At 55.8% G+C, this 56,278-nt stretch carries 55 protein-coding genes, 1 other RNA gene and 1 pseudogene (2 of these 57 cut by a window edge); 28 read left to right on the plus strand and 29 right to left on the minus strand.

Annotated features, from left to right (window positions below; genetic code table 11):
• Positions 1–43, minus strand: partial view of an aminopeptidase N gene (gene pepN, locus G556_RS0102055; protein WP_028821581.1) — the 5' end (the start) only. Its footprint begins 2,558 nt before the window's first position; 43 of the gene's 2,601 nt are visible here — the first part of the coding sequence; its start codon is at positions 41–43; the stop codon falls past the left edge of the window.
• A gap of 269 nt (positions 44–312) precedes the next feature.
• Here pepN and G556_RS0102060 point away from each other — a divergent pair, with 269 nt between their 5' ends.
• Genes G556_RS0102060 through G556_RS0102070 form a run of 3 tightly spaced genes read left to right on the plus strand, consistent with a single transcriptional unit; the run spans position 313 to position 3,824 of the window.
• Positions 313–1,095 (plus strand): hypothetical protein, encoded by a 783-nt coding sequence (locus tag G556_RS0102060; RefSeq protein WP_028821582.1) that lies wholly within the window; start codon positions 313–315, stop codon positions 1,093–1,095.
• Between the two features lie 35 nt (positions 1,096–1,130).
• Complete coding sequence (ligA, locus tag G556_RS0102065; RefSeq protein WP_051176545.1) at positions 1,131–3,305, plus strand: NAD-dependent DNA ligase LigA; 2,175 nt, start codon at positions 1,131–1,133, stop codon at positions 3,303–3,305.
• A 57-nt stretch (positions 3,306–3,362) separates the two neighbouring features.
• Entirely contained in the window at positions 3,363–3,824 is a 462-nt protein-coding gene (locus G556_RS0102070; protein WP_016456524.1) for a ribose-5-phosphate isomerase, read from the plus strand.
• Between the two features lie 17 nt (positions 3,825–3,841).
• On the opposite strand, the gene G556_RS0102075 is transcribed toward G556_RS0102070, so the two are convergent.
• The 5 genes from G556_RS0102075 to fumC all read right to left on the minus strand — a co-directional run bounded on the left by G556_RS0102075 (position 3,842) and on the right by fumC (position 10,630).
• On the minus strand, positions 3,842–4,069 hold the full coding sequence (locus tag G556_RS0102075; protein ID WP_155941716.1) for a hypothetical protein: 228 nt from the start codon (positions 4,067–4,069) through the stop codon (positions 3,842–3,844).
• Positions 4,070–4,148: 79 nt separating this feature from the next.
• On the minus strand, positions 4,149–6,587 hold the full coding sequence (locus G556_RS0102080; RefSeq protein ID WP_211219422.1) for a DMSO/selenate family reductase complex A subunit: 2,439 nt from the start codon (positions 6,585–6,587) through the stop codon (positions 4,149–4,151).
• 167 nt (positions 6,588–6,754) lie between these two features.
• Complete coding sequence (locus tag G556_RS10925; protein WP_051176546.1) at positions 6,755–7,660, minus strand: TorD/DmsD family molecular chaperone; 906 nt, start codon at positions 7,658–7,660, stop codon at positions 6,755–6,757.
• A 107-nt stretch (positions 7,661–7,767) separates the two neighbouring features.
• Positions 7,768–9,090, minus strand: coding sequence for a lactate racemase domain-containing protein (locus tag G556_RS0102100; protein WP_028821588.1), 1,323 nt, complete (start codon positions 9,088–9,090; stop codon positions 7,768–7,770).
• Between the two features lie 130 nt (positions 9,091–9,220).
• Complete coding sequence (fumC, locus tag G556_RS0102105; RefSeq protein WP_028821589.1) at positions 9,221–10,630, minus strand: class II fumarate hydratase; 1,410 nt, start codon at positions 10,628–10,630, stop codon at positions 9,221–9,223.
• Between the two features lie 185 nt (positions 10,631–10,815).
• Here fumC and fdxA point away from each other — a divergent pair, with 185 nt between their 5' ends.
• Positions 10,816–11,133, plus strand: coding sequence for a ferredoxin (fdxA, locus tag G556_RS0102110; RefSeq protein WP_016456517.1), 318 nt, complete (start codon positions 10,816–10,818; stop codon positions 11,131–11,133).
• Positions 11,134–11,206: 73 nt separating this feature from the next.
• A complete protein-coding gene (gene dapC / locus G556_RS0102115) occupies positions 11,207–12,313 on the plus strand; it encodes a succinyldiaminopimelate transaminase (RefSeq protein WP_028821590.1) in 1,107 nt (368 codons plus the stop codon).
• Here the strand turns inward: dapC and G556_RS11800 are convergent.
• Positions 12,306–13,178, minus strand: a complete 873-nt coding sequence (locus G556_RS11800; RefSeq protein WP_028821591.1) for a hypothetical protein — start codon at positions 13,176–13,178, stop codon at positions 12,306–12,308. The genes dapC and G556_RS11800 overlap by 8 nt on opposite strands.
• A gap of 192 nt (positions 13,179–13,370) precedes the next feature.
• Here G556_RS11800 and G556_RS0102125 point away from each other — a divergent pair, with 192 nt between their 5' ends.
• From G556_RS0102125 to G556_RS11215, 3 genes are all read left to right on the plus strand, one after another.
• Entirely contained in the window at positions 13,371–14,153 is a 783-nt protein-coding gene (locus tag G556_RS0102125) for an LOG family protein (protein ID WP_016456514.1), read from the plus strand.
• Positions 14,154–14,162: 9 nt separating this feature from the next.
• The gene (locus tag G556_RS09910; protein WP_051176547.1) at positions 14,163–14,450 is read left to right on the plus strand and encodes a DivIVA domain-containing protein; all 288 of its coding nucleotides are present in this window, start codon (positions 14,163–14,165) and stop codon (positions 14,448–14,450) included.
• Positions 14,451–14,606: 156 nt separating this feature from the next.
• The gene (locus tag G556_RS11215; RefSeq protein WP_016456512.1) at positions 14,607–14,774 is read left to right on the plus strand and encodes a DUF3117 domain-containing protein; all 168 of its coding nucleotides are present in this window, start codon (positions 14,607–14,609) and stop codon (positions 14,772–14,774) included.
• A gap of 62 nt (positions 14,775–14,836) precedes the next feature.
• Here G556_RS11215 and glgA read toward each other — a convergent pair whose 3' ends face one another.
• On the minus strand, positions 14,837–16,024 hold the full coding sequence (gene glgA, locus G556_RS0102140) for a glycogen synthase (RefSeq protein ID WP_028821593.1): 1,188 nt from the start codon (positions 16,022–16,024) through the stop codon (positions 14,837–14,839).
• Positions 16,025–16,174: 150 nt separating this feature from the next.
• Here glgA and glgC point away from each other — a divergent pair, with 150 nt between their 5' ends.
• Positions 16,175–17,398 (plus strand): glucose-1-phosphate adenylyltransferase, encoded by a 1,224-nt coding sequence (gene glgC / locus G556_RS0102145; protein ID WP_028821594.1) that lies wholly within the window; start codon positions 16,175–16,177, stop codon positions 17,396–17,398.
• A 56-nt stretch (positions 17,399–17,454) separates the two neighbouring features.
• Here glgC and G556_RS0102150 read toward each other — a convergent pair whose 3' ends face one another.
• The gene (locus G556_RS0102150) at positions 17,455–18,105 is read right to left on the minus strand and encodes an O-methyltransferase (RefSeq protein WP_036915419.1); all 651 of its coding nucleotides are present in this window, start codon (positions 18,103–18,105) and stop codon (positions 17,455–17,457) included.
• Between the two features lie 62 nt (positions 18,106–18,167).
• On the opposite strand from G556_RS0102150, the gene dapA reads away from it, so the two are divergent.
• Entirely contained in the window at positions 18,168–19,049 is an 882-nt protein-coding gene (dapA, locus tag G556_RS0102155; RefSeq protein ID WP_028821596.1) for a 4-hydroxy-tetrahydrodipicolinate synthase, read from the plus strand.
• 51 nt (positions 19,050–19,100) lie between these two features.
• On the opposite strand, the gene G556_RS0102160 is transcribed toward dapA, so the two are convergent.
• The 3 genes from G556_RS0102160 to G556_RS0102170 are packed head-to-tail and all read right to left on the minus strand — an operon-like array spanning position 19,101 to position 22,112.
• Complete coding sequence (locus tag G556_RS0102160) at positions 19,101–20,276, minus strand: Mrp/NBP35 family ATP-binding protein (protein WP_028821597.1); 1,176 nt, start codon at positions 20,274–20,276, stop codon at positions 19,101–19,103.
• 58 nt (positions 20,277–20,334) lie between these two features.
• A complete protein-coding gene (locus tag G556_RS0102165; RefSeq protein WP_016456506.1) occupies positions 20,335–20,841 on the minus strand; it encodes a DUF1003 domain-containing protein in 507 nt (168 codons plus the stop codon).
• A complete protein-coding gene (locus G556_RS0102170) occupies positions 20,838–22,112 on the minus strand; it encodes a magnesium transporter MgtE N-terminal domain-containing protein (protein ID WP_016456505.1) in 1,275 nt (424 codons plus the stop codon). Before G556_RS0102170 ends, G556_RS0102165 begins: the two co-directional genes overlap by 4 nt.
• Positions 22,113–22,258: 146 nt before the next feature.
• On the opposite strand from G556_RS0102170, the gene G556_RS11370 reads away from it, so the two are divergent.
• Entirely contained in the window at positions 22,259–22,873 is a 615-nt protein-coding gene (locus G556_RS11370) for a YflT domain-containing protein (RefSeq protein WP_233418159.1), read from the plus strand.
• 58 nt (positions 22,874–22,931) lie between these two features.
• Here G556_RS11370 and G556_RS0102180 read toward each other — a convergent pair whose 3' ends face one another.
• Entirely contained in the window at positions 22,932–24,410 is a 1,479-nt protein-coding gene (locus G556_RS0102180) for an aminopeptidase P family protein (protein ID WP_028821599.1), read from the minus strand.
• A 96-nt stretch (positions 24,411–24,506) separates the two neighbouring features.
• On the opposite strand from G556_RS0102180, the gene G556_RS09920 reads away from it, so the two are divergent.
• From G556_RS09920 to rnpB, 4 genes are all read left to right on the plus strand, one after another.
• Positions 24,507–25,271: a ThiF family adenylyltransferase gene (locus G556_RS09920; protein ID WP_024111561.1), complete on the plus strand. Its 765-nt coding sequence runs from the start codon at positions 24,507–24,509 to the stop codon at positions 25,269–25,271.
• 4 nt (positions 25,272–25,275) lie between these two features.
• Entirely contained in the window at positions 25,276–25,599 is a 324-nt protein-coding gene (locus G556_RS11585; RefSeq protein WP_016456501.1) for a rhodanese-like domain-containing protein, read from the plus strand.
• Positions 25,600–25,632: 33 nt separating this feature from the next.
• Positions 25,633–26,349, plus strand: coding sequence for a zinc ribbon domain-containing protein (locus tag G556_RS0102190; protein ID WP_028821600.1), 717 nt, complete (start codon positions 25,633–25,635; stop codon positions 26,347–26,349).
• 23 nt (positions 26,350–26,372) lie between these two features.
• An RNA gene (gene rnpB / locus G556_RS10955) (RNase P RNA component class A) lies at positions 26,373–26,756 on the plus strand.
• Between the two features lie 260 nt (positions 26,757–27,016).
• Here rnpB and G556_RS0102195 read toward each other — a convergent pair.
• The 4 genes from G556_RS0102195 to G556_RS0102210 form a co-directional block, all read right to left on the minus strand.
• The gene (locus G556_RS0102195) at positions 27,017–27,694 is read right to left on the minus strand and encodes a hypothetical protein (RefSeq protein ID WP_028821601.1); all 678 of its coding nucleotides are present in this window, start codon (positions 27,692–27,694) and stop codon (positions 27,017–27,019) included.
• Positions 27,691–28,116: a hypothetical protein gene (locus tag G556_RS0102200; RefSeq protein WP_162139741.1), complete on the minus strand. Its 426-nt coding sequence runs from the start codon at positions 28,114–28,116 to the stop codon at positions 27,691–27,693. The genes G556_RS0102195 and G556_RS0102200 overlap by 4 nt, the downstream gene beginning before the upstream one ends.
• 37 nt (positions 28,117–28,153) lie before the next feature.
• On the minus strand, positions 28,154–28,483 hold the full coding sequence (locus G556_RS0102205) for a hypothetical protein (RefSeq protein ID WP_155941717.1): 330 nt from the start codon (positions 28,481–28,483) through the stop codon (positions 28,154–28,156).
• A gap of 108 nt (positions 28,484–28,591) precedes the next feature.
• The gene (locus tag G556_RS0102210) at positions 28,592–29,311 is read right to left on the minus strand and encodes a Type 1 glutamine amidotransferase-like domain-containing protein (protein WP_016456495.1); all 720 of its coding nucleotides are present in this window, start codon (positions 29,309–29,311) and stop codon (positions 28,592–28,594) included.
• An 87-nt stretch (positions 29,312–29,398) separates the two neighbouring features.
• Here G556_RS0102210 and G556_RS0102215 point away from each other — a divergent pair, with 87 nt between their 5' ends.
• The 3 genes from G556_RS0102215 (at position 29,399) to G556_RS0102225 (ending at position 33,081) form a co-directional block, all read left to right on the plus strand.
• Positions 29,399–30,550, plus strand: a complete 1,152-nt coding sequence (locus tag G556_RS0102215; RefSeq protein WP_028821604.1) for a 5-(carboxyamino)imidazole ribonucleotide synthase — start codon at positions 29,399–29,401, stop codon at positions 30,548–30,550.
• A 12-nt stretch (positions 30,551–30,562) separates the two neighbouring features.
• Complete coding sequence (gene purE / locus G556_RS0102220; protein WP_016456493.1) at positions 30,563–31,066, plus strand: 5-(carboxyamino)imidazole ribonucleotide mutase; 504 nt, start codon at positions 30,563–30,565, stop codon at positions 31,064–31,066.
• Between the two features lie 383 nt (positions 31,067–31,449).
• Entirely contained in the window at positions 31,450–33,081 is a 1,632-nt protein-coding gene (locus G556_RS0102225) for an MFS transporter (RefSeq protein WP_024111436.1), read from the plus strand.
• Between the two features lie 56 nt (positions 33,082–33,137).
• On the opposite strand, the gene G556_RS0102230 is transcribed toward G556_RS0102225, so the two are convergent.
• Positions 33,138–33,905 (minus strand): GntR family transcriptional regulator, encoded by a 768-nt coding sequence (locus G556_RS0102230; protein ID WP_028821605.1) that lies wholly within the window; start codon positions 33,903–33,905, stop codon positions 33,138–33,140.
• Between the two features lie 366 nt (positions 33,906–34,271).
• Here G556_RS0102230 and G556_RS10940 point away from each other — a divergent pair, with 366 nt between their 5' ends.
• Positions 34,272–34,784 (plus strand): Cgl0159 family (beta/alpha)8-fold protein, encoded by a 513-nt coding sequence (locus G556_RS10940; RefSeq protein ID WP_028821606.1) that lies wholly within the window; start codon positions 34,272–34,274, stop codon positions 34,782–34,784.
• 382 nt (positions 34,785–35,166) lie between these two features.
• Here G556_RS10940 and G556_RS0102245 read toward each other — a convergent pair whose 3' ends face one another.
• Entirely contained in the window at positions 35,167–37,797 is a 2,631-nt protein-coding gene (locus G556_RS0102245; RefSeq protein WP_028821608.1) for an AAA family ATPase, read from the minus strand.
• Positions 37,794–38,948 carry a metallophosphoesterase family protein gene (locus G556_RS0102250; protein WP_028821609.1) on the minus strand — a complete coding sequence of 385 codons (1,155 nt, stop codon included), beginning with the start codon at positions 38,946–38,948 and terminating at the stop codon, positions 37,794–37,796. Before G556_RS0102250 ends, G556_RS0102245 begins: the two co-directional genes overlap by 4 nt.
• Between G556_RS0102250 and G556_RS11375 the strand changes: the two genes are divergently transcribed.
• Complete coding sequence (locus G556_RS11375; protein WP_155941718.1) at positions 38,931–39,101, plus strand: hypothetical protein; 171 nt, start codon at positions 38,931–38,933, stop codon at positions 39,099–39,101. The genes G556_RS0102250 and G556_RS11375 overlap by 18 nt on opposite strands.
• A gap of 94 nt (positions 39,102–39,195) precedes the next feature.
• Here G556_RS11375 and G556_RS0102255 read toward each other — a convergent pair whose 3' ends face one another.
• The gene (locus tag G556_RS0102255) at positions 39,196–40,401 is read right to left on the minus strand and encodes an LCP family protein (protein WP_051176550.1); all 1,206 of its coding nucleotides are present in this window, start codon (positions 40,399–40,401) and stop codon (positions 39,196–39,198) included.
• A gap of 100 nt (positions 40,402–40,501) precedes the next feature.
• Between G556_RS0102255 and G556_RS0102260 the strand changes: the two genes are divergently transcribed.
• The 4 genes from G556_RS0102260 (at position 40,502) to G556_RS0102275 (ending at position 46,571) form a co-directional block, all read left to right on the plus strand.
• Positions 40,502–41,569 (plus strand): mannose-1-phosphate guanylyltransferase, encoded by a 1,068-nt coding sequence (locus G556_RS0102260; RefSeq protein ID WP_028821611.1) that lies wholly within the window; start codon positions 40,502–40,504, stop codon positions 41,567–41,569.
• A 149-nt stretch (positions 41,570–41,718) separates the two neighbouring features.
• Positions 41,719–41,961: a WhiB family transcriptional regulator gene (locus G556_RS0102265; protein WP_028821612.1), complete on the plus strand. Its 243-nt coding sequence runs from the start codon at positions 41,719–41,721 to the stop codon at positions 41,959–41,961.
• A 54-nt stretch (positions 41,962–42,015) separates the two neighbouring features.
• Positions 42,016–45,030 (plus strand): glycosyltransferase, encoded by a 3,015-nt coding sequence (locus G556_RS0102270; protein ID WP_028821613.1) that lies wholly within the window; start codon positions 42,016–42,018, stop codon positions 45,028–45,030.
• The gene (locus G556_RS0102275; RefSeq protein ID WP_028821614.1) at positions 45,027–46,571 is read left to right on the plus strand and encodes a DUF5719 family protein; all 1,545 of its coding nucleotides are present in this window, start codon (positions 45,027–45,029) and stop codon (positions 46,569–46,571) included. Before G556_RS0102270 ends, G556_RS0102275 begins: the two co-directional genes overlap by 4 nt.
• On the opposite strand, the gene G556_RS0102280 is transcribed toward G556_RS0102275, so the two are convergent.
• Entirely contained in the window at positions 46,568–46,954 is a 387-nt protein-coding gene (locus G556_RS0102280; RefSeq protein WP_016456481.1) for a metallopeptidase family protein, read from the minus strand. The two genes, G556_RS0102275 and G556_RS0102280, sit on opposite strands and share 4 nt — an antisense overlap.
• Positions 46,955–47,083: 129 nt before the next feature.
• On the opposite strand from G556_RS0102280, the gene G556_RS0102285 reads away from it, so the two are divergent.
• The 4 genes from G556_RS0102285 to G556_RS11225 all read left to right on the plus strand — a co-directional run bounded on the left by G556_RS0102285 (position 47,084) and on the right by G556_RS11225 (position 48,929).
• The gene (locus tag G556_RS0102285; RefSeq protein WP_016456480.1) at positions 47,084–47,500 is read left to right on the plus strand and encodes a DUF3499 domain-containing protein; all 417 of its coding nucleotides are present in this window, start codon (positions 47,084–47,086) and stop codon (positions 47,498–47,500) included.
• Positions 47,497–48,300, plus strand: a complete 804-nt coding sequence (locus tag G556_RS0102290) for an HAD-IIB family hydrolase (protein ID WP_081675478.1) — start codon at positions 47,497–47,499, stop codon at positions 48,298–48,300. Before G556_RS0102285 ends, G556_RS0102290 begins: the two co-directional genes overlap by 4 nt.
• A gap of 2 nt (positions 48,301–48,302) precedes the next feature.
• Positions 48,303–48,491 carry a Trm112 family protein gene (locus G556_RS09930; RefSeq protein ID WP_016456478.1) on the plus strand — a complete coding sequence of 63 codons (189 nt, stop codon included), beginning with the start codon at positions 48,303–48,305 and terminating at the stop codon, positions 48,489–48,491.
• A gap of 309 nt (positions 48,492–48,800) precedes the next feature.
• A complete protein-coding gene (locus tag G556_RS11225; RefSeq protein WP_233418160.1) occupies positions 48,801–48,929 on the plus strand; it encodes an alkaline phosphatase in 129 nt (42 codons plus the stop codon).
• 542 nt (positions 48,930–49,471) lie between these two features.
• On the opposite strand, the gene hemL is transcribed toward G556_RS11225, so the two are convergent.
• The 7 genes and pseudogenes from hemL to G556_RS11830 form a co-directional block, all read right to left on the minus strand.
• A complete protein-coding gene (gene hemL / locus G556_RS0102305; protein ID WP_028821617.1) occupies positions 49,472–50,767 on the minus strand; it encodes a glutamate-1-semialdehyde 2,1-aminomutase in 1,296 nt (431 codons plus the stop codon).
• 5 nt (positions 50,768–50,772) lie between these two features.
• Positions 50,773–51,771, minus strand: coding sequence for a porphobilinogen synthase (gene hemB, locus G556_RS0102310; RefSeq protein ID WP_024111518.1), 999 nt, complete (start codon positions 51,769–51,771; stop codon positions 50,773–50,775).
• Complete coding sequence (locus G556_RS09935; RefSeq protein ID WP_016456472.1) at positions 51,768–52,793, minus strand: ferrochelatase; 1,026 nt, start codon at positions 52,791–52,793, stop codon at positions 51,768–51,770. Before G556_RS09935 ends, hemB begins: the two co-directional genes overlap by 4 nt.
• 33 nt (positions 52,794–52,826) lie before the next feature.
• Positions 52,827–53,519 (minus strand): hydrogen peroxide-dependent heme synthase, encoded by a 693-nt coding sequence (gene hemQ / locus G556_RS0102320; RefSeq protein WP_028821619.1) that lies wholly within the window; start codon positions 53,517–53,519, stop codon positions 52,827–52,829.
• Positions 53,516–54,919, minus strand: coding sequence for a protoporphyrinogen oxidase (hemG, locus tag G556_RS0102325; protein WP_051176551.1), 1,404 nt, complete (start codon positions 54,917–54,919; stop codon positions 53,516–53,518). Before hemG ends, hemQ begins: the two co-directional genes overlap by 4 nt.
• Positions 54,916–55,953, minus strand: a complete 1,038-nt coding sequence (gene hemE, locus G556_RS11825) for a uroporphyrinogen decarboxylase (protein WP_036917806.1) — start codon at positions 55,951–55,953, stop codon at positions 54,916–54,918. The genes hemG and hemE overlap by 4 nt, the downstream gene beginning before the upstream one ends.
• A gap of 129 nt (positions 55,954–56,082) precedes the next feature.
• Positions 56,083–56,278, minus strand: a pseudogene (locus G556_RS11830) (uroporphyrinogen-III synthase) (its annotated part continues 482 nt past the right edge of the window); the annotation flags it as partial.

Here is a 56,278-nt window from a genome sequence, read left to right on the forward strand (position 1 = left end):
ATCGTTCTTGAGCCTGCGCTCGAGTAATGTTTTCTATGCTCATGCCATGCTTCCTGAAGTTTTGTACTGTCCAGCGAATAACCTCAAACGGACTCACGCGCCTTACTAAATAGCCGAACTCGACGTTGGTTTAAGAAGTCGAGCAGCCGCAATTGGTTATGCAAGCAACGTTTAATTTTAGCCTAAGGGAAAAATTTCCTAGCCAGCGGGTACATCGCCGAGCATCATTAATGCGATTATCACATCTAATAACCGCTATAGTGAGATTCAAATCAATCGGGTTTTACACGAATATTCCGTTAGGGGAAATGAATGACAAGCGGACGGGTCAAGCGTGCCGAACGGTTCGCGGATTCTGAAGCGTATCGCGAACAGCCTGCTCCCCGCAGGGCGTTGTTGATTTCCCAAGAAGATTCCCCTCAGCCTTATGCAGTAGCCAGGCGTGCCCTCGTGGAACCCAGCAGGCGCTCGTTAGAGGTGCCTGAACTGACCGAGGAACAGCTCCGTAACCTTCGAAAGGCCAGGCGAGGCGCTCCTGTTAGGGCGCTGCTCGACCGTCTGCTGGACGGCATCGACAACTCCGCTCGCAGGGGGCTGGTGGATCCTGGCGACGCCGTGGCAGGCGAACTCCTGCGACTTTCCGAGCTTGACCCAAGGTGGGGATTCGTCCAGGCCGTGCGTTACGAGGACGATAAACCGGTGCTAGATCATTGGGTGGTCGGGCCTGGTGGTATCTATCTGCTCAGCGCAAAGACACATCCGGGGTCGAGGCTGTACGTCGCGGGCGATAACTTTCTCGTAGACGGCAAGGATGCACCTTATGTTCCACAGGCCCGTGAAAATGCTCTTCGAGGCGCCGAAGAAATTTCGAGCAATATGCGCTGGGACCTGGACGTCATGGGCGTGATTGTCCCCGTTAACGACCGCAAACTAACGGTTGATCAGCAACCGTATGCGGTCGAGGTTATGGCAGATGATGGTCTGGCCGAATGGCTGGTTAACCGCCCCGAAGAACTAACAAAACAGCAGATAATCGCTGCTTACAACGCAGCCCGGAGCAAATCCGAGTGGCGACCCAAGCGCGGGGAATTCTAATCTGCCGATTAGTCAGCCAATGGCACAATTGAGTTGTGGCTGATTTACGTATCGAATCCGATTCTTTGTCGGATCCATCTTCCGCTGATTCGCGCAGGTGGACAGAGCTAGTCGACATCATTGAGCGCGCCCAAGATAGCTATTACGGCAAGGACGATCCGATCCTGTCCGACGCACGCTACGACGAGCTCTTTTCCGAGCTGGTCGACCTAGAAGATAAGTTCCCTAGCCTTCGAACCCCCGACAGCCCGACTCAGCGGGTAGGTCAGCCTCAAGAAGAGACGCCGTTTGCGCCCGTAGAACATCTACAGAGGCTCTATTCACTGGAGGACGTCTTCAGCGTCGACGAGCTTAAGGACTGGATCTCGAAAACCCAGGCTGCTCTTGCAGGGGAAAGCATCGAGTGGCTTTGCGAGCTAAAGATCGATGGTCTTTCAGTTGACCTCGTATATCGAGATGGAGTTCTGGTTTCGGCCGCCACGCGAGGCGACGGAGTCGTCGGCGAGGAAATCACTGCCAATGTCCGCACCATCCCCATCATCCCGCAAAACCTGGAGGGCCACGATTGGCCCGAGGTGCTCGAGGTCCGGGGCGAAGTATTCCTTGGGGTCAAGGAATTCAATGAATTGAACGAGAAGCGCGCCGAGATTAATGAGCAAAACGAGAGGGAATATCGGGCGTTGCCCGAGGGCAAGGCGAAGCGCAAGCCGGCTAAGCTGCACATCTTTGCTAATCCGCGCAACGCTGCCGCAGGATCTCTGAGGCAAAAAGATCCGAAGGTTACGGCATCCAGGCCGCTGACGATGCTCACGCACGGCATCGGAGAGTTTTCCGAGCAGCGTCCCAGCAGGCAAAGCGAAGCGTATGGGCTGCTTGCCGGCTGGGGCTTGCCGATAGCCGAAGAGAACAAGGTGGTTTCGTCCGTCGACGAGGTGCTCAAATACGTGCGCCACTTTGGCGAGCACCGCCACGATCTGAGCCATGAGATCGATGGAATCGTCGTCAAGGTGAACGATCTGGCTCAGCAGGGCCGTCTCGGCTACACCAGTCGAGTGCCCAGGTGGGCGGTCGCATATAAGTTTCCGCCCGAAGAGGTGAATACGAAGCTTCTGGACATCGATGTGCAGGTAGGACGAACCGGGCGAGTGACCCCTTTCGCGGTTATGGAACCTGTGCGGGTTGCTGGCTCAACGGTCGAGAGGGCCACACTGCACAACGCTTTCGAGGTGGTGCGGAAAGGGCTACTCATCGGCGACACAGTCGTATTACGAAAGGCCGGTGACGTCATTCCAGAGGTGGTTGGCCCGGTCGAGTCGCTGCGCGACGGCAGCGAGACTGAATTCGAGATGCCTGAAGACTGCCCGTCGTGCGGCACGAAGCTGCGCCCGGAGAAGGAATCCGACAAGGACATCCGTTGTCCCAATTCGCAGACGTGCCCAGCGCAGCTCGTGGAGAGACTTTTTGGCCTGGCATCCAGGGGTGCCTTGGACATCGAAGCGCTAGGGGAGAAGGCTGCTCGCTCGCTCATCGACGCTGAGGTGATTAAAAACGAGGCGGAGCTTTTCGATCTAACCGAGGATGATCTGACTAAATGCGATTTCTTCCTGCGCAAGGAAGAATCGAAGGACGCCGACGGCAAGGCAGTCACGTCGTTTGTGCTCGGCAAGAACGGGCAGCGCCTGCTGGAAAACCTGCAAGAGGCCAAGGATAAGCCGCTGTGGCGAGTGCTGGTCGCGCTTTCCATCAGGCACGTGGGGCCTACTGCTGCTCAAGCCATCGCTGCCCAATTCGGGTCTATGGACGCAATTCGCCAGGGGAGCATCAGCGAGTTGGTTGAGGTCGAAGGCGTAGGCGAGATAATCGCGGAATCGCTGAAGAGCTGGTTCGAGGTTGACTGGCACCGCGAGATCGTAGAGAAATGGTCTGCGGCTGGTGTAAGAATGGCTGAGGAGACCTCGACGAACGACCCACAGACCCTCGAGGGGCTGAGCATTGTTGTCACTGGTAGCCTCGAGAACTTCACTCGCGATAGCGTTAAGGAGGCCATCGTCGGCCACGGCGGAAAGGCAACTTCGTCAGTGAGTAAGAAGACCGATTACGTCGTCGTAGGAGCTAACGCTGGCTCCAAAGCCGACAAAGCGGAAAAGCTGGGAATCCCCATCCTCAACGAGGAAGAGTTAATAAAACTCATCGAGGGCGGGAAACGATAAAACCAGTAAAATTTAGTATCGACGAATTCGACCCGATGGGTCTGAAAGGATCTAGTCATGCGTGTACACATTGGAACCGACCATGCCGCCTTCGAAATGAAGAATTACCTGGTCGAGAAGCTGCGTGAGGAAGGATACGAGGTAATCGACCACGGGCCGGCCGAGTACGATGCTCAAGACGACTACCCCGACTACATCATCCCCACTGCAGAGGCAACGGTTGCCGAGTTTGGCGATGGCGCACTGGGTGTCGTACTTGGTGGTTCGGGCAACGGCGAGCAGATCGCGGCCAACAAGGTTAAGGGCTGCCGTGCTGCTCTCGCAGACTGCGTCGAACTTGCAGAGCTGGCCCGCGAGCATAACAACGCCAACGTCATTTCGCTGGGTGGACGATTCGTGTCCAACGAATTGGCGCTAGAAATCGTCAAGACCTTCTTGACCACCAAGTTCAGCGACGAGGAGCGTCACTCCAGGCGAATCCAGAAGATGACCGACTACGAGAACGAAAAGTGCAAGTAGTCAGCTAGAAGCTAACCCTACTGGCCCCGAATTCGGGCTATCAGATAAGGCAAGACCTCGTCCTCGCGCAACGTTGGGGACGAGGTCTTTTCTTCTTCAGCCCTGCCCAGGCCGCGCGCGCGCAGGGCTCGATCGCGGTCCACCATTCGAGTAATGCCGTCCCTGCCGAGGTCTCGGGAATGCTTGCGCGCGCCAGCATCTCTCGACCCTTGCTGTTCAACGCGGCTACTGTGCTGCTTGGGCATTCCCATTCCCCTCGAGTAGTAATAAGAAGTCTAGTCTGGAACTAAACGTCTATCTGATGTGGTAAATGCCGCAATCAGTCTATTTGGCTTTACTCTTTTCAACTTGAGCGAGCGCAGTGTTTGCCGGGTTGCCCTTTGCAAGTGGGGAAGGACGGTATTTGGTTAACAGGTTTACGCTGCCGCCTCGGTCAATGCCATCCTTGTCGGGTTCATACCAAGCCCCCTGAGGAACGGAAATGACTCCAGGGACAATACGTGTCGTGACCTGAGCAGGAATGCGCATTCGTCCACGATCGTTGAAGACGTCCACCATGTCATCGTTCTCGATGCCGCGTGCCTGAGCATCGATCGGGTTGATCCACACCCTCTGCGGGTGCGCCTCTTTAGACTTCGGCAAGTTAGCGTAAGAGGAGTGCGTCCGGCCCTTGTAGTGGTGCCCGATCAACTGCAAAGGATACTTTTCGTTTTCTTTGGCTTGGCCAGGGCCCTCCCAAGTCTCAATGTGCTCAGGAAGGGCAGTTAATCTTTGGCCGAGTGTGCCATCGAACTCCCAGGTTTTAGACATTTCCCAAAGCCGGTTAGAAAAGATTTCAATTTTTCCTGACGGCGTCTTTAGCGGATTAGCTTCGGGGTCCTCCCTAAAATCCTTCATGGAGACGAACGGAACATCCGTGTGTCGTCTCCACATGCCGACCTTTCGGAATTCTTCAGGTTCGGGAAGAGTGGGTTCCTTCTTTTTCGATTCTTCCCACAGCCACATGCGCCACTCCTCTTGCGTGCGGCCCTGGGTGAACTCTTCCTCGATTCCCAGGCGCTTAGCGATTTCCGTGCACATCTCGTAGCCCGTCTTGCAGTCGTATAGAGGTTCGATTGCCTTATCTGCCCAGATGGCCCATCCCATATCGCCGCAAGACATTCCAGGAATTAAATCCTGCTCCTCGAAGTTAGTCGTCGAGGGGAGCACCATGTCAGCCCATTTGACGCTGTCAGTGTGCTGGTGATCAATAACGAGAATAAACTCAGCCTTCGATGTGTCCGAGAGCGTCTTGTAGGTCTGGTTCAAATCGTTGTGCTGATTCGTCAAGCAGTTCGACGCGTTAACGACCATCAGTTTGATTCCGACGTCAAGCTTGTCTTTGCCGCGGACCCCGTCTTTAGTCGCCGTCATTTGCTCGCCGTGATCGATGGCGTCGATCCAATTGAAACAAGAGATCTGAGTTTTGACGGGTGGTTCTTTGCCCTCTTGCAAGGGGAACTTGGCGATTTTTGCCTGGGAGTTTCCTTCTCGCGCCCCGTTTCCGCCGCCATGTATGCCAGGATTTCCCGTGACGCACGCAAGCAGGAAGACAGCTCGAGACGCGTTTTCACCGTTAGCTGAACGCTGTAGCCCCCATCCTTGAGTAATCGCGACGGGTTTCGTGGTGGCAATTTCGCGAGCCAACTGACGGATCTTCTGCGCAGGGACGCCACAAATCTTAGCTGCCCATTCCGGGGTCTTCGCGATGCCATCGGGGCCTTTACCTTCAAGGTAGGCGCGGTAGGAGTTGTTCGCAGGGACGCCTTCGGGCATCGTGTGTTCGTCGAATCCGATGCAGTATTTGTCGAGGAATTCTTGGTCTTGCAAGTTTTCCTCAAGCATGGCGTAGATCATGCCTGCGATTAATGCTGCATCGGTGCCAGGACGAAGTGCGATCCATTCGTCAGCGATCGTTAACGCAGTTTCTGAATATCGTGGATCGATGACGATGGTTCGGATGCCGTGGTCTTTGCGAACCTTTGTGACGACGCCCGTTTCCCCACCACCAGACATTCTGGTCTCGAGTGGGTTGTTTCCGAACATAACCTGCAATTTGGTGTTTTTGGCGTCCTCGAACGAGTTCGAAGGCGTCCATTCCCCATAAAAATAGGGGAAAGCGGCAGTGATCTGAGCCGTAGAGTAATCGCCGTATTGTCCGAGGAAACCACCGAAGCAGTTCAAAAGCCTGGGCCAGGTGCCACGCTTAGTGATATTTCCGCCGGTGGATCCTGTCCCGTAGTGATACCAAATAGCTTCGTTGCCGTATGTCTCTTTGACCCTCTTCAGTTCGGAAGCGATGGTGTCGAACGCCTCTTCCCAAGAGATCTGCACCCATTTATCCTCGCCACGCTTTCCCGCGCGTTTCATCGGGTGCTTAATCCTGTCGGGGGAGTAGATGCGCTCTCTCTGGTTGCGGCCACGGACGCACGCAATGTTGCGGAGATTGTTGAGTTCGTTGCCGCCTGTGTTGTCAGGCAATACCCGAACGACTTTTCCGTCCTTAACCTGAAGGCGAAGCGCACATCTCGACTGGCAGTTAACCAGGCAAGCGTTCCAAACCGTGCGGTCTACGTCGACCCTGCCGGTTCCGTTTGGCACTAGTTCATCGCTGGGATGAGAGTAGGGGCTCGGCTGTTTCGAGCACGCTACTAGACCGGTGGCAGCGCCTGCTGCGGCAGACCACTTCAAAAAGGAACGGCGACTCGGCAACTTACTGCTCATGGTCATCCTCGCTTACGAATTGCCAATAACTATTTTCGCTAATTCTATTAACTGGAAGCGTAGATTTCTGCCAGTAAAAAGGTTAAAAACGCCACTTCCAGAAATGCGAAAAATATCTGCAATAACGCAGGCAAATATTGAAAAGGTTTTGCTTAGGCTGGCCTTAATTAGCTGACTAATTCCTTTGCGGATACCAGCGCTTTTTCTAGCGTCTTGCTCGTCGGCAGAATGCTCAGCCTGCGGAGGGGTGCCTGTTCGTCGGCTGGCGCGTCTTGCGGCAGGTTGAGCTTGATCACGGTCTCGTCGGTTTCAGTTGTATCTGAGAGCGAGGTCAAGGTCTGCGGTTTATCGTGGCAGCAGCACCCGTCATTGGATAGTGCTCCACAGGAAAGAAGAGCTCTAGCCCACAAAAGTATGGTGCCGAGCGTCAGAAGTTCCATGCCTTTGACCCAGTGTGTTTGGGCAGCCTGCGTCGCCTCGGCCAACATCTGAGGCGCCCACTGCAGCAGGTGGTCTCGCGTGAAATCAGCGGCTATCCACGTCAGGCGGGTGGCTTCCTGCTGGTCTCCACTGGTCAAGGCTTGGTGTGCGCGCAGGCAAGCGGTCATCAGGAAGTTGATTTCCAGACCGATGTGGTCGTCCGGCTCTGAGTTTAGCTTCGGAGCCTCGAGGTCAAGCTTGCGGTAACACTCGCGGACGGCCAACGTTTCTAGATCGAAAACAAGGCCATCGGGGCTGCGGTGCACCGACTCGAACGGTGGCACTTTAGAAGTGGACGAAATGCCGTAGAGCAGGTCTTGGTCATGAAAGCGCTGGTCGTAAGTCTCGACGCTGTCTGATGACGCCTGAAGCTGGTTAAGCCCCAAATCCGTAAGCTGCATTCCATTTTTAGTCAACTGATTTTCGCAGTCTTGATCGTCTGATAGTTTGGCGCCTGCCTCGCGAGGTAGCGGCCACTCGTTGAGTATCGCCGTCACCGCTTCGAAAATCTCGTCGCTAGCAGGCTCCAGTTGAATAGAACTCAGCGCCGAGAACGCCGCTGCGAAGGCTTCAAGACGATCGGTGGAAAGCATTTTGCTCCTAAAAACTATTGGGACGCAGCCAGAATACTTGACGCTGTGAAACTTAGGCTAAAAACTAGGGGAGGGCCGCGAAGGCCCTCCCCTCAAGAACTCGAGAACTACTTGTACAGTTCTGGATCTCCGCTGATTTGTGATGGATCCTTTAGCCTATGCAGCAGCTCCCCGGCGTTGTGCACGATTAGGACATCCGGGTCCTTCTCTAGCTCGTCGAAATCGAGTGAATCCGGATCCACGTATTCCTTGTTGTAGATGGCGCATTCCTCCGGAGGAATCTTGGATGCGAAAGCGCAGGTTATGCGGTTTTTCTCCTCGCCCGTCTCGGGGTCATACGTGCCTAATCCCGTGACGTGCGTAGAGTGCGCAAGCTCGCCCCAAGGATGATCCTTAAACTTGTCCCACTGCTTCACGAAGTAATCACGGTTGTGATAGCCAATCTTGCGTAGCCCCGGGTGCATGTCTGCGACGCTGCAGATGTGTGGCGCGTAGAGAATCACTTTTCCGCCATCGGCGCAGACGGGCTCGAGTTTGTAGAAGCCTTTAGCGGCCGTCCAGAAGTCTTCATACATTTCGGGCATCATCGAGACGATTAATTTGTATGGTTTGTCGCACCACTTGATGTGCACCTTCTGAGATACCTCTGCGCAGGCTTCCCAGGCCGTCTTCAAGTCTCCGAAGCTCAAGAATTGGTTATCCAGAGTTCCTGGTTTGACGATCATTCCGATCAGATACTTGGGCGCGGGAATCATGTCTGCCGCAGCGTCGATCATCTTTCGCACGGGCGTGACCCCGAACGAGCCGATCATTTCGTAACAGGTGATCAAAGCTCCGACCCAATGGGACATGTCGATCACGTCGTGGCCGGACAGTCCGGGGAAAAAATACTTATTGCCGCCCGAAATGCCCACGACCTCGTGGGGGAGAACCGGCCCGATCACTAGGTTCACATCCGTGTCGACCACCATCTTGTTTACGATGACGTGCATGTCTCTGTCGGTGAGGCGGCCGCCGGAGAGCTCGCCAATTTCTTTGCGATCGATGGTGCCCAAGTTCGCGAAGGTGTTCTCGTCCCACCACTCGTGGTTGAAGATCTGCCACCCGGGGTAGGTCTCCGAGAACTTGCCTGGCTCACAACCAGTCAAAGACGCAATAGCGTCGTCATCCATAGCCGCGTGCGTGCCAGCGGCGATCACTACGCGAACGTCCTTCGGACGATCTTTAAGCGCGTCTCTGACAAATCCAAGGATCCTGGCTACGGGAGCGTGACGGGTCCCATCTGGAATGACTATTGTGAGGCGCTTGCCGTCGACGTCGAAATCAGCGAGCTGGGCTTCTATGAAGTCGCGTTCTTCGTCGTGGTTTAAAACTTTGTCGGCGCCGCCGACGCTGGCGGCCGGTGTCATACCTGGGTAGAGCTGTGTCATAACCCTACTTTGGCCCCAAGGCGTCGGAAAATCACGCGGTGGCCGTTAGTTGTCGTAATGATCAGGTGATTTAGGTAAAGAAAATGGTGACCGCGAACGTGTCGCGGCCACCATTCAAATGATTTATCGACTAGTCCTCAGCGGGGCTGGGATGAGTCATGTCAGCGGGGACAACCCACTTGTCGTACTCTTCCTCAGTCAGGAAGCCGGACTCCAGAGCCGATTCCTTAAGGGTGAGGCCCTTCTTGTGCGCGTTCTTAGCGATCGCTGCGGCCTTGTCGTAACCGATGTGACGGTTCAGCGCGGTGACCTGCATGAGGTTGGAATCCAGGTTGGCCTGAATCTTCTCGCGGTTGGGCTCAATGCCGTAGGCGCAGTGCTCGTCGAAGGAAACGCAGGTGTCGCCCAGCAACTGGATGGATTCCAGCACGCACCAAGCCATGACCGGCTTGTAGACGTTGAGCTGGAAGTTGCCCTGCGAACCGGCGAAGCCGACTGTTGCGTCGTTGCCGAAGACCTTGGTGGCGACCATGGTCATGGCCTCGCACTGGGTCGGGTTGACCTTACCCGGCATGATGGAGCTGCCCGGCTCGTTCTCAGGAATGATCAGCTCGCCGAAGCCGTTGCGCGGGCCGGAGGCGTACCAACGAACGTCGTTGGCGATCTTCATCAGCGCGTCTGCGAGGGTGCGCAGCGAGGACGAAACCTGAACCAGCGCGTCGTGGGCAGAAAGCGAAGCGAACAGGTTGTCCGCCTGCTTGAACTCCAGGCCGGTCTCCTCGCTGATCTTCTTAGCGCAAAGCGCGCCGAACTCCGGGTGGGCGTTCAGGCCGGTGCCGACTGCGGTTCCGCCGATGGCGAGCTCACGGGCGCGGGAGTCAGCGTAACGGATGCCGTCGAGGGCGAAATCGATCTGGGCAACCCAGCTGCTGATTACCTGACCGAGCATGATCGGGGTAGCGTCCTGCAGGTGGGTGCGGCCGACCATCACGACGTCGGCGAATTCCTTAGCCTTCTTGTCCAACGTGTCGCGAAGCTGCTTAACATCGGGCAGCAGCTTCTCGTTCAGCTGGTTAACTACCGCGATGTGCATGGCGGTCGGGAAGGTGTCATTGGAGCTCTGGCCGCGGTTCACGTGGTCGTTGGGGTGAACCGGAGACTTGGTGCCCATCTCGCCGCCGGCGATCTCGATGGCGCGGTTGCTGATCACCTCGTTGGTGTTCATGTTGGACTGAGTGCCCGAACCGGTCTGGAAAACAACCAGCGGGAACTCTTCGTCGAGCTTGCCTGCGATGACCTCGTCTGCGGCCTGAGCGACCAGCTTCGAGATTTCCTCGGGAAGCTCGCCTAGCTCGCCGTTGGCAAGGGCAGCCGACTTCTTGAGGATGCCCAATGCCTTGATCATGGGTCGTTTCCAAACGAACGTCGGACGTCCGATGTTGAAGTTCTGGATGCTGCGCTGCGTCTGGGCGCCCCAGTAGTGGTTAGCGGGCACCTCGATTGTGCCCATAGAATCTTTTTCAGTTCTGGTGTTTGCCATGCCTAAAGCCTACCCAGATTTCGTTTTCAATGAGAGGGTACCCCGTCGAGTTGGCGGCAACGCGCGTGAATACTCCGGGGTTTCGTGAGGATATGCTTAGCAAAATGATCGTTCGGTTAACGCTTGTGCAGGGATACACTGAACCAATAAAGATATCTTTTACGACTAGATAGCGGAGTATCAATATGACCTACGTAATCGGATTGCCGTGCGTGGACGTTAAGGACCGCGCATGCGTTGAAGAATGTCCCGTCGATTGCATCTACGAGGGCGAGCGCACCCTATACATCCACCCGGACGAGTGCGTAGACTGCGGCGCCTGCGAGCCTGTCTGCCCGACCGAGGCCATTTACTACGAGGACGATCTACCGGAAGACATGGAGGAGTGGGCTGACATCAACGCCAGCTTCTTCGACCAGCTCGGTTCGCCGGGCGGCGCTTCCTCTGAGGGCCCCCAGGATTACGACGAGCCCCGAGTGGCAGCACTACCGCCACAGGCCTAGAGCAACAACTTTTTGAGATACGGGACGCTTCGGCGTCCCGTATTTTTATTTCGAGCAATATACTCAAGGCTCTATAGCTAGGAGAAACATGTTGCTGTCTGAAACCCTGCCGCAATTTCCTTGGGATACGCTGTCTGCTGCTAAGGCGAAAGCACAATCTCATCCGGATGGGATCGTCGATCTTTCCATTGGTACTCCCGCCGACCCTGTTCCCCAGGTGGTTTTGGACGCGCTTGCTGACGCGGGTGCTCGCTGGCACGGTTACCCGACGGTGCAGGGCACTCCACGGCTGCAGGAGGCCATAACCGGTTATCTGAGCCGCCGGTGGAATTCCGTTCCGCTGACCGAGGCCAATGTGCTTCCCGTAATGGGCACTAAGGAACTTGTTGCATGGTTGCCGATTCAGGCGGGTGTTCAGCCCGGTCAGACCGTCGTTATTCCCGAAATCGCCTATCCGACCTATGAGGTCGGGGCGTTGCTGGCGAAAGCTGAGGTCGTTCGTTGTGACGACCCCGATAACTTGTCTGAGGCCCCGTCACTAATCTGGCTGAACACTCCGGCAAATCCGCATGGCGCGATCGTTTTGGCTGATTTGCTGAGGCGTTGGGTGGCGTACGCTCGGGAAACTGGCGCTTTGTTGGTTAGCGACGAATGCTATGGCGAGTTTGCCTGGGACGCCAAGTCATTCAGTCTTCTGGACCCAGAGATAAACGGTGGCTCTCTTGCCAACCTGCTCGCCTGCTTCTCGCTTTCTAAGCGCTCGAATATGGCTGGTTACCGAGCCGGTTTCGTTGCTGGTTGCCCGCGGATAATTAAGGAACTTCTGGCCATTCGAAAGCACGCGGGTGCAATGGTTGCCGGTCCTGTCCAGGAGGCCATGGCGGCCGCCCTCGATGACGACGAACACGTTAGCATCCAGCGCGATCGCTACATTCGAAGGCGAAACAAGCTTTCTGAGGCGTTACAGAACGCGGGTTTCCAGATAGATCATTCTGAGGGCTCGCTTTATCTGTGGGCGACGAGGGGAATCCCAGCTAGAGAAACTGTCGATTGGCTGGCCCAGCGCGGCATCCTGACCGCGCCAGGTGACTTTTACAATGAGCCCGATCCGACGCACGTGAGAATCGGCTTGACCGCCCTTGATGATCGAATCGAAGCCGCTTGCGAGCGCCTTAGTTAGCTTCGGCGGGTCTGAGCAATAGCGTCGCTCGCCAGGAACTCTCCTCGGGACTCGGCGTTTCTGAGGATTGCCATTGCTGATAGCTATCTGGCGACATCGTCCAGTGGTGGTCGTTTGTTGAGGCAGCGACGAGTCCGGCTTGCTGCCCGAGCATCTGTGAGAGCTGAGCCACCGCCCAAGTGGTGGATTTGCTTCCGGCTTGCACCGTAATTGTTGAGCCATCCTGGGCTACCAGCAGCGCATCGGCCCAAACGCGATTGAAGAAATCCGTCAGTTTAGTTGGGTCTGCAGGATTTTCCTGCTGATCTACGCAGCTGATTGCTGCTGGGCTAAAGCCGGCTAGCGCACTTGCCCACGCTCTAGCGTCCTGCTCGTGCTTGCGATATTCGTTCGGATGATTGGAACGTTGAACTTCTTGGGCGACGTCGTTGATGTCCCCATTTTGCCAATCGGGAACGGTAACTAGGTGGTCATAAAAAGCCCCCGCGGAATACCAAGGGTCCATGATCTGTTCTTGCGTTCCCCAGCCCTGTGACGGACGCTGCTGGAATAAACCAATGGAGTCGAGGTCTCCGTAGTCAAGGTTTCTGAGCATGGATTCTTGCATCGCGGTGGTTAACGCGATGGTCGCGGCTCGCGCTGGCAAGCCCCTGCGGATCGATTCTCCCACGATAATCGCCGCATTCTGGGCCTGATCGTAGTCGAGATAGGCGCTGTGTTCCTCGACGCTGACTTGGCATCCCTGGGCGGGTTTGTCTGGCCTGGCATCGCCGCGGCCGGCGAAAAAGCTCGCGACCGTCGCCACCAGAGCTGCTAGCACCACGATGGAGATGGCAGCTATAGACAGATCTTTGGTTTTGCTCATGAAAGATCCGTGAGGGTCGTGCGAAAAGAAGCCATGCATTGAACTTTAGCCGACTCGTCCAGACAGGTAAGCGGTCGAGGGGTTCGGAAGATCGATGTGCATAGTGGAAGAAAGAATGTCTAATTAAATTCACCGTCCATTAACGACTTCGAAAGCAGCTCGATTGCAGTATTTGGCAGAATGGATACCGATATGAATGAGAAATTTGATGAGACTATCGAGAGTTTCGATAACGCTCCGGTGCCCAGCGGTGATTCTGTAGCCCAGGGGCCGGTGATCCGACGTGGCTCACAAGTACAGGCGACCACAACTGAGCAGCGTCTGCTACAGACCCAAAGCGATCACGACTGGTTACACTCCGACCCCTGGCGTGTGCTGCGAATTCAAGCCGAATTCGTCGAAGGATTCGGAACTCTGGCCGATGTTGGTGACGCCATCAGCATATTTGGCTCGGCACGCAGCAAGCCGGGCAGCAAGCACTACGAGGACGCCTTAGAGATCGGCAAGCGTCTCGCCCAGAATGGCTACGCGGTAATCACCGGTGGCGGTCCAGGCATAATGGAGGCAGTGAACAAAGGAGCCTCCAAAGCAGACGGAGTATCTATCGGGCTTGGAATTGAACTGCCCTTTGAGTCTTCCTTAAACGAATACGTGAACTTGGGCATCAACTTCCGTTACTTCTTCGCCAGGAAAATGATGTTCCTGAAGTATGCCCAAGGCTTCGTCGTCATGCCCGGTGGCTTCGGCACAATGGACGAGCTGTTCGAGGCGCTGACCTTGGTTCAGACCGGCAAAACCGGGCATTTCCCGATCGTGCTGTTCGGCACAGACTACTGGTCGGGTCTCGTGGACTGGATGGAGAAGAACATCCTAACCAATGGCTACATAAGCGAACCGGACATGCATCTGTTCAAGCTGACTGACGACATCGAAGAGACTGTGGAATTTGTCACTAGTGGCGAAATCACGGATTAGGGGACATTCATGGCTTGGCTATTTGCCGTAATAATTCTTGGTGTTTTGGCGGTAGCGCTTGCGGTTTCCAGCGGCAAGCTGGGTGGTCAGGCGCCGCTTATGGACCAAACGCCAAGGCTGGATTTGCCTGCGAGGGAGCTGACCTCCGATGACCTAAATAACGTCTCTTTCGACGTCGTTGTTCGCGGATATAGCCCTCATCAGGTAGACGAGCTGCTGGACCGGCTGACGGATCAGTTGTCGGGGAAGCAGCTCGACGATGCGAAATTCGAACAAGTAGAAAACGATATCCCCTAAGACGGTCATCCGGTTACCTAATGTCGGCTAACATTATGTGCGTTTTTGCCCGAGATTTGGCCCCATCCACGATAATGGAAATAATAATTCAGCGACGTCTAGAGTGTTTAACCCGACAAATGCTGAACCGTATTTTTCAAGAAGTGTGAGGGTGCTATGGCAGCAATGAAACCGCGTACCGGAGATGGCCCGATGGAAGTGGTAAAAGAAGGCAAGGGCCTTGTCATGCGTCTTCCAGTCGACGGGGGCGGTCGTTTGGTCGTTGAGATCAACGAGGAAGAAGCAGCCGAGCTAAAGAAATGCCTGGACGGCATCGTTAAATAGCTTGAAAAGTAAAGCGGCCACACGTTGCGTGTGGCCGCCTTACTTTGTCTAGGAAAGGTCTTTTACTTGGACTCGTAACGCTCGATCGCCTTCTTGTAGACATCCACCGTCTGCTCGGCGATCTTCATCCAGCTGAATTCGTCGATGCAACGTTGCCTGCCTGCCTTGCCGAATCTCGCTGCGGTAGCCTCGTCGGTAACTAGCTGATTTACCTTCTGGGCAAAAGTCGACTCGAACTTCTCGATATATGCCGGGTCGTCTGCCTGCTTCGGGTCATAGGGGACGAGCAGACCGGTTTCGCCGTCCACGACGACCTCGGGGATGCCGCCGACAGCCGAAGCGACGACGGCGGTCTCTGCCGCCATTGCCTCGAGGTTCACGATGCCCAGCGGTTCGTAGATTGAGGGGCAGCCGAAAACCGTTGCATGGCTGATTACCTGGCGGACGCCATCGCGCGGTGCCATGTCCTTGACCCAGATGACGTCGTCACCCTTAATCTTGCGCAACTCATCGAGACTGTCAGAGAACTCCTGAGCGATCTCCGGGGTGTCCGGTGAGCTGGCCAGCAGCACGATCTGGGTTCCTTCTGCGAACTTCTGCGCTGCGTTAACCAGGTGGACCAGGCCCTTCTGGCGGGTAATGCGGCCAACGAAAGCGACAGACGGGCGGTTGATGTCCATGCCGATCTTGTCGCAGTAATCGTGCGCAGTTTCCGGGTAGAACTCTTCGGTGTCGATGCCGTTGAGAACCACGTGCACCTTATCCGGATCGAGCTGAGGGTAGGCCTCCAAAATATCGTTGCGCATCGCATTGGAGACGCCAATCACCGCGGAAGCGCCTTCGTAAGCAGTGCGCTCCGCCCAACTTGACAACTCGTAACCGCCTGCCAGCTGCTCGCGCTTCCACGGGCGCAGCGGTTCGAGCGAGTGGGCAGTAACGACGTGCGGAACTGACTTGTACAGGCCGCCAAGATGGCCAGCCAGGTTTGCATACCAGGTGTGCGAGTGCACCAGGTCGATGTCGGGAAGCGCATCGACCATGGATAAATCGGCGCCGAAGACACGCAGGGACGAGTTCGCGTCCGGCGGAAAGTTTTCCTGGTGGGCGGTCGCTCCGGGACGGTCTTCGCCCATGCACTGAACATCAACATCGATGAGCTTGGCAAGTTTGGGGACGAGCTGGCCAACGTGGACGCCGGCGCCACCATAAATGTACGGGGGATATTCACGGGTAAGAATTGAAACGCGCATAACCAGATAGTCGCACATTTAGGGCTTTTGCGGTCTTGAACCACCAAAAATGGCTTCTGTTGCCGTGGGTCATCTTCAAGCCGTGCATCTGAATAGGCAACTTATTGCATATTCGACAAAAGGTTGCCTGCGAACAGGTAAGTTCAAACCATGGCCTCACCTAAAGTATTGTCATTAGTCCTTGCAGGTGGCGAAGGTAAAAGGTTAATGCCGCTCACAGGAGAGCGTGCAAAACCAGCCGTCCCGTTCGGCGGCACCTATCGTCTTATTGATTTCGTGCTTTCTAACTTGGTGAACTCCAACTTGACGAAGGTTGCCGTTCTAACCCAGTACAAATCGCACTCGCTCGACAGGCACATCTCGATCACCTGGCGTATGTCGACGCTCCTCGGCAGCTACATCACCCCCGTTCCTGCTCAGCAGCGTCGCGGAAAACACTGGTATGAGGGAAGCGCTGACGCTATCTACCAGTCGATGAACCTGATCAACGATGAGGAACCGGATTATGTCGTGGTCTTCGGCGCGGACAACATCTACCGGATGGATGTCAGCCAGATGCTTCAGGCACACATCGATTCAGGGATGGATGCCACCGTGGCTGCTATCCGTGTACCGCGGAAGGAAGCCTCCGCTTTTGGCATCATCGATGCGGGTCCTGACGGCAAAATCCATGAATTCCTCGAAAAACCGGCCGATCCGCCTGGCCTGCCGGATAGCCCGGACGAAAGCTTCGCCTCCATGGGTAACTACATCTTCAGCCGCAAGGCTTTCGTGGAGGTTCTGGAAGCCGACAGTCAGGATCCAGATTCCAAGCACGATATGGGTGGGAACATCATTCCGACCTTTGTCGACGCCCAGTCCTGTGGCGTCTACGACTTCACGCAGAACAGGGTTCCGGGCTCCACCGAAAACGACCGCAACTACTGGCGTGACGTAGGCACGATCGACGCTTTCTTCGATTCGCACATGGATCTCATCTCCGTCGAGCCGGAGTTCAACCTGTACAACAACGAATGGCCGATCTGGACCAACCAGGTTCAGGCGCCGGGTGCCAAATTCACCCTGCATGGCACCGCTGAGAGCTCGATCGTTACAAGCGGTTGCGTCATCTCCGGCGGCGACGTCGACCATTCGGTGCTGAGCCCAGGAGTGCGCATCGAAGCCGGCGCTAACCTGGACCGCTGCGTGATCATGGATCGCGCTCAGATCGGTAAGGATTGCACCCTTAACCACGTGATCCTCGACAAGAACGTAGTGATTCCTGACGGAGTCAGCGTTGGCGTCGATAAGGAAGCCGACCTGGCTCGTGGGTTCACCGTCTCCGAGGGCGGCATCACGGTTGTTCCGAAGAACACCATCGTCAAGCCGATCTAAGGCATCAAAGCAAAGAATCTCCCGCTTTTTTAAGCGGGAGATTCTTTTAGATTCGACTAATTTTTAAGGGCAGCAACAAGGCCGTTGCCGAGCGGCAGCATCGTGGGGGTGAGGGATTCCTCGTCGAGAATCGCCTGCAGTGCCTCGCGGATGATTAAGGCTTCGTCGGAATCATCCTTGGGGTTAGCAACCAGGTCGTTCCAAAGCGCATCATGTAGCACGAGAATGCCGCCGGGGCGCAGCAACCGCTGTGCCTGAGCAACATATTCGCCATACTCGAGTTCGTCACCGTTGACGAACACGATGTCGTATGCACCATCGCGGAGATTGTCGAGAACCTCCAGTGCAATGCCGGCGATCAGCCTGAAGTGGTGTGAGGCGTATCCCGCATCGCGGAAAGTCTTGCGTGCCTGTGCCTGCCATTCGGTCTGGCTGTCGATGCTGGTCAACACGACCTCGCCAGCCATGCCTTGCAGAAGAGATAGGCCGGAGACGCCGGTGCCCGTCCCGATCTCTACAACATTCTCTGCCTTGATCGTCTTCGCGATGAATGTAAGGAAGGCTAGAACGCCCTTGCTTGGTACAGGCGTGCCCGCCTTCACCGCGTTATTGCGGGCTTGCGCCACTTCTTCGGAGAGCGGCACGTAGTTTTCCGCGTATTCTAGCGAACGAGCGGTTAGGGGCTCGGAAATGTTCGAATCAGTCACACCGTAAGTTTAGCCGGATTTTTGGACTATATAATGAATATTCCTGCTAACAGAGGAGCAACATGGCTGAAGCAACATTGGGACGGCTGATCACCGCTATGGTGACCCCGTTTGACGACAATGGTGACGTTGACATTGCTAGAGCCCGCGAACTCGCTGCCAGGCTGGTCGATGAACAAGATAACGACGCGGTCTTGGTGAGTGGAACGACGGGTGAGTCGCCAACCACAACCCCGAAGGAGAAGCTCCAGCTTGCTAAGGCAGTCAAGGAGGAAGTTGGCGACCGCGCCAAGGTGATCGCTGGCATCGGCAGCAACGACACGCGCGCCAGCGTCGAATTAGCTCGGGAAACGGCAAAGCTCGGAGTCGACGGGCTGTTGGCCGTCACGCCTTTCTATTCTCTGCCTCCGCAGGATGCAATCGTTTCGCACTTCAAGCAGATTGCAGATGCGACCGACCTGCCCATCATCCTCTACGACATTCCGCATCGCGCGGGGCGGGAGATCGCTACCGAGTCGATGATCGAGCTCGCCGAACACCCGAATATCTACGGCGTCAAGGACGCAAAGAAGGACGTCGCCGGATCCGCGCGCGTCATCGCAGAGACCGGCTTGGTCTACTACGCTGGTGACGACGCGATGGTGCTTTCGGAACTGTCCATTGGCGGCCAGGGGCTGGTCGGTACGTCCACTCACTTCACCGGGCGCCGAACAAAGAAACTAATCAATGCGTGGTTTTCAGGAGATCAAGCTAAAGCGTTGAGCATTTACCAAGAGCTGCTGCCGGTTTACACCGGAGTGTTCGCCACTCAGGGAGTCATGATGGTTAAGGCTGGTTTGGCCCATCAGGGTTTCTCCGTTGGCGGTCTTCGCGCTCCGCTCTTGGATGCGCCCGCAGAACTGGCCGAAGAATTCGGCAAGCTGCTAGACGAAACGAATCTTTAAGAACAAAAGTCGGTGCCAGCTAAATGTTGGCACCGATTTTTTTATGTTTATTTAGTTTTGTACGCCCAGGTTGAGAGGCTTGCCGACGATCGACTTCTTGGTTTTTGCGATCTGCTTTGCCAGCTCGATGAAGGCTGCGCCAGCAGGTCGATCGGGGGCTCCCATGACAATCGGGGTGCCCTTTTCGCCGCCTAGAGCCACTAGCTGATCCATCGGGATCTGCGCCAGCAGAGGAACGGGCTTAGCGAACTTGTCGGTCAACGCGTCGGAAACCTGAGCGCCACCGCCGGAACCGTACAGCTCGAGCTTGAAGGGCTCATTGCAGTGTGGGCAGGTGGTCTCCAGCCAGCTCATATTCTCGATGACGCCCAGAGCGTTCTGGTTCAGCATCGAGCCCATGGTGCCGGCGCGCTCGCTGACCTCCGCAACGGACGACTGTGGGGTGGTCACGACAACCATCTCGCTGCCCGGCAGCTTCTGGCCGATGGTCATGGCGACGTCGCCAGTGCCCGGGGGCAGATCGATGAGGAAATAATCCAGATCACCCCAGAAGACGTCCGCAAGTAGCTGGGTGATCGCGCGATCCAGAATCGGGCCACGCCACGCGATCACCTGATCACGACGCTCCTTAAGCATTCCCATGCTGATCACCTGAACCTGAGCTTCGACGCCGTCGGTTGCGTCCATGCGGACTGGAACCGGCATGATCATGTTGTCCATGACCGTCGGGCGGGCGTCCGTGATGCCCATCAGGTCGGGAACCGAGTGACCGTAGATATCGGCGTCCAATAGGCCGACCTTGCGGCCGAGCCTGGCAAGCGCTAGCGCAAGGTTTACGGTGACCGAGCTCTTACCGACGCCGCCCTTGCCGGAGGCGACAACGATGACGCGAGTCATGCTGCCCGGCTTGTTGAAGATGATCTGGTTTTCCGGCTTATCGCCGCGCAGCTTCGTGGTCAGCTCTTTGCGTTGCTGATCCGTCATTGCGCCCATGTGCACCTTGACGGATTTAACGCCAGGCACCTGCTCGATCGCGGTTTTAGCGTCGTTCTCTATGGTGTTCGATAGCGGGCAGCCGGCTATCGTCAGCAGAATCGTCACCTCAACATCGCCGTCATCGGTGACGGTGAGGTTGTCGATCATATTCAGTTCGGTGATCGGACGGTTGATTTCTGGGTCTATGACTGTGGTTAATGCTTCCCACACACTTTTATTTAGATCTGGCACGTACCTTTTCTACCTGAATTTGTTTTAATAACCCAGAGTCGGAGGTATTAACCTACCCTTAGTTTCCGTCGTCTTGGGCTGGCTCGTCTTCCTTATCTAGCTCCGCCAGAAGCTCGCGTAGCTGATCGCGGATCTCGTTGCGCACGAAGTCTCGGGTGGCTAGCTCTCCAACATTGTTGCGCAGTGATGCGATCTCGCGTGCCAGGAAGTCCATGTCCGCACGGCTCTGAGCCGCCACTCGGCGATCCTCCTGAGCGCTTCGTCGGTCGCGGTCCTCTTGACGGTTCTGCGCCAGAAGAATCAGGGGAGCGGAGTATGCGGCCTCGATGGAAAGCATCAGCGTCAGCATGATGAACGAGGGGGCCTCGTCAAACTGCCACGGCGAGATGGTGTTCCACAGGATCCACGCCACGATGAACACCGACATCCAAATCAAGAATGATGGGCTGCCCATGTAGCGGGCGATCCATTCGGCGAACTGACCGAATGATTCCGAGTTGATCTTTAGCTTCGGCTTCCAGCCCCTGGTGCGTCCAGGGGTGTCTAGACGGGTCTGTTCGCTCACTCTTCTGCCTCCTCGGTTTCGCCATCCATCTGAGCGCCACGCCAGTCAGGCGGCAGCATATGGTCGAGCAAGTCGTCAACCGTAACGGCGCCTACCAACTGCTGGTGCTCGTCTACGACTGGGGCAATCACGAGGTTGTAGGTGGCGAAGTAGCGGCTTAGGTCGTATAGGTTTAGGTCTGGCGACACCGGTTCGATCTCATCGTCGACCATTCTGCCGGCCATCAGGCTCGGTGGCTCTCGCAGCAGACGCTGGATGTGCACCGCGCCCAAGTACTTTCCTGTCGGCGGGTCGTGTGGTGGGCGCGTTATGAAAACCATCGAGGCTAGAGCCGGCGTGATGTCGGAGTTGCGCACCTTGGCAAGGCAGGTGGCGATGGTGGAATCGGCGCTGACGACGACTGGCTCCGGCGTCATCATGCCGCCTGCAGTCAACTCTTCATACTGCAGCAGGTTACGCACGTCTCGAGCGTCCTCCGGCTGCATTCGGGCGAGCAGGTCCTCCGCCATTTCTTCTGGTAGATCGTTAATGAGGTCGGCCGCGTCGTCCGGGTCCATCTCTTCCAGAACGTCGGCTGCTCGTTCGGCTTCCAAGGTTTCCAACAGGTCGACCTGCTCGTCACTAGGCAACTCCTGAAATGCGTCTGCCAGCAATTCGTCGTCCAACGCAAGAGCGATTTCCGACCTGCGGTCCGGTTCCATGTCGTGCAGCTCTCGAGCCACATCCGCAGGGTGCATCTCGGCCAGCTCTGCGACCTTGGAGTGCGTGCGCTGCTGATCTGTCCAGACGTACTTTGCGACATCTAGCCACTTGCGTGTGACGATCGGGCCGTATTGGGGGATGCCAAAACGCCTGGACTTGACCTCGCGGAGGGCGACTTCGGTGAGCGCCCAGTCGCGGTTTCGCACCTGCGCCATGGCGATATCGTGGACGAGCGCGCGCTCTAGTTTATTCTCAGCATCTGTGCGTTCGATGACCCGATCGAACATGTCGTCGATCACCAAAACTTCGCTGGAGCGCTGTTCGAAACGACGGGTATCGACCTGGCCACCAATCACAATCTGAGTCGCGTCGATGGACCTGACCCTGATCATCGGGACGAAAATTTGTCTTCGCGCAAACAGCTCGACGACAAGGCCTCTTACCCTGGGGTTCTTGCCCAGCCGGGCCTGGACCACGGCATCGCGGACCTTGCCGACCTGTTCGCCACGGGCGTCCAACATCGGGAGGCCGCGCAGCTTACTGATGAAAACGGCTGAAGACACACTCACAAGCGAAATCCTACCCTTTGGAGTGAGCAATCATGGTCTTCATTAGGCCCTGGGTAAACCAAAACGAATCGCTAACTCACAAGTTCTTCAAAGTTGGCTCACAGGTTGCTTGTCTAGTCTGGGCTAGTACCGAATTGGAGGAACACATGCCAAACCGAATTAACATGGACTCGGCTGCCCGAATCAAGGGCGCCACGGCGATAGCCATCTATGACGAATATTCCGACGCGCAGCGCGCAGTCGATTACCTGTCGGATCGGGAGTTCCCCGTCGAATACTGCACTATCGTCGGTACTGATCTGAGGTCTGTAGAGAAGGTGACGGGCAGGCTCACCTGGGGCAAAGTGATGGGTGCTGGTGCCCTACAAGGCGTGATTTGGGGCATTGGCCTAGGTCTTCTGATGATGCTGTTCTGGCCGGGTGCCGGGCTCGCCACTTTGGTCATGGCGGTAGCCATCTTCATCTTGATCAACCTCATCACTACGGCGATCACCTATCAGGTTTCAGGTGGCAACAGGGACTTCACTTCGACGACTGCCATCGTCGCCACCCACTACGAGATTCTCGTTGACCGTCAGCACGCAGCTAAGGCTCGCTCGATCTTAGCCGGGCCGACCTACACGGGCACCCCAAACCAGGTGGCTCAGCAGGATGCCGCCACTTCGCAGGACCTGAGCAGCTGGGCTCCGCCGGCGGCACCTAGCCCGCAGCCGGATGCAAATCAGACCCCTCAGCAGACGTTCGATCCGCGCGGCAACTAGCAAACTCAAAAAATTAGGCCTGGTCGGTTTTCTCGACCAGGCCTAATTTTGTTTCGGTCTAATTCAGTAAGCCTGCCATCCAGTCCTCTACATCCTTGCTGGAGCGGGGGAGCTGATCGGACAGGATCCTCGCCGCGCCGTCAGTGATCAAGATGTCGTCCTCGATGCGCACGCCTATTCCGCGTAGCTCCTCGGGCACCATCAGATCAGTGGACTTGAAGTAGATGCCGGGCTCAACGGTGATGACCATACCGGGCTCAAGCTTGCCTTGGCGGTACACCTCGCGCCGGGCAGCAGCGCAGTCGTGAACGTCCAGGCCGAGGTGGTGGCTGGTGCTGTGCACCATCCAACGCCTCCACTGGCCGCCCTCCGGGCTCAGCGCCTCTTCCGCGCTGACGGGCAAAATTCCCCATTCTTCGAGCTTGCGAGCTATTACCGAGACCGCTGCGTAATGCACGTCGAGGAAGTCAGCTCCTGCGCGCGCAGCCTCAATGCCTGCGGACTGAGCCTCATAGACCGCGTCGTATACCTTGCGCTGAGCATCCGTGAACTTACCGTTGACCGGCATAGTGCGGGTGACGTCAGCCGTGTATAGCGAATCCAGTTCGACGCCGGCATCCATCAAAAGCAGGTCGCCGTCCTTCAGGTCCCCATCATTAACGATCCAGTGCAATGTGTTTGCGTGGTCTCCGGAGGCCGCGATGGTGTCGTAACCAACGGCGTTTCCACGGTGCCTTGCGTGCAGACCGAAGACGCCCTCAACCCAGCGCTCGCCACGGCCGTTCTTCACGGCATTAGGGAATTCCTTCACGACTGCCTCGAAGCCTACCGCTGTCGCCTCACAGGCTTCGACCAGCTGCGCCACCTCGAAATCGTCCTTGATGAAGCGTAGTTCACTGAGAGCGGTCTCGAATTCTGCGTCTTCTTTGTCGCCCCTGCCACGCCACTGGTCTACCCTGTCGGCAAGCTCCGGACTGGCCCCGCGAAGGATCCTCGTCGGTGTGGTGGAAGCCGCCTGGCGTAGGTTCATTTCGAGATCACTGATGTCCATAGTGTTGATAGCGCCAAGCGCGCTCATCTCTTCCAGAGACTCTCGCTGGCCGACCCACATTTCGCCGTAAGTAGAGTCGGCGTAAAACTCCTCGTCCGTGCGGGGGACCCTAGGGTGGAAGTAAAGATTGGCATCGTGCCCGCCGGCGCTCGGCTCCATCACCAGAAACGCGTTGGGTTCTCTGTCGGTGCCAAGGCCCGTCAACCAAGTAAATGCGCTGTGTGGACGGAAACGATAGTCGCAGTCGTTGTTACGAACCTGAAGGTGCCCTGCAGGAACAATCAGTCGTTCGCCAGGGAACATCTCGGAAAGCTGCTGACGGTGCTTGGCGGCATTGACTGCACCCGCGATTGGCTTAGGAAGGTTCGGATCGTACGGCTGCCAATCCTTGCAGATAAACTCCTTGAAAGCCTCAGAGAATCTGCTCTGCCTGTTGGCTATTTCAGTTTTTGGGCTGCCCTTCTGCTCTGGGGTCGTCTCGTTCATCAAAATCCTTTTCACTAGCTAACATCGAGTCTATGTCGCGAAAGCTGCTTTTCGTTCATACGCTCAGTGGTTAACCATAATCAGTTCGGAGAACAGATGATCTCGCCAAAAGAGAAACAGAGAATTTCTAGACAGTTAGTGCTGCCAGGTTTTGGCGTGGCGGCTCAAGAACGACTCGCCAGTGCTCATGTCGTGGTGATAGGCGCGGGAGGCCTCGGCGGGCCGCTACTTTTGTCTTTGGCCGGGGCAGGCGTCGGGAAAGTGACAATCGTCGATGACGACGAGGTCAGCCTTTCCAATATTTCCCGTCAGATTCTTTTCAACGTTGGCGACATCGGAGAATCGAAGGCCCGCCTTGCCGCAGAGAAGCTTTCCAAAATGCACCCGGACGGTAGTTTTCTTGCCGTTACCGAGAATTTCAGCCCAGAAAACGCGCTAAAACTAGCGTCCGACGCGGATCTTCTTGTCGAAGCGAGCGACAACTTCAACACGAAATTCTTAAGCGCAGACGTCGCGGAAGTCACCTCTACTCCTCTGGTTTGGGGCTCAGTGCTCAGATTCGAGGGGCAAGTTGGTCTGTGCTGGAGCGGTGAAAGAGTGGTGGATGGAGTTGGTTTCAGGGATCTGCATCCCGAGCAGCCCTCTTCCGATCTGATCCCCGACAACGCGAAGGTTGGAGTGCTTGGCGCATCCACCGGGGTCATCGGCAACTTGATGGCCACGGAGGTAATCAAATTCATTGTTGGAGTAGGCGATTCGCGGCCAGGCCTGCTGCTCAGCTACGACGCTATGAGTGCCAGGCTGATCCGTTCTCAGGTGGTCGCTAACAGCTCAAGACGTCAGCTGCGCAAGCTAGGGTGATTGCATGTTGAAAAAGGAATCCAGCGCAGACGAACTGTTAGCGATGATCAGATCGGGCGAAGCAGTGGCCTTGGATGTCCGCGAGGACGACGAACGAGAGGCAAAAGACTTATCGGTGCCATCTGAGCACCTTCCGCTTTCTCGCATGAGCGAGCAAGTTTTCGACGATTTCCTCACAGCTTTGGGCGCAACTACTAAGGTCGTCATCTACTGTGCCTCGGGAGGTAGGAGTCAGCGAGTGGTAAACCACTTCTCTGATAAAGCCGCTAAGGCTGGCGTCGAGCTGCTTAATCTGCCCGGTGGTGTGCTTAAAAACGCCGGTAAATAAAGCAGTTGGCTAACGCTGGCATAATATGGCCCTATGCAAGCAGAACCTCGCCACCAACGTGTCCTTCTCGATTTAGCCAAACTCGATACCGAGGCAGCGCAGCTCCAGCACCGCAAGCGAACGCTTCCGGTGCTGAAAGAGCTCTCAGAGCTTGCCAGTGAGCGCAAGAAGCTACTCGAGGAGGTTGTGGTCGCAGACACCAAGGCCAGCGACACGAAGATGATCCTAGATCGAGTCGACGAAGACTTAGAACCCGCAAAGGCGAGGCTGAAGCGAAACGATGAGCTGGCCCACACGAATCTGCCGCACAAGCAGATTCAGGCCATCCTCGACGAGAGCGAACACCTCAAAGGCCGCATCGCCGAGTTAGAAGAACAGCATCTGAGCGCAGAAATTGACGCCGAAGAGGCCAGCGAAAAGGCCGCGGCGCTAGCTAAGCAGCGCGTCGACATCGAGACAAAGATGAAAGAACTGATCGTAGAGCGTGACGAGCAGGGCAAACAGATCGATGCTGACTACAAGGCCAACCGCGACGAGCGCGCCCAAACCGCTAAGGCAATTCCCGAGGCGTTGTTGAACGTCTACAACAAGATCTCTCAGCGAAACATCTACGGCGCAGCGCCATACAACAACGGTCGCTGCGGTGGCTGTGGGCTGGAACTCGACGCGACAGACAAGAAGCGCGCCCAGGAAGCCAGCCCCGAAACCGTGCTTCGCTGCGAGGAGTGCAGTCGAATCTTGGTTCGCTGATCGCGCTATACTTGTCGCTCGGATGAGTCGGCCGGGTGATCGCGGCGAAAGCTGAGGAAAGTCCGGGCTCCACAGGGCAAGGTGGTGGGTAACGCCCACCCGGGGTGACCCGCGGGATAGCGCAACAGAAAGTAGACCGCCTAGTTTGGCCTTAGCGCCACACGGGTAAGGGTGAAAGGGTGGTGTAAGAGACCACCGCGACGTCGGCGACGGCGTTGGCATGGCAAGCCCCACCTGGAGTAAGACCAAGAAAGACGCACTGCGTCTGCGACGGCTTAAGCTGCCCGCCTAGCCGTCGGGTAGGTTGCACGCCGGCGGCGCAAGTCGCCGGGGAAGGCTGCCGGTAACGGCAGTCGCAGATGGATGATCACCGATTACAGAACCCGGCTTATAGGCCGGCTCGTCCCTTACAAATTCAGCAGCCTGGTCTTTAACATGTCGTAATCCTCTTGGGTTATTAGCTTCTCGTCAAGTATTTTTTTGGCCTTTCGGAGCTGCTCCAATGCGTCTGGTGAGTCCTGCCGATTGAATCCCCCCTGCCATTATCTGTGCCGCGCATAACGCCGCTGGCAACAGCGGTTGTCGGTGGCAGAGCGTCAGGAACTGTTCCAAAGTCGAGCCAATGATCGGCGAACATGCCCGATATTGCGCCGTTGAAGGCATTTAATTAATGCCATGTTTTATCCCTAACTTCACTGTTTTGATTCATTGGTGGAAGAATTTTTTTATCCCACATCTTCAGGTTTGAAACCTCAACTTTTGTTTCTTTTCTAAAATCGTGTTCCTCAGCCAAACTGAGGGCGAGTTTGTTCAAAAAATGCGGCGCGCTGACGAAAGCAAAGAGACAAGCGGGGAGTGTCAGTGCGGACCACAACATCATCGACTGGCGCAAGCCCAGAGCAGCCAATAGCGGAGCAATCATCGAACCGATAAAGGTCAACACGACGAAAGTGATCGGTGGGGCTAGCAGAACCACTACCGATGATTTCTTGCGATCGTAGGGTACCGCTCCCACGGTTTCTTTGGTCCGGCCATTTACCGCGAGCAAATAGTGCCGGCGAACGTCTTTTTCGACCTCAGTGAAGGTGTATAACCAAACTGGTAGGTAGATGGCTAACCAGCGGCTGCCGGTGGTGTCGAGTTCGGCATCCATCCAATCGACGCCTAGATCGTATAGGTCAACGGTCTTCTCAACTTGGTCGCTTGCCAAAGTCGTAAGCTGCCAGTCAGCGATCTCTCGCAGTTCGGACAAGTTCTGTTCGCGACTATCCGCGGAAAAACCGCGCAGATAGCTTGCCTCGAACGCAACCGCGTTTTGGGTGTCATAGGGTTGCAGGACGTTCACGACGTGCGTCGGCAGACCTCCGTCATAAAAATCGACCGCCTGCTCATCATTCGTTCAGAAAACGAAAGTAACGAGAACTTCCCTTGCCGGGCTTTGCCCTTACTTTTTGAAAGGCTGTCCCACTTTTTGGCCGATTCGATTGCAAGGTCGTCGACCGTCAGGTCTAAATCGCGGGCGCCGCTGAATTCTTGCCTTGAGGCGCGGCTTTCCTTGTCGTAGCGCCTGCCTTGGATCCTTTTCTTTCCGATTCCGCTGGCACGAACATGAAGATTGGCGTCCAACAGGATATACGGCAGATAGACACCTCGGATGCGTTCTAGTGTAAGGCTGGTTTCGAAGTCCGACTGAATTAGTAGCCGGTGCTTGGATATATACTCCTGCATTCTGGTCAACGCGGTGTCGCGGCTGACGCTAAACGGCAAGATAAGATCCGGAAACATCCCATTTGGGATCTGATGATTAACGGATAGCGTCTGCCGACACCAGTGGCACTCTAGTCTCGAGCTTTTGCGAGGTGTTTATCATCACCTCACCGCCGCAGCCCTGACACTTTATGGTGACCAAATCGAACTTCGGGTCAGTATCCTTGGCGCCGAAACCAACCTGGCGACCTACGATATTCAAATCGTTCGTGGAATGCTCCGGAAGGAGCTTTGGTGCCCACTCGTATCGGCAAAACTTACAAACCCGTTTGCCCACAGTGACGACAATCTCCGCGGATCCGTATCGCGGGCACTTATTTAGCCCGTGATCACCCCAGATGCCACCGTGGGTGTTCGAGTCAGCCATGGCCATTTCCGACTTTCAGGTTCGCAACATATATTTCTGAAAATCATTTCAGGCCAGGATTAAAGGCAGGTTAAATTCTCGTTTAACGAAAGTTAATTTGGCCTGTTTCTAGATGAGTTCCGCGTCTAGCTGCTGGGTGGTCACGCCGCTTGTGCCGGGCTGCAAGCTGTTCATGAAGTGGAGTACGCGCGCATCCTCGCGTTCGCTGATGACTTTGTGAAGCTTGCCGTCGACCCAGTGGATTGCCGCGCCGTCATCGATCGCGTAGCCGTCGGGCAAGATTCCGCTAGCGATGGCGTCCGTATAGGCCCCAGCGCGCCCTTCTTCGCCCTGGAAATGCGGGCAGAAGCTGCCCTCCAACAGGCCAAGACCGCCGCGCCAAGGACGCATCGGGCCGAACGAGTCGGTCAGGCAGCCTTCGAACCAGCAGCAAGCACCGGCGGAAATGCCGGCGAAAATGGTGTCTTTTCCGTTGGAGGCCATCTGTTTGAGAACCGCATCTACCCCGTGTGCTTTCCAAAGTGCCATCATGTTTACCGTAGAAGACCCGCCTCCAACGAAGACGATGTCGGCCTCGGGTAGCCTCTCGATGGCGTGTGCTGCGCCCGTCCAGAGTGTTAGAACCATGGTTCTAACACCAAGCACGCCGTAGCTGACAAGGAACTTGTTGATATACGTCGCGTCGTCTGCTGAAGCTGTCGGAATAAAGCACACCAACGGGGCCTCCACGCTCGACAATCCGACAATGTAGCGATCGAGTGCGGTAGGTGAGCCGGTTGGGGACATAGAGAAGCCGCCGCCTCCGGCGGTGATGATGTGCGTGGTCATGTCTGAAGTTTCGCAGATTTTCGGGTCGCATAGGAAGTGTTTCCGCTGATTAGCCCTACATAACTCAATTTTCTATGCTTAAAAACTGTGAACCAGAGCGTAGGCGTTATCGGTGCCGGCCAGCTTGCAAGAATGCTTGCTGCCCCAGCAATCGGTTTAGGTATTTCCATGAAGCTCCTTGCCGAGGGCGAGGGCATGTCAGCCAATCAGGTCTATTCGGACGTGACGGTCGGTGATTACACAGACGAATCAGCCGTCATAAATTTTGCTAAGACCGTGGACGTGATCACTTTCGATCACGAACATGTCCCCACTTCTCTGCTGCGAAAATTGCAATACATGGGCGTAAAGGTCAGCCCGGGCCCGGAAGCGCTTGTCTATGCGCAAGACAAGCTTGCAATGCGCGAACGCCTAACAAAAACCCTCGACGCGCCAGCACCCAAGTGGCGGCACTGCAAGGACCAAAACGAGTTGGTGGACTTCGGCAACGAGATCGGCTGGCCGATCATTGCTAAGGCAAGCCGAGGCGGTTACGACGGGCACGGGGTCTGGAAGATAGCTAGCCCGGACGAAGCGAATGTTCCCTTCGAGGAGTCTCTAGACGTCAGCGCGGGTGAAAAAGTCCATATCATTGGCGAGGAACTAGTTGATTTTTCTCGAGAGCTTTCCGCTATCGTCGCTAGGACGCCAAGCGGTCAGGCGGTTGCCTACCCGATCAGTGAGACGATCCAAACCGATGGGGTTTGCGCCCAAACAATCACACCCGCTCCAGGGTTGAGCGTTGAACAAGCCACTGACATCACCAGGCTCGCGCTAGACATCGCCGACGATCTAGGCGTGGTCGGTCTGTTAGCCGTGGAACTGATGCAGCGCAAAGACGGCTCGGTGGTGATCAACGAGCTAGCTATGCGTCCGCATAACACCGGGCACTGGAGCATCGACGGCGCCCACACCAGCCAGTTCGAGAACCACCTGAGAGCTGTCTGCGATTTGCCGCTAGGGGATCCCTCGACCAGAGCTCCCTGGACCGTAATGACGAACGTGCTAGGTGGCCGAGACCTGAACGGGGGACTGCTGCACCTGTTTTCTAGAGATCCACAACTTCGTGTGCAGCTGTACGGCAAAGAGCCGCGCCCTGGGCGCAAACTGGGTCACGTAACTTGTTACGGAGAAGATCTTGCTGATGTGCGTGAACGAAGCGAGAGCGCGGCAAAATACTTGATGACAAAGACTCTCTGAGGGAAGGTAAGCATGACTGACAAAGCAAGAGTGGGCATCGTGATGGGCTCCGATTCTGATTGGCCGACCATGGAACCCGCAGCAAAGGCGTTGGAAGAATTCGGCATCGGGTACGAGGCCGACGTCGTATCAGCGCACAGGATGCCGGAGGATATGGTCAAATATGGACGTCATGCTCATGATAGGGGGCTGCAGGCAATAATCGCAGGCGCTGGTGGCGCGGCTCACCTTCCTGGGATGCTTGCGGCTCTTACTCCGCTTCCAGTCATCGGCGTTCCGGTGCCGCTGAAACACCTCGACGGCATGGATTCACTACTTTCGATCGTCCAGATGCCCACCGGCGTCCCGGTGGCTACGGTAGCCATCGGTAATGCGCGCAATGCGGGGCTCCTGGCAGTACGAATTTTGGCTAGCGCCGATGAAGATCTTCTTACTAAGATGGTCGATTTTCAGAAAGACCTCCGACAGATAGCGCTCAAGAAGGGCGAGAGGGTCCGCTCTGGGCAGGTCAATTAGTTATAACAAACTTCGCGAGGAGAACCCAGGTTAGTTAGAAAAGTTTGGTCGCTGAGGTTTTTCATTCGATAAGTGCCTCGATGTGCTTTATAAAAATGCGATTATTGCGCTCAATGCGAAATTTTGATGTGAATATACATTTGTAGTCACATTTTCGCTTAAAACTATAAGTCTTTATGAATTGCTTGCAATTATGAGGATGAGAACCTGATAGTGGCATCATCCAATTCACTTATTTTATTGTTGTGGAGTAGCAATAATCGGTAAAAGATTTGCTAGTTCTGCGCCAGTTCCGCGTACATGGAGGTATGGCCGAACCGCGGATCTGAGCAGCAAACATCTTTTGAGGAGTTTGCTTGCCAGGAAAATACGGGAGGACAAGGATGTCTGAGCAAAAAGCTATTTTGCCCGATGGGCATGTTCCTGAAAGCAGTGAGATTTCAGGTTTAGTGCAGCGAATCAAGGCCGCGGGTAAGCACCGTAGCCCGCTGGTTCTCGCAGCCGTTGCAACTATGGGCTCCCTGCTGTTTGGTTACGACACCGGTGTCATCGCCGGCGCATTGCCCTACATGTATCTCCCAGAGGCAGCAGGTGGCCTTCAACTTGATGCCTTTACTGAGGGCCTAGTTACGGCGACCCTGGCTCTTGGCGCCGCTTTCGGCGCTCTGCTTGTCGGACTGATCAACGACAAGATCGGCCGTCGCCGCTCCATTATGCTGCTGGCTGCGTTATTTCTGGTCGGCACATTAGGCTGCACGTTCTCGGTCAACGTCTTCATGATGTACCCGTTCAGGTTTATCCTGGGCATGGCTGTTGGTGGCGCCTCTTCGACGGTTCCGCTATACCTGTCTGAGACTGCTCCGAAGAAGATACGTGGTCCGCTGGTTGCGGTTGACCAGTTCATGATCGTTTTCGGTCAGTTCATCGCATTCGTTATGAACGCCGCTATCGCTCACATGAACAGTGCACCACAGGTTGTTGTAGAAAACGACCCCTCCGGAAAGTTCCAGAAGGGCGACGTTGTTCTTTGGGACATTCTGAAGTCCATGCCAGACGTAACCGTAATGGAGGGCAACGGCCACGCATGGCGCTGGATGCTCGTTCTTGCCACTATCCCGGCTATTGCGCTGTGGATCGGCATGCGCATGATGCCTGAGTCGCCGCGTTGGTACGTAGCTAACAAGCGTTACTACGAGGCCATCTCCTCGATGAAGCAAATTCGCACCGAGAAGAACGACGTCTCCGGTGAGGTAACGGAGATGATAGAGCTCGAGCGTAAGCACGATCTGGAATCTAAGGAAGCGTGGACGCTGGGCAGAGGCCTTAGAACACGTTGGACAAGACGGATCATCATGATCGGTGTCGTCCTGGGCATCATGGACCAGTTGACCGGTATTAACACCGCTATGTGGTACATGCCGAAGATTCTGCACGCTGCAGGCTTCTCGACCGCTGATGCGATTACACTGAACGTTCTGACCGGTTTCATCTCCGCTGTTGGTTCCGGCATTGGCCTGATCATTGTCGCGAAGTTCATGCGTCGCAAGGTAGGTATGTTCCAGGAGGCTGGCATTGCTGTTTCGCTTCTAGTCCTGGCTGTAGTGTTCCACTTCGGCGTTGAGCCGCACATGGGCCCCGACGGAAACATCTCCGAAGCCGTTCCGGTATTCATTCCTTGGCTTGTCGTCGCAATCGTTTCGGTGTTCGTGTTTATCAAGCAGTCCTGCACCGTGACCTGGGTTATCTTGGCTGAGATTTTTCCGAACAAGATTCGTGGTGCAGCGCAAGGTGTTTCGGTATTCTTCCTGTGGCTGTTCAACGCAATCGTTGTTTTCACCTTCCCGCTCCTCATTAATGGGCTTGGTGGTGCGAAGACCTACCTGATCTTCGGTCTGATAAACGTCGGTTCCTTCCTTTTCTACTGGCTGGTAGTTCCTGAAACCAAGATCTACTCGCTGGAAGAAATTGAAGAGAGGCTGCTCAAGAGGTACTCTCGCTTAGGCGATGAGACCTAAATAAATACGCAATAAGAAACCCCGCAGGATAACCTGCGGGATTTCTTTTGTCAGAACTAATTGGTTAGCGGAACGGTTACGGTGTACTGCGCTGCGTCGTAGCAGTGGTGAGCGAATTCGACGATCCGTCCGTCCGTTTCATATGAGGTGCGACGCATGGTGACAACCGCAGAACCCGGTTCGAGGTGCAGAAGTTTAGCTTCGCGCTCGGAAGCGTTCTTAGCGCCAACCTGTTGGTACCCAGAAGAGAGCTGAACGCCGTTTGCTGCCAGGCATCTGTAGAAACCGTCTCGATCCAGATCTGTCAGAGACGGTGCGATGTCTGATGGAACGTAGTTCTGCATCAATGCGAGGCGAGAATTATCGAGCCAGCGCAGCCGCTCGAAGAAGACGATTTCGTCGCCGGTATCACAAGCTAGGTTTTCGGCGATCTCTTCGTTAGCGAAGAGGACCTCGTATCTGAGCACCTCTGTGCGAGTGGTGTGACCAGCGTCGATGAAATCCTCGGTAAGGCTGGACAATTTGATCTGTCTCTGAAACGGGCTGGGGGAGACGCGCGTGCCAACGCCTCTGCGCCTGGACAGCAGGCCTTTCGAGACGAGATCTTGCATAGCGCGCCTAACGGTCGGTCTGGATATTTCTAAACGTTTGGCAAGCGAAACTTCGTCCTCGATTATCTGTCCTGGGGGAAGTTCGCCAGAAGCTATCATGTTTTCCAGTGGGGTAGAAATCTGCTGGTGTAGAGCAGTTGAGGAGTCGCGGTCAATCTTAATGTCTATGACGAACGGCTCATCAAGACTGGCCTTGTTCTTTTCTTCTGTCATTTTGCTCCTGCACGGCGAGAACTCACTGCTGTTGTCCCCGTCAACGTTGGCACGAGACTCAAAGTCGCACCCCAGCGCCCCCATTAGCGCGGTATGGCGGGAATCGGTTAAGTCAAATGTCAAGTCCATATGATACTTGAATAATGGTTTCAAAGGTAAGTAACAAATGAAACATGTGGAGAACTGTCTATATACGACGCCTTAAGTGCTAAATAGTCGCTTATAACGCTTTGCAAAGATCTGATCTAGATTTGGAATGTAAGCATATAGCCATGACTGGACCACTTCTATGGTCAGTAATGAAAACGTTTGCAAAAGAGTGACGAGTTCAAGCAAGGATCTGCTTGGAACTGAAAAAATAAAACCGTGAGCTACGTCGATCGCGTGAAGATCGAAAGCGAAAAAATGGTAGCTATCAGGGAAATCCCCGAGATTAGGATGTACGAGCTTGAGCGAATCTCGCAGGCTCTAACTTCTCGCAAACCAGGAAAGCTCTTTAAGGGCCAGAAGCTCATGGTCGTCGCATGCGATCACCCGCCTCGTGGCGCATTGGCCGCCGGCAGCATCGTCAACGTTCTGACTCCGGACGAGGTTATCAAGTCGATGGCGATTGCTAGTGGACTTGGTCGGACCACCTCCTACGCCTGGCTTAGATTGCCTTGCGCGGATGAGATGGAGCGCGTCATGGATACCGCTACGCAACCGTTGCTGATCCTCGGTGTCGATGTTCCTAAAGATTGCGACGCGACTCTAGAAAAGTGGCAGGTTGTCCTTGCTCAGCCGAACGTGTTCGGTCTTGTTATTGGAAGTTCACTGCAGTTCCCGGGCAGCGGTGCATCGCCAAGGCAGAAGATGAAACAGCGGGGCTATCTTGAGTGACAACGAAAAGTATCTAATTCCTGCAGGATCGATCACTAAGGATAATTTCCAGACGATCATTAGTGCCCAGCGTGCTGGCTGAGAAGCAGAAGTAGAGATCAACCGCACCGTCTGCCGCAGCCAGTTCGTCCTTGGCTCTTACGGCGCTCGCACCCACGAGGACCTGCCCAAGGTCATCGAGATGGTAGCTGCCGGTGCGATCAACTAACGCGAGATCGTCACCAAGCACTTCTCGCTAGCTGACGCTGGTAAGGGCTACGACGAACTTGCCGCTGGAAAGATCCAGGGCCATGCAGTCGTAGATATGTCCCTTCCCTTCTAAGTAGTGGATAGAAGCTTCAGTTCTGCCGAGCGGATACAGATGGTTCCGCCCGGCAGTTATCTAGTTGATGCGAATGTCGTGCCGGTTAGTCAAAGCGCCGTAACGGCTTTCGTCTGCGGTCAGCACGATTATCTGTGCCATCTCGCTGGCCCTAGCGAGTATCGCAGCCATTCGAGTCTGACGATCGGGATCGGTGTGACCGAGCTGGTCATCGAGGAAAATAGGCATTCCGTCCGTCTCGTCGACGAGCATTGCCGCAGCGAGCTTGACCAGTATCAGGAGCTGTTCTTTTGCTCCGCTGGATAACTGATCGAAATCTATGGTCACCCCATCCAGCACCCTCGCCTCGACGGTTAGGTCATCCGCGAGCCTGACTGCGAAGGTATCGTCGCGATAGATAGTTCTGCCCAGTTGATCGATTTTATCTGTGAACGGCTTTCTGTACTTTTCCTGGGCCTGTGCCTGATGCCTGGAAAGTGTGTCGTAGAGCAGCAGGGCAGCATTTGCTTTAACTTCGATTCTCTCGTAAGCCTCTGTTGCTATTTGTTGGGCAGTTAGGGCCTCATCAAGTTCCTCCTGCCTGACGTCTGCGGAAAGCGCGCTTAGCGCGCTGGATAGTTTTATGGCTTCCGTCTGCCAAGATGCGAGAGTTTTGTCGGCGTTTTCAGCCTTGTTCTCAAGTTCCTTCAGGCGCTGTTCGTGTCCCTCGGCGTCTAGAGCAACCAGCTTCTGTTCGACCTCTGCCAGTGATGCCGTTCGCTTGTCGAGTTCCACCTGGGCTTCCGATACTGCCTTTTCAAGCGTTTCATCGTCGTTTTCTTCACGATCTTTTGCGAGCTGTGCTAACAACTGCTCATAACTTTTTTCGAGCTTTTCAACTTCCCAGCTCAGCCTGCTCTCCTCAGTCACTTCGTCGCCGAACGACGCCCTTAGCTGTTCTAACTTCACCAGGTGCTCTTCTCTGGTAGCGGCAGCCTTCTTCTGCTCATCCCGCGCGTCGTTGAGGTCGTTTAGAGCCGAATCCAAGCTCTCTGGAAGTGTGTCGGCGTTTTCTGAAATCTCGGCAGCGGTGTCGACGGATTTAACGGCTTTTCTTAGGTCCTCGATGCTTCGTCCGTTAAGCAGCAGAGCAAGACGCTGATTGACCATGTCGCGCTCGCGTTCGTAGTCGCTCAGCTTATGTGCCATCTCCTTCGCTTCTTCAACGGATTCGCACCCAGCCTCGTGTAAAGCCTGCGCAAGCTTTTCGGATGCATTTTGCTCCGCCCTGCGAAAATCAGAGACTGCTGGCGCGCTGAGCTCGAAGCGCCAGGTATCTGGAACCTCGAGGGTCATGTCCGAGGTGACGTTTTCGCTAAATCCGTCTTCAACGTCGACCTTCTCGCCGTTTATCAGCAGTTCTCGCTGGGCAGTGAGCGCCTTCACGCTAATTCGCGCTGAGCTTGCCACTAGCTTCGCCCTCGCCGAATCGAGCTCTCGCTGGAAAGAATCGATGTTGGCTAGAACCCTTCTCGAATTAGACGCGTTTAGCTTTCCAGAGTTCAGCAGATAATCCAGCTCTGTAAGTCGTTCGTCTTGCACCTCGACCTGTGAAAGTAACGACTCGTCTACAAGCGCCTTCTTTCTTGCTTCGAGAGAAGCAACGGCTAGCTGAGCCTGTTCGAGGCGATCGTTGGCTTTCCTGGATTTCTCGGAGAGTTCCTTAAACAGGGCTTCTGCGTCTGCAAGGTCGTTTCGGTAGGCAGAAATCTTAGGAGTCAGTTCCGCAAGATTAGATTGTGCCTCCCCCAGTTCTGCCTCGGTTTTTTTTACATCCGAGATTCTTTTGTTTCGTGCTTCCAGGTTGTTCTTGGCCATGGTCAGGACAAGCTCGGCGCTATTTTTCTCCCTACTAGCCTTATCAAGCTCGTCTTTGGCTGACTTGATCTCGGCATCGGCCTTCTTAATCTCTTCGAGCTCCCGATTTACCATGGCGGATAGCTCGTTGTATCTGAAGATATTCGTCCTCGCCTGATTCAGGCGTGTCTCTTTGCCGTCGATTACTCGTACCGCAGCCTTCGCCGCATCGACTCGGGAATCTGCCTTCTGAAGAGTATCTTTCGCCGCGCTCAAATCACCCCTAGGTCTTCCAGCAGCGGTGAAGTACGCGTCCCTATGAGCCTTGGCTTTCGCCACCAAACTCTGGTCTGAGCTGTCTACCGCTCCGGAGGCCTTCTGCAAGGCTTGGGTTAAGGTCTGGGACGCGGAGAACGGCCGCTGCGCGAAGGGGTCATTCGAAAAGCTGTTTAGGGCCTCGAAAAGGGCCTCATCCGAGCCGCCGACAAGACCATCGAGCTCGTTTTCGGCGTCTCCACCCGTCAGCGAATGACCAGCCTTCGGCCCTGCCAGGTAGCGCAGAGTGGTTTTTCCACGAGAACCAGCAAAGACCTTGGAAACCTCAATCCGATCCTCGCCTAGCGTGAACTCGACGCTAATCTCGGGGTCGGCGTCGCGGAGCTTCGGCTTCATGTTTTTCACTTCGGCTTTGTTCGACGTGCTCTTCGTCTTCATCGCCAGATCGAATGCCTGGACCATGGTGGTCTTGCCGATCTCGTTTTTACCCGAGATGACCGTTACCCGGTCTTCGGCGAATTCGATTTCGCGTTCTTCGACGGCCTTCACATTTTTTAGCTTCAGATTGTGCAGCCTCATAGCGCGTCCTCATTCATGATCTTGTGCAACAGCATGAGAGCTTCCGCGGCCACGGCATCGTCCTCGCGGTTCTCGGTTAATTCGTCGACCGCGCGGCGAAGGTAACCGTCTTGTGGAAGCTCAGAAAAGTCGTCCTCGTCGGGTAGCACTTGAAGATTCATGTGCCGATCCCAATACTCCAGCGCAGTAAATCGAGCTTCGTGACGCTCCAATACGTGGTCGAGTTCTAGCTTTGCCGAAGTGGAGAGCGCGCCGGTTAAAACCAACTTGATGATGGTCGTATTAGCGTTCTCGATATCGGTTAGTTTTCTATCGAGTGCTTGGACGTCTTGCTCGTTGGTGAGGTCGAAATCAGCGCGCATGAATCGCCACTTTCCGACCCGCTCGGAAGTGACGTTTAACTCTTTGGGGCTTACGTCAACGATTAGCACTGAACCAGGGTCGGTAGCCGAACTGCCGTTCTGCGCTTCACGGTAATCGGTAACCTCGTGGGCTCCCGAATAATGAATCGCGCCCGAATCGTCTGCTGGCCAGCGGATATGGCGATCTCCAAGGGCGACGTAGTGAATGACGCCAGCGCTAATCGCCTTGTCGAGAGGCCTGGGATCGATCGCGTCGATGGAGAGCTGATTTGGCTCCAGCTCCTGCAGCATCCCGTGACCGAGGACTATGCGAACTGTGCCATCGGCCGGCAAATCTTCTAGAAGTTTTTTTAACGGCCCGTTGACAGGATCAAAATCGGGAGTTTTCGACGTCCAAGGCGCCGCCAAAATCTCTACGCCTTCACGCACGATGTGCCTGCCAGGGGTGCGAAGAACGGTTACATTGTCTGGCTCGGCTTCAACGTAAGCGGGGGAGTCGTAGATGGAAGAGCTGCCCAGCACATCGTGGTTGCCGGGCAGAAGATAGACAGGCAGACCGACTTCGCGCATAGCGTCTAAGGACTGGACAATGTCTCTTTGCGGCAGCCTATTGGTCTCGAACACATCGCCCGCAACTACTATGAATTCTGCTCCGGCTCGCCTAGCCACCTCGCCGATCGTTCTGATGGTGTTCACTCTGTCTCCGGTGAACTGGCCTTGGGCTTCTGGCTGCAAAAAATGCCGCTTCATGCCCAGCTGCCAGTCTGAAGTGTGTACAAACTTGACCATCTCGCCCTTCCTGAATCGTTGAAAACAGTATTGCAGGCGCCACTGACAAAAAATGATGATTCTCTTGCGGCAGGAAAAAGCGATATGAAAGAACGCGATAGCGAAGCGCTCTGCCAGGTTAAAAAACGCGACAGAAGTCAACGACTTGCCTAACCATTGAGAACCTTACGCAACACACGTATGGCCCGCAGTCAAAATCGTCATGGCTTACTGCAAAGGTGCAGCGTAAATCGCCAGATATTAAGACTTAATCTTTGGGCTTAAAACGCTCAAGATCAGACGTGTCGCCCTGATTAATCTTCTCAAAGAGCTCGGAAGCCAAAACGTTGTCCCAAATGACCACCGACGCGCCTTCGGGACTCCAACCCGCTGCATCCGAGATGGGAACGGGGAATGAATTGCCGTCTTTCGCCGAACCGAGCACGCCCAATGCGCCCGCAGCCATCTGCGGGACGGAAGTTTCGTCGCCCTTAGTCAAGGTCTTGCCGATTGCGCTATTCAACTGCCAGTACCGGATTGGATCGATGAGGGTCCTAGGCGAGGCGATCTTCTTGCCCAGCTTGCCGATGATTTCTCGTTGACGCTCTGCGCGCCCAATATCGCCGCGGGGATCCGAATAACGCATCCGGACATATCCGAGGGCTTCTTGGCCGTTCAACGTCTGGCAGCCTGCGGGGAGGTCAATATTCGCCCTCTCGTCCTGCATCGCTTCATCCAAGCAAACGTCGACACCATTAACCGCGTCGATCATTGCGGAGAAACCACCGAATCCGATCTCCAGGTAACCATCTATCCCTACGCCCGTCGCGTTCTCGACGGTCTGGATCAGAAGTTCTGGACCGCCGTAGGCGTAGGCTGCATTCAACTTGTCAAACCCGTAGCCTGGAATTTCAACATACGAGTCCCTCGGCAAACTGACCATCACAGAATCGCCGAAGGGTGGACGGTAGAGCAGAATAATGGTGTCTGCGCGGCTACCTTCTGCGTTTCCTGTTCCTAACCGTACTTTGTCTTCTTCGCTCAGGTGTTCGCGGCTATCAGTTCCCGCGAGCAGGAACGTGGTGCCCGGGTGCGAACCAGCCGTGGACTTTGGCTGATCCACCGAATCCATCCCAGCGACGGTCAGCACCGGAACACCAATCAAGTAAAGCACCCATGCGATTAGCAAAATCAGGATGACCTTCAAGAAATTTTTCGCCGAATTTTTCCGAGGCCTCGGCCTGCGCTGTTTCTTTATTGAGTCTCGCCTTGGGGCGGTGACACGCCTTGGCGCGGGGACCGGCTCTTGGACGCGGCTCGGTGCAGGCTCGACTTCCGGAGCGTTTTGCCTGATTTCGCCTGGGGCCATTTTGGGAATTGGCTGCGCATGCTCATTGCCGGGAGCGGATCCCTCAGAGCTTCGGCCATAGAGCCAATCGAGATCTGCTTGGCGCTTGTCGTGATTATCAGGCATAAGCAAAGGGTACCGGTTCAATGATCAGAGCACCTATCGTCAACACGCATTTACCGGTTTGTGATTAGTGCTTTGCCCCCGATGAGTTACCCTATTGTCCATGCGTTACGCGGTAATCATGGCAGGCGGATCTGGCACCAGGCTTTGGCCGTTATCAAGAAAAGGCGAGCCGAAGCAGCTGCTAAAGCTATTCTCAGGCAAGAGCCTGCTGCAGTTGGCATTCGAGCGGGCTAGGGCTCTGCTTCCTGCCGACAGGATCTTGGTGTGCACGGGCGCTGCCTACTCGCATGTCGTCAAAGAACAATTGCCCGAACTAAGCGATGAGAATCTCTTGGGAGAGCCAGAAGGCAGAGACTCGCTAAACGCTGTCGCCTGGCCCGCTGCCGTATTGACGCGTAGGGATCCCGAAGCCGTGATCGCCACGCTTACCGCAGACCAATTGATTAGTCCCATCGATGCGTTCGTCTCAGCGCTTGAGGACGGCTATCGCGCAGCCGAAGAGCTAGGGGCATTAGTGACCTTCGGAGTCGTTCCGACCAATCCGCACACAGGATACGGGTATCTGCAGCGCGGCAAGGAACTAGATGGGTTTGAACTCGCCAGCGAAGTAACCGAATTCAAAGAGAAGCCGGACGAGCAGACCGCCATAGAATACCTGGAGTCAGGGCAGTACTGGTGGAACGCGGGGATGTTCGTGTGGCAAGGGAAGATGTTGCTAGAGCAGCTGGAAAAGCTGCAGCCGGCCACCTTCGAGCAAGTCAGCGAATTAGCTCAGCACCCGGAAAAACTTTCGGAAATCTACCCGAAGCTGTTCAAGACGTCGGTTGACTACGCGATCATGGAGCCCGTCTCCAACGGATTGGGGACAACGAGCGTGGTTGCCGTCGGCCTGCCTATTGAGTGGCTCGACGTGGGTAGCTACGAAAGCCTCTACGAGGCGCTTGAGGCGCAAGGGCCTAACAGGGGATTCGGGGCTCAAGCTTCCGTCGATTCGCAGGGAAATCTGTTGATCAACACCACAGACGGGGTGATCGGAGTCGCGGGGCTGAAAAACACCGCTGTCGTGCGCACGGACGAGATCACCTTGGTGGCCCCGCTAGCGGCTTCCCAGCAGATAAAGGCCATTGTAGAAGAGGTATCGGCAACCTGCGGAAAGAAATTCGCTTAGCTTCACGCGTGCGGCCGTGACAACTGTTTGCGCAAACCTTGAAAGATTTATCCTCTTTTGTCAAACTTGACTCGCTGGTAATTACAACAGTGTAATTTAACTTGTAGGTTCGAATCAGAAGGGGAGAAGTCGTGCTGCAGGTTTCATCGATGGCTGAAGATCCAGCAGATGGAGTTTTGGCTTGGCAGGAACGTGCACTGTGCGCCCAAACTGATCCGGAAGCATTTTTTCCTGAAAAGGGTGGCTCAACGCGCGAGGCCAAGAAGGTCTGCCAGTCGTGCCAGGTTCGTCAAGAATGCCTGGAATACGCGTTATCTAATGACGAGCGCTTTGGTATCTGGGGCGGGCTGTCGGAACGCGAGCGACGCAAGCTCAAAAAGCGAGCTGTCTAGCCAAAACGTGGCATAGAACCCTCTTTGGGGCCATATAAGACTAGGCTCGGATAGGTGTTAGCGAAAGATTCAAGCAAGCTGTGGTCCTGGGTGGAGGAAGCCCCAGACAACCGTCAGGAAGTAACAGAGGATATCCTATCCGCAGCCGGCAGGGTCGTTGCGGTGCTTGTCGCGCACAACGGTGAGGCGTGGCTGCCAAGAACGCTTGCCCACCTCGAACGTCTAGAAGTTCATCCCGGAATGTTGATTGGCGTTGACGCCGATTCCTCCGACGAATCCCGACTGATGCTAGAGACCACCGGAATCTTCGACCTGGTGGTAGACGGAAACCAAAACCTGGGCTTCGGTGAAAACATCAAGTCTGGGCTTTCGGCGGCTGGGATAGACGAGAAGCTGGCTAGAGCAGAATTCGACTGGGTTTGGCTGCTTCACGATGATCTGGCAGTGGGTAGGACTTCCCTCACGCATCTCGTCGCCGAGGCTATTGGCGACGAAAGACCAGACGTTCTGATCCCTAAGCTGCTGATGCCAAGAAGGCGCAACCACCCCGACAAGATCGCATCGTTGGGCGAATCAATTGCTGCCGACGGAACGCGAGCACCCGTTGTTGAACCAGGGGAGTTAGACCAGGGGCAGCTTGAACCCGTATCGGTTCTGGGCGGATGCTCAGCCGGCATGATGATTTCGTTGAAGGCATGGCAGAAGCTCGATGGGTTCAGCCCAGATCTGCCACTTTTCAGAGACGGCGTCGAATTCGGTATGCGCGCCAATCGGGCAAAAATGAAGGTACTCACCTGCCCGGACGCTTCGATGCGTCACATTAATGCAACCCGAAACGGCCTGCGAAACACCAAACTAACCAATGACCCTAAGGCTTTCGATATCGCCATCGGGATGATGGTTGCCGCAGGACATTCCCAAAACGTGTCTAAGGCAAGCAAAAAACTCACTTCCATAGTGCGGTTGAATTGGTTGGGGCATCTGTTCAGCAAATCTGCAGATAGCAGAAACGCGCTCAAGGCCGCAATTACGAAGTTCAACACCGAGAAGCCATCTGTGCAGCGGATCTCAGAGGCCGCAGAAAAAAGCGGCGACTTCGCGAACATCGACAAGGCGCTTTTCCCCGCACGATTTTGGGAAATGCGGCAGGCGCTCGATCTGCTGGCGGGCAAGGTTGCGGATAAAACCGCGGCCAGGTCTTTGCGTCCCGAACCGGAGGCTAGAGGCGGTCTTCGTACGCTAGCCTCGCCAGGAATGATTACTGCTGCATTTTTGCTGGTGATCACGATCATCGCATCCCGCTTTTTACTGTCATTCGGAAAGCTAACGGCTCCTCTTCTGTTGCAGAGCCCCGACTCGCTGGGCGTCGCTTGGCGCAACTGGACGCACTCGGTGCCGGGCCTTTTCGGGGCTAATCCACCCTGGCTGGGGCTGATGGCTTTTGGGTCCACGCTGACCTTCGGCCAACCAGAGTGGTTCGCCACCGTATTGGTGCTGGGCGGCTGCCTAATCGCTGGCGCGTGCGGCTATTTCTTCCTGCGCCATCTGACGAAGAGCAGATGGCAGGCTGCGGTGCTCGCCTCGCTATGGGGGCTGGCGCTGCCGTTGAGCGGGGCGACGGGTGCGGGCAGCCTAGATGCAATTGCCGCGGCGATATTACTTCCGCTGATAGCCAATGTCTGCCGTGTATGGCTTGTCAACGACAAGGCAGGCCCGCAGATGTGGCGGCGTCCCGCCCATTTTGCGCTTCTATCGACAATCTTGATCAGTTTCGTGCCGCTTACTTGGTTGGTGTTGGCACTAGTCGCGTTCCTGATCGGCAAGCGCACAAAGAACTGGAAGGCGGCGTTGATTGCGGCCTTGGGCCCGATCGTCGTGCTCCTGCCTTGGCTGCCTAGACTGTTCTCGGATCCCGGTAGGCTGCTTACCGGTTCAGAACCATCCGCTGTTTGGTCGTCTTCGGCGCCTAATCCGCTCGGCCTCCTCGCAGGTCGCGGAGAGTTTGCATCTGCGCCAATTGCGATCAATGTTTTGGTTATCGCCGTTTTCTGGGTGCTAGCTCTCGTGGCTGTCTACCGTCTTCGCAGCCGCCTCGTTCTTTACCTCGCGGGCTCGGCAGTAGCATTCCTCGCGGTGGCAATTTTACTTTCGCGGTTGGTAGTCACGGTCAATTACGTACCTGCTAGGCCTATCAGCTTCGTTTGGCTGTTCTGTTACCTAGGCGTCTTGTTGATGCTAGCTGCTCTCGGTACTGATCCGATAGACATCAGGATGAGCAGGGCGGAACTGCTGCACAAACCTAACTTCTGGCTTGCCGCAGCAGCTGTTTTCGGCGTTCTTCTCGGTTCCTTCTGGTGGGCAATTGCCGGAAGCGGACCGAATCTCAATCGGGGCAATCAGCAAGTGCCCAGCTACGTTCAAGACACTCTGCGTTCGGAGCGTCATACCCGGGCTTTATTAGTAGAGGCGGATGGATCTGTCGCTAAGTACTGGCTAGTCGACGAGAACGGGCCGACCTGGGGAAGCGGGGAGAAGCCGGCAATAGGTTCTCGAGCCGCCAATAATCAGCTTTCCGACCTGGCGAAACAAATCGCCCAGGGAATGCCGAGTGATGACGTCTACGAGCAGCTGACCGGCCTCGCGATCAGCCACATCTGGGTTAGGGGCGTGAGCGAGGAGGCCATCCAGGAATTCTCGAGTTCTGCCTCGTTAACGCCCATCGACGTTGACGATAACACGACGGTCTTTTCGATGCCGAGCAACGTCTCCCGAATGATGTTCAAGGACGGCAAGGTCCTATTGAGCGAGCCTAAGGACTCGCAGTGGTCGGCTAAAGCCGTCGGCACCAGACTCACAGCTTCAGATGCAGGGGATTGGCGACAGGCCTGGGAGCTCTCCGAAAAGAAGAACGTGGAGATCTCTGCCTCGCCGAGCCTCTTCTCGATGGCCACGCAGATCCTCGGTTTGCTTGCCTTGGGCATCCTGGGTGCGCCTGCAGCGAAAGAGGAAAAGCTGCCCAGAAGAGCTACTGAAACCGCTAAACAAAGCGCAAGGAGGAGGGCAGAATGAGACGTGCAATGTCTGATGACCAGCCGTACGAAGAGTCTAAGCCGACTCGCGCTGCTAGGGGAATTTCTGATCCTGAGGAGGACGTTAAGCCCCAGCCTGAGGACCTCTCCAAGGACGAGGGCGACGAATTCGCCGACGAGCTAGAGATCACCATGGTCCGGCGAATGGCGCTCAACCTCGATGGCCCCGTGCCGATTGCCAAGGCGCCAAGCTTCAACGAGACAGATGATGAGCCGGCTGAAGCAAAGAAGCCACGGTCTAGGCGGATCGGTCTAGACAAAAAATGGCTAGGCGTTTGCGTTGGGATTCCTGCAGGTGCTCTAGTGCTGAGCCTGATCTTCTCGTTTGCAGGTGCGTTCCAGGCGAAGGCTCCTGTCCAGGTGGCCGCAGCCTCGTCGATATCTCGTGCCTGCACTCCCATCGCGGGTGTTCAGAGCAAACTTCACGCATGGGCGAGCCAAGGAGGCATCGAGCTGCGTGAGCTGGCAGCCGACGAGGCGACCCTCGTCGAAAGCCCATACCAGGGCGACATTTCTAAGCCCGTTAGAATGAGCGCAGAGGACAAGAGCGCCAACTCTATCGGCGGCATTTTTGGTGGCAAGGACGGCCACAGCTATTGGGCCCAGTGCGTGACGCCCAATACCGATTCCGTCACTATCGCTCCTGGCGCAGAGGGTTCGACGCTTGTCATGTACAACCCTGATAATGAACCTGTCGATGTAGACGTCACGATTTCCACTTCCAGCGGTCAGGCGGATGTGCCCGAATTGCGTGGCCTTCAGATCGGCGGTAATTCGACGCAACTGGTCAAGCTGGCGAACTATGCAACTGATAAAGACCAGATTGGCGTGCGAGTTCGCACGATAACCGGCCGTCTGGGAGTTTCTATCACGACCAAGACCGAAAACGGCATGAGCGCCAGCTCCGCGATGAGACTCAGCAAGCAGATCGTAATTCCTGCGGCTCCGGCTGGCGCGAAGTCCGCGAGACTGATCGTCACGAATCCGGACACCACCAGGAAGGAGCTGCATGTCGAAGTGCTGGGGCCAGAAGGCTCAACGGTAGTCGAGGAAAAACTAGTCGCTGAGGCCCAGCGCACGCAGGGTTTCGACCTGAAAAAGTATCTCGATAATGCCTCTGCGATTGTTGTCTCCAGCGATTTCGAGATAGCCGCAACCTTGATTAGCTCTACTGATTCAGACGATGCGGTCAGTTTGGGCACGGACGAATTCTCCGCCAACGAGTTGGCTGCAGTCGTCGCAGGCAACGGTAATTTGTCTCTGACTAACCTTGGCGATGAGGACACCCAGGCCGAGATCAGCTGGGACGGGGGAGATCCCGAGCAGATAGCCATCAAGGCCAGGTCCACGGTGTCTTTGGCGGTGCCGAGCGAAAAGAAAACCGTGCGGGTTAAGGCAGATCAGCCGATTGTCGGCGCAATATCCCTGACTGACTCTGGGCAATCGGTTGCTAACCTCTCTGTGCTTCCGAAGCAGAAGAATATGGCTATCGTCCCCAATCCGAGGATTGGCATCGGCTAAAGGTCTGGGTCGAGCTCGTGCATCGGGCGGTTTGTCAATGCCGATATTTGCTCGACGAGAGTGTCGTGCGTCAGTTCTTTGAGATCTTCTCTGTCTGCCGCACGGTTTTCTAATGGTCTGCGAAAGACGATGACCTTGGAAACTCCCCCATCTGTGGGCGACATGGCAGCAGCGAGCGGAACGGAATCTAGGGAGTCTGCGCTGAGCCCTAGCGCCGACACCGGAACGTCGTCAACGCCCACGTCGATGCCGAATAGCGCCTCCGGGCAGTTGCGCTGAATGGTTTCGACCGATTCCTGCACGCATTCTATGAAGTACTCGGCATCGGTCGGCCTTCTAGGAATTTTCACTGCGCGACCGGTGATGCTGTTCGGCAACGACATCGGCCCTCGAATGCCCCTACCGTGTCGATCCCTGTGCTGATACATGTAAATCAGAATAGCCGCTAAATGCGGATCAGCCGGCCAGGCTATTCGCGATTAGCCTCGTGTCGGCCTAATCTTCAGTGTGTGATGAAGCGACACTGCTGTAGATCTGCCTGCGACCAACCCGCCGTCGCCACCCTGACTTACGTTTATGCGGACTCCATGGCAGTGCTCGGCCCCCTTGCGAGCGAAGCCGAACCAGGCTGCTACGACTTGTGCGCCGAACACTCTAAGAATCTTTCCGCCCCGAGAGGCTGGCAGGTGTTGCGGCTGACGGAGCCAGGATATCCCGCTCCGGAACCGGACGAGGACGACCTGATGGCACTTGCCAATGCGGTTCGTGAAGTCGGATTTTCGGACTTCCCCGAGGGTGCTTCGCAGTCCCATCCCTATGGAACTGATGAGCATCAGACGAGTGACAAAGGGGAAGTGGTGGAACTCGCAAGGCGCGGCCACTTGAGGATGATTGCGGACGCCAGCAAAATTACCGATAGGCTTGGATGATGACCTCTTTGCTACCTGACCAGTTGGATGTCGAGAAGCTCAAGATCGTCGGTTTCGACCTCGACGACACGTTGGCGGCATCTAAGTCGCCGCTCTCCGAAAAGATGGGTAGAACCCTTGCCGATCTGCTCGAGTGCGTTCCGGTTCAAATTATTTCTGGTGGGCGTTTCGAGCAATTCGATGCTCAGGTTCTAGCGAACCTGCCAAAGGACGCCGAGCTGGAAAATCTGCACTTGATGCCCACCTGCGGCACCCGTTATCTGCGCTTCGTCGATGGCCAGTGGAAGGAGATCTACTTCCACGCTCTTAGCCAGCAGGAAAAAGACGCCGCGATCGGAGCGCTAGAGGAAGAAGCCAAGAGGCTGAACCTGTGGGAGCCTGACGGCGTCGTAAACGGTGACCGAATCGAAGATCGCGGCTCGCAGATAACCTTCTCAGCGCTGGGCCAGCGCGCTTCGGTGGCGGACAAGCAGGCATGGGATCCAAGCGGTGAAAAGCGCGAGAGTCTTCGCGACGCCGTCGCTAAACGAATCCCGGAGCTCGAGGTCCGTGCAGGCGGATCCACTTCGATAGACATCACCAGAAAGGGCATCGATAAGGCATACGGTATGCGCGCCCTCAGCGAGCAGACTGGTATCGAGTTATCAGAGATGCTGTTTATCGGCGACAGGCTGGTGCCTGGCGGCAACGATTATCCGGTCTACGAAATCGGGGTTCCCTGCCACCAAGTGAGCGGGCCCGAAGAAACACTGACTTATCTCGGCCAACTCATCGAGCTGTTACGCAAGAAGCGAGGCTAAAAATGGAAGAAATCACACTTTCCAGCGAATTTATGGACGTCGCCGCCTGCCCGAAATGCCACAGCGGTTTGGCGATCGATTACGACAATTCTGAACTGGTTTGTATCAACGACGATTGCGGTCTGTGCTACCCGATTAAAAACCAGATTCCGGTCTTGCTCGTAGAAGAAGCACGAAAAAAGAACGACTAAAAATATATTTTTGCCGTGGTATGGCGCCGATTTTCGACGTCCTGCCGCGACAAGTTAATTCTTTCTTACAGAAACTGAAATAATCGTTAATCTCGATTAGAGGATCTGTTATTTTTTATTTCCTAGTCTCTCCTTGGTCGATCAAGTAACGGACCGGTTGCGTTGGCATAAGCCAACGGCAACTACACGGAGAGGTAGATAATAAATGTCTGTAATTAGGAAAGTGGCCAGCGCCGGCGCAGTCGGTGCAATCGCGGCCACCAGTATTTTCTTTTCCATTCGATCAATCGGGATGGCTCCATCAACTATGTGACCGACTCTGCTGCATCCGGCACCGCCTGGTCGACTGGCGCCAAGACTTTTAACGGCGGGCTCGGCGTCGACATTTTGGGTAACCCAGTCGAGAACCTGATCGAGAAGGCCAAAAACGCCGGATAGCGTACCGGCCGAAACAATCTGCAGCGAGTGAGATGACGACGGTTATAATTACCCAAATTCCGAGGACAATGCGTGCACCCTTGAACGGGGTGTTGGAGGTCGGGTCGGTAACGCCTAGACCGATAGCGGCGCCGAGGAAACCGAACATGATCAGGAACACGATGGAAACTACAACACCTGTGAAGATTGCTTCCCAAGAAGTCTTGGCGAGCCTGCCTTCTTCGTCAATGCAGGAAAGTGGTTTTCCGGGACGAAAAGTTCGTACTAGTGGCCGACGCGCTAGAGGCAACTACAGTACGCCGCTCAGTAATTTTTTGATTTCTTCCTTATGAAAATAAATAAGTTCTTAGCCGCTAAATAAATTACTGGCTACGTTAAATACAATTTAGGGACGTGCGAATTTATTTCGCCTTTATAAATTCATTATAAAATCCAGCTTTATTAGGCAATACATTTTTGCGGTAGACAGAAATAATTCTCCAGAGTCCTCGCCACGAGAACTCTGGAGAATTATAAATTCGTTATTTTTATGGCTTTTGAATTTATTCGCCCTGTTGAGCTGCCGCAATCGCGGCTTGTTTGATTGCGGCCTCGATAATTTCCAGCTCGGTATCACCGTGGCTGGAAGAGACAAACCAGGCTTCAAAGGCGCTAGGAGCCATCCAAACCCCATTGTTAAGCAGGGTGTGGAAGAACTTAGCGAATGCCTTAGTGTCCTGAGCTCGCGACTCGTCGTAGTTGGTGACCGGACCGTTGGTGAAGAACACGCTGAACAGGTTGGAAGCGCGGTTGATGATGTGCGGAACACCTGCAGCCGACAGTTCATCGTCGAGGGTCCTAGTGATCTGCGCCGAGATCTTACCCATGTGCGAGTAGCACTCGTCGTCCAGCAGTTCCAGGGTCTTGAGGCCCGCGGTAGCTGCTACGGGGTTACCGGACAGTGTGCCGGCCTGATAGACCGGACCTGCGGGGGACAGCTGGTCCATGATCTGCGCGGGGCCAGCCACCGCAGCTAGCGGGAATCCACCGCCGATGACCTTTCCGAAAGTGAACAGATCGGGCTCCCAGCCCTCGACTGCGCCTTCCAGACCCCACCAACCGTTCGGGGATACTCGGAAGCCGGTGAGAACTTCGTCGAATACGAACAAAGCGCCGTACTCGGTGCACAGGCCGCGCAGGCCTCGGTTGAAACCGGTCATGGGGGTGATCACGCCCATATTCGCGGGGACAGCCTCTGTGATCACCGCAGCCACCTCGTTTTCGGCGAGGGCCTTTTCAACCTGAGCTAGGTCGCCGTAATCGACGACGATGGTGTCTGCCGCCGTGCCCTTGGTGACTCCGGGGGAGTCCGGGCTGCCCAAAGTCGTGGCGCCAGAACCTGCAGCGACGAGCAGCGAGTCGGAGTGGCCGTGGTAGCAGCCCGCGAACTTGATGATCTTCTCGCGTCCTGTTGCGGCACGCGCCAGTCGCACTGCCGTCATCACGGCCTCCGTGCCGCTGGAAGTAAAGCGGACTCGCTCCACAGGAGAGACCCTCTTCTTAATCGCCTCTGCCAGCAGCAACTCCGGTTCGCTAGGCGCCCCGAACGAGGTGCACTTGCAGACGATCTCGCGAACGGCATCGACTATCTGCGGGTGTGAGTGGCCGAGGATCGCAGGGCCCCATGTGCTGACGAGGTCGACGTACTTGTTTCCGTCAACGTCGGTTATGTAAGGACCATGCGCCTCCGCAGCGAAGCGCGGGGTTCCGCCGACGGCACCGTATGCGCGTACCGGACTGGAAACTCCGCCCGGCATGGCCTCCAATGCGCGAGCGAAAAGACTTTCACTAGTGCTGATATCCATTAAGCCTCCTTGAGCCAACCTGCAACTTCGGTTGCCCAGTAGTTAGCGATGATTCCGGCGCCAGCGCGCTTTACGCTGGTGAGTGCCTCGAGGATCACTCGCTTGCGGTCGAACGCGCCAGAAGCGGCAGCTCCTTCAATCATCGCGTATTCACCAGACACGACGTAAGCGGAAACCGGCACATCGACCAGCTGGCGAGCCGCCGCGACGATGTCGAGGTAGGCAAGCGCAGGTTTTACCATCACGATATCCGCGCCCTCTTCGACGTCGAGCGTGATTTCCCTCAAAGCCTCGCGGGAGTTTGCGGGATCCTGCTGGTAGGCCTTGCGGTCGCCCTTCAAACTCGACTGCACGGCCTCGCGGAATGGGCCGAAGAACGCAGAAGCATACTTGGCCGCATACGCGAGCAAACCGGTACGACGGTAGCCGTCTTGGTCCAGAGCCGCGCGCAACGCACCGATCTGGCCGTCCATCATTCCGGAGGCGCCGAGGAAGTCGGAACCTGCGGCTGCAAGCGCCAGACCCATTTTCGCGTACTGCTTCAGAGTTTCGTCGTTATCGACGTTTCCATCCTCGCCCAGCAGCCCACAGTGTCCGTGGTCGGTGAACTCGTCGAGGCACAGATCCGCTATGACCACCATCTCTGGGCAGGCCTCTTTTGCCAGCCGAACCGCCTGGGCGAGAACGCCCTCGGGATCTACCGCACCGGAACCGACGGCGTCCTTCTTCAACGGAACGCCGAAAGGCATGATGGCGCCGACGCCGGCTTCGTATGCCTCGCAGACCGCCTCTTTGTAGGAATTTTCCGAGTGCTGGAAGATGCCGGGAAGGGAGGAGATCTCTTTCGGATCTTTGGCTCCCTCAACCAGGAAGATTGGTAGAACCATCTCCGCCGGGGCAAGTCGGGTCTCGGCTACAAGGTTGCGTACTTGTGCAGTGGTGCGCAACCTGCGCGGACGAATCGTCGGATGAAAACGAGGATCAGAAAAATCTGTCATAACGTAACTCCATTGATTGTTTTTCTATTTTCAGACGCATGCCTCGGGTTATGTGAGGGGCAGCATTCGGTACTACAAAACTCTCCGGGCTCCGGAAGGCGAAGATCTTGGCTCAAGTATTTTGCTAGCAGATCCGCCAAAGAATTGACGAAACTTGGGTGAACTCCAACCGTTGGAACCCTGGTGAAACACATGCCGAGTTCGGCAGCTGTGCTCTTGGCCTCGTTGTCTAGGTCCCAGATGACCTCCATGTGGTCGGACAGGAAACCGATCGGGTCAACGATGACCTCCTTGACGCCTTCCGCATGTTTGTCACGCAACGCATCGCAAATGTCTGGTTCCAGCCACGGCGTGTGCGGTGAACCGCTGCGGGACTGGTAGACCAATTCCCACGATAGCGGGCTGCAGGCTAGCAGTTCGGAAGTTCTGGTAGCGATCTGATCGGCCAGCTCAAGGTGCTGGCGAACGTAGACTTCCGAACCTGCAGTCGGTATTGAATGAGTGGTGAATAGCAAGCAGGGCTGGGATGGCTCCATTTTTTCTTCCAGCACCTCAGCGAGGAGCCGGGCGTTGGCTTCAACCAGACCATCAATACCGATGTATGGGGGCATCTTAACGGCGCTAATTTCCATGCCCTCGAGTGCGGCTGCCACATTCTCCATGTATTGCCTGCAAGACGAATAAGAAGCGAATGGGGTCGTCGGGACCGCCAGAACCAGCTTCTTTCCTTCAGACTCCAGGGTGCCGAGAGTCTCGTTGATGCGATCCTTGCCGTTTCGATTGCCCAACACCACGGGCAGGTCGTGGCCACGTGCGCTGAGCGCCTCGGAGAGCGCCTTAGCCAGGCGGCGGTTCTGCTCGTTTAAGGGGCTGAAGCCGTCAAAGTGCTCATAGTGCAGAGCAACCTCTTCAAGCCTGCTTTCGGGGATGCCTACGCCAGCGGCGACCTGAGACAAAAACGGCCTAACTTCTGCCATCGACTCAGGTCCGCCGAAAGCGAGCAGCATTATCGCGTCAATCATCTATTCACCTAGATAGAAGGTTAGCGCTAGGGCCTAAATCAGCACGTTCACGATTTCGGAAACCTTTACTCGGTGACCGAAGTGGAACGGGTATTCGTTACGAACGTGCAGGCGTGCTTCGGAATCGCGCATCTGTCGCATGAGGTCCACAATCTGCCAAGGATGATCGGCCTCGAGAGACACCACCCACTCGTAGTCGCCGAAGCCGAAAGCGGCCAGCGTGGAGGAAAGGATCTGCGGGTTTGCGCGACCGATATTGCCGTGTTCTAGGAGCATCTTCCGACGCTCGGACGGATCTATCACATACCAGTCGTAGCTGCGCACGAACGGGTAAACGCATACCCACTCGCCTTCCGGCTTGCCTGCCAAAAACGCGGGCACGTTGCCCTTGTTGAATTCAGCAGGACGGTGCATTCCAAATGCCGACCAGGTCATCTCCACCTCGTGGTTGCCCAGGCCACCATTGAGCGCGATCTTGATATCTCGCAACGCGTCCTGGACTCCGTCGAAGGAGGGACCGTGCGCCCAAATCATCAGCTGCGCATTTGGCTGGCTGCCGGACACGTCGTACCAGCCACGAATCTTAAGATCCGGGTGCTTAGCCAGTGTCTCTTCAACGAGAGCGGTGTTGTCTTCCGGCATTCCAGAAGTGCGGTTGAATACCGCCCAGCAGGTGTAGTCGATCATTTCGTTTATCTCGCGGGCGGAAAGGTGTTTCTGTGTCATATCTGTTCCTTTGTGTTGCTAAGGATTTCCCTTGTTTTTTCTCTTGCGTCCTTTACGCAGTCGGGTAGTCCGACGCCGTTTAGCGCGGAACCCGGCACGCGCCAGGGGGTCGGTTCAAGCTGTTCGGTCACTTTGGCGACGACGTCTAGGTGACCTGTGACGTACTTCGGCATGACGGAATTCCAGCGGCTGGTCCAGACTCGTTCTGGTGCCGCCACCGCTCCAACTGCTTTCTCGAAGTATTCGCGAACCGCAGCAACCAACTTTTCTGTAGGGGCATGTGCGATTTCGCCGACGCGATCGGGCACGAATGCTCTAACCAAGATTTTGCCGTCTGGGCAGCGTCCGGCGAATTTAGCCGAGCTGATGGTGATGCCGGAGGAGGGGGCTCCCGCGTCGGCTTCCAGCCAGCCGTGGTTGTCTAGCGGCTTCGCGAAGGCGTCTTGAGAGTAAGCCATGGTAACCACAGATGTCGATGCCAACGGGATGTTACCCAATAGCTTTGCGGCTTCGGGAAACTCGCCGGAAAGCAGCTTGCTAGTGCTGCCAGCGCCGCCTGCGAAAACCACGGCATCGAAATCTAGCTGCATCGGAATTCCGCTGCGTTTGATGACGGTAAGGCGGCTGCCGGAATCGCTCAGATTGGCAGAGGTAACTGTCGTGTCTTCGTAAAGTTCAGCGCCCCTGTCCCTCAATTGACGAACGAGTTCGTGAATTACTTGTTCCAGGCCGCCCTCGAGCGAGCGGAACACCGAACCAGACTTGGGCTTTGCGCCTTTTTCCGCACGTCGCTTCTGTCTGCCGCTAGCAAGCGCCGCCAGCATCAGGGAGCGGTGCTCCTTTTCGTTTTTACGCAGGCTGGGCAAAACCGCGTCGAGCGACAATTCGTCGACGCTGGAGCCGTATATTCCGCCGATGAACGGATTCGCGAACTTCATCGCCACTCCAGCGCCCAGTCTGCGGCGGATGAAAGAGCCGATAGAAACGTCCTCATCCGGCAAGATTCGCGGCAAAAACAGGTCGAGGCCTGCGCGGAGCTTGTCGAAAATCGACAAAATCCCAGTGGTCGCAAATGGCAATATTTTGGTGGGCAGCACGCCCGTCATCCCCTTTGGAATGGGGTTCATGCGTCCGCGAGAATGAATCATCACCTTGCGCGTGCCTAAAGTTTCGATAACCTGGTCGCTGATGCCAAGATCTTCGACCAGCTCAAGTAGCCACGGGCGGTAGGCGACGAAGGAATCCGGGCCCTCCTCGATGACGTATCCGTCTTCAATGATCGTGCGGATTTTGCCGCCGAAACGCTCGGATTCGAAGACGGTGACTTGAGCGCCCTGTCTGACGCCTTCCCAAGCCGCTGCAAGTCCGGTTAGGCCGCCACCGATAACGGCTAACTTCACGATTGCCTCCCATGGATGAACTCGACCAGACGAGTCAATACGCGAGGATCAGTGTCTTTGTCTACGCCGTGGCCGAGGTTTACGACGTGGCCAGGTGCTCGTTTGCCGCGCTCGATAACGTCGGCTGCCTCTGCGGAAAGCTGCGGCCAGGAACCAGCCAGGAGAACAGGGTTGATGTTTCCTTGTAGGGGGACCGAGTTGTCGAACAGCTTGCTTGCCTCGTCTAGGCCGATGTCGTGTGAGACTCCGACGACATCTGCGCCTGCCTCGTACATATCGACTAGCAAGTCGCGAGTCTGAGTGCCAAAGTGTACGCGTGGAAGCCCTAGGTCTGCCACGCCCTTGAGAACCTGAGCCGAATGTGGCTTGGAGAATTCCCGGTATTCGTGTGGGGCAAGACGGCCGGCCCAAGAATCGAAAAGCTGTAATGCGCTGGCGCCGGCCTTGGCCTGTTCCCGGAGGAAAGTTACCGTGCAGCGGGCGACCCAATCGAGAAGCCTGTGCCAGGTTTCGGGGTCCTCACTCATCATTTTCCTGGTCAACGGCAAATTCCTTGAGGGCTTTCCCTCGATCAGGTAGCTAGCCACGGTGAAAGGGGCCCCGGCAAAACCGATTAGGGGAGTGGTGTTCAGCTCGCTGACTGCGATTTGGGCTGCACGTGATACTGGCTCGACCTGTTCTGGGGTCAATTCTTTGAGGGCAGCTACGTCTTCTGCGCTCCTAATGGGAGTGTCGCAAACCGGCCCGACGCCTGGTTCGATGTGCACGGGCAACCCGGCTAGGCGCGCCGGAACTACAATGTCTGAGAAGAGGATCGCCGCGTCCAACCCATGACGGCGAACCGGCTGCAGCGTGATCTCTGCTGCTAGCTCTGGATCAAGGCAAGACTCGAGCATGTCTGTGCCCTCGCGTAGCGCGCGATACTCGGGCAATGAGCGCCCGGCTTGCCGCATGAACCAAACTGCGGGTCTAGCGGTTCGGTTGCCGCGGTAATTACGGATCAGCGCCGATTCACTGGTCAGGCCAGTAAGCATCGGATGGTATGCAGGCAATTGGTCGGAGTCCGAAATCCCTTTGAATTCGAATGCAGGCTTCTTGAGTTCAGCAGCAATCGTCTTGGCCACGCTCGTTGCATTGCCGAGCTCTACGTCTACGACGTCAAGGCCAGCCTCCTTCGCCGCAGCCTGGGTGGTCGGGCCTACCGCGAACGCCTTGATTTTTGTTGCTCCAGCGCCGGTCAACTTGCACAGCGCTTCGACGGCGCTGGGGGAGCGCAACAGCACGCTAGAAATGTTTCCGCAGCGAACTGCACCGGCGCTGATCGGTTCTCCGGCGATGACGCTCGTCTCATAGACGGGA

Source organism: Propionimicrobium lymphophilum DSM 4903 (genome assembly GCF_000423485.1).
GTDB lineage: Bacteria > Actinomycetota > Actinomycetes > Propionibacteriales > Propionibacteriaceae > Propionimicrobium > Propionimicrobium lymphophilum.

Coding starts and splice junctions, on each gene's coding strand:
- G556_RS0102060 (WP_028821582.1), top strand. CDS start 313: ATGACAAGCGGACGGGTCAAGCGTGCCGAACGGTTCGCGGATTCTGAA.
- G556_RS0102070 (WP_016456524.1), top strand. CDS start 3,363: ATGCGTGTACACATTGGAACCGACCATGCCGCCTTCGAAATGAAGAAT.
- G556_RS0102075 (WP_155941716.1), bottom strand. CDS start 4,069: ATGCCCAAGCAGCACAGTAGCCGCGTTGAACAGCAAGGGTCGAGAGAT.
- G556_RS0102080 (WP_211219422.1), bottom strand. CDS start 6,587: ATGAGCAGTAAGTTGCCGAGTCGCCGTTCCTTTTTGAAGTGGTCTGCC.
- G556_RS10925 (WP_051176546.1), bottom strand. CDS start 7,660: ATGCTTTCCACCGATCGTCTTGAAGCCTTCGCAGCGGCGTTCTCGGCG.
- G556_RS0102100 (WP_028821588.1), bottom strand. CDS start 9,090: ATGACACAGCTCTACCCAGGTATGACACCGGCCGCCAGCGTCGGCGGC.
- fumC (WP_028821589.1), bottom strand. CDS start 10,630: ATGGCAAACACCAGAACTGAAAAAGATTCTATGGGCACAATCGAGGTG.
- fdxA (WP_016456517.1), top strand. CDS start 10,816: ATGACCTACGTAATCGGATTGCCGTGCGTGGACGTTAAGGACCGCGCA.
- G556_RS11800 (WP_028821591.1), bottom strand. CDS start 13,178: ATGAGCAAAACCAAAGATCTGTCTATAGCTGCCATCTCCATCGTGGTG.
- G556_RS0102125 (WP_016456514.1), top strand. CDS start 13,371: ATGAATGAGAAATTTGATGAGACTATCGAGAGTTTCGATAACGCTCCG.
- G556_RS09910 (WP_051176547.1), top strand. CDS start 14,163: ATGGCTTGGCTATTTGCCGTAATAATTCTTGGTGTTTTGGCGGTAGCG.
- G556_RS11215 (WP_016456512.1), top strand. CDS start 14,607: ATGGCAGCAATGAAACCGCGTACCGGAGATGGCCCGATGGAAGTGGTA.
- glgA (WP_028821593.1), bottom strand. CDS start 16,024: ATGCGCGTTTCAATTCTTACCCGTGAATATCCCCCGTACATTTATGGT.
- glgC (WP_028821594.1), top strand. CDS start 16,175: ATGGCCTCACCTAAAGTATTGTCATTAGTCCTTGCAGGTGGCGAAGGT.
- dapA (WP_028821596.1), top strand. CDS start 18,168: ATGGCTGAAGCAACATTGGGACGGCTGATCACCGCTATGGTGACCCCG.
- G556_RS11370 (WP_233418159.1), top strand. CDS start 22,259: ATGCCAAACCGAATTAACATGGACTCGGCTGCCCGAATCAAGGGCGCC.
- G556_RS0102180 (WP_028821599.1), bottom strand. CDS start 24,410: ATGAACGAGACGACCCCAGAGCAGAAGGGCAGCCCAAAAACTGAAATA.
- G556_RS09920 (WP_024111561.1), top strand. CDS start 24,507: ATGATCTCGCCAAAAGAGAAACAGAGAATTTCTAGACAGTTAGTGCTG.
- G556_RS11585 (WP_016456501.1), top strand. CDS start 25,276: ATGTTGAAAAAGGAATCCAGCGCAGACGAACTGTTAGCGATGATCAGA.
- G556_RS0102190 (WP_028821600.1), top strand. CDS start 25,633: ATGCAAGCAGAACCTCGCCACCAACGTGTCCTTCTCGATTTAGCCAAA.
- G556_RS0102205 (WP_155941717.1), bottom strand. CDS start 28,483: ATGGCTGACTCGAACACCCACGGTGGCATCTGGGGTGATCACGGGCTA.
- G556_RS0102210 (WP_016456495.1), bottom strand. CDS start 29,311: ATGACCACGCACATCATCACCGCCGGAGGCGGCGGCTTCTCTATGTCC.
- purE (WP_016456493.1), top strand. CDS start 30,563: ATGACTGACAAAGCAAGAGTGGGCATCGTGATGGGCTCCGATTCTGAT.
- G556_RS0102225 (WP_024111436.1), top strand. CDS start 31,450: ATGTCTGAGCAAAAAGCTATTTTGCCCGATGGGCATGTTCCTGAAAGC.
- G556_RS0102230 (WP_028821605.1), bottom strand. CDS start 33,905: ATGACAGAAGAAAAGAACAAGGCCAGTCTTGATGAGCCGTTCGTCATA.
- G556_RS0102245 (WP_028821608.1), bottom strand. CDS start 37,797: ATGAGGCTGCACAATCTGAAGCTAAAAAATGTGAAGGCCGTCGAAGAA.
- G556_RS0102250 (WP_028821609.1), bottom strand. CDS start 38,948: ATGGTCAAGTTTGTACACACTTCAGACTGGCAGCTGGGCATGAAGCGG.
- G556_RS0102255 (WP_051176550.1), bottom strand. CDS start 40,401: ATGCCTGATAATCACGACAAGCGCCAAGCAGATCTCGATTGGCTCTAT.
- G556_RS0102260 (WP_028821611.1), top strand. CDS start 40,502: ATGCGTTACGCGGTAATCATGGCAGGCGGATCTGGCACCAGGCTTTGG.
- G556_RS0102265 (WP_028821612.1), top strand. CDS start 41,719: ATGGCTGAAGATCCAGCAGATGGAGTTTTGGCTTGGCAGGAACGTGCA.
- G556_RS0102275 (WP_028821614.1), top strand. CDS start 45,027: ATGAGACGTGCAATGTCTGATGACCAGCCGTACGAAGAGTCTAAGCCG.
- G556_RS0102280 (WP_016456481.1), bottom strand. CDS start 46,954: ATGTCGTTGCCGAACAGCATCACCGGTCGCGCAGTGAAAATTCCTAGA.
- G556_RS0102285 (WP_016456480.1), top strand. CDS start 47,084: ATGAAGCGACACTGCTGTAGATCTGCCTGCGACCAACCCGCCGTCGCC.
- G556_RS0102290 (WP_081675478.1), top strand. CDS start 47,497: ATGATGACCTCTTTGCTACCTGACCAGTTGGATGTCGAGAAGCTCAAG.
- G556_RS09930 (WP_016456478.1), top strand. CDS start 48,303: ATGGAAGAAATCACACTTTCCAGCGAATTTATGGACGTCGCCGCCTGC.
- hemB (WP_024111518.1), bottom strand. CDS start 51,771: ATGACAGATTTTTCTGATCCTCGTTTTCATCCGACGATTCGTCCGCGC.
- G556_RS09935 (WP_016456472.1), bottom strand. CDS start 52,793: ATGATTGACGCGATAATGCTGCTCGCTTTCGGCGGACCTGAGTCGATG.
- hemQ (WP_028821619.1), bottom strand. CDS start 53,519: ATGACACAGAAACACCTTTCCGCCCGCGAGATAAACGAAATGATCGAC.
- hemE (WP_036917806.1), bottom strand. CDS start 55,953: ATGCTTACTGGCCTGACCAGTGAATCGGCGCTGATCCGTAATTACCGC.